Source organism: Candidatus Enterococcus courvalinii (assembly GCF_017315945.1).
In the GTDB taxonomy this organism is placed as follows: Bacteria; Bacillota; Bacilli; order Lactobacillales; family Enterococcaceae; genus Enterococcus_B; species Enterococcus_B courvalinii.
On record NZ_JAFLWI010000005.1, the window covers coordinates 1 to 55,483 of the forward strand.

The window sequence follows — 55,483 nt, forward strand, 5'->3', positions numbered from 1 at the left end:
TTGACAAGTACATTATAACTCATTGACTACTTGTAGTCAACCTTTAGTTTATCCTTAATTATATTGATTATTTGAGGTGTTTCGCTCTTATACATGAACGATATTTCTCCTTTTGCAACTCCTATGATTTCTTTTAACAATCCTTCATCTGTTTCAGGAAGTCCTAACCATACTGCAAATAATCCTTCGGAATAATATCTCCATAGTTCTTCCGCTTGAGAGCTATCTATGCCTATTCCGAAATCCGCAAGTACCTTCCTAATTCTTCTTTTGTCCTGCTCTATAGTCAATATTACCCCTTCTTTCAGCTTATGCAAAATAACAGAATTCTTTTTCTACTAGCTCTGGTGTAACCGATTTTAAATCTGATATTTCTAAACTTTCAACTCCATTTAAATCATTTATCACCCATAATAATTCTTCTCCATGTTTTTCAAATGTTGCTACCACAATCTCTTTTCTATCTTCATGATAAACAAAATAACTACAATTTATTTTTAGTTCGTCATATTCACTGAAAGTTCCGACTTCATGCCAGCTATAAGCACAACTTTCTAAATTTTCATCATTTACAAACATATGACCGTAATTATCTTTTAAAAAGAAAAATTCTTCACTATCTATTTCTATTGCTTCAGAATAACCATAAAATTTCTTTTTTAATACCAGTTCACTTTGTGGCTCTGTTAAATTTCCTATAACTTTTTGAGATACGTCTTTTTGATAACCTGCTATCTGAAAAGACAATTTACCCCTAACTATTTGATCAAGAACAAAGCGAAATTCTTTTTCTTTATTATCATAACTAACTTTTAGTAAAGAATTAAGAGACCTATACTTTCCGTCAACAAAAAAATCGTTTTCTGTTGGTTCTTTGTTATCATCAACTTTAAAAACGGGACTGTACCTTATAAACATGCCTATACCTGATAATAGTTCCATTCTTTCTTTATAAAATAATGTTCCATCTCCATTTAAACACTTGTCAAATTCCATTTGATAATACATTATATTAACCCCCGTTCCATCTAACTAATATCAAAATCCGATTGATAAGATTGCCTTACTTTTTCCTGCTCTACCATTCTTTGTGCTTGTTCAAAATCTTGCTTTGCACGATACATATGAAGATCGTCATTTATTACTCTCTCTATTTGTCTTAAATTCTTTTTATTCTCAAATTTCACTTGTCTTTTTTTATATGAATGTATTCGTTGTTCTTGTTCATCTTTTGAATTATGTTGCTTTTTCATTAGTTGCTCGTAACGATACCGGCCATCTTCAGTTTTAAACTTTCGATTATTGTCATAATTCCTTAGTTGTAATCGCAAAGGAGTATCATTTAAAACTTTATCTATTTCTTCTCCGTAAATTCTTTTTTCTTCTGATTGCTTTATTTTTTTTATTTGACTGACAACAGCATTGCCCATCCTACCATTTAAATCTATCTTTCTATCTTCGTAATACTTTTCTGGAGAATATCGCTTTCCATAAGTGTCTTGATAAAGTTGATCTATTTTTTTTGTCATATTATCGTATTCGTGGCGTTTTGGATTATCTTTAGTTAAATATTCAGTAACACGATCAACTTTTTCTTTGGTTTCTTTTGGCAACTCATTATATCCTCTAGTATTGATTGGAATTTCCTTCTTTAATTCAGCTAAATATTTTTCTAAGTCATTATTGTATTTTGTATTATTATCTATACATACTCGCAAAAGAGTGTCCCTTACAGATTCTTTTATTTCCAAAGGTACATCTTTCCTTAACTTAGATATTTTTTCAAACTCGTTAGTCCGATCTAACATTTTACTACCAAACCGAAAAATCATATCATCTAATGTAGATTGTTTTCTTTTTCCTCTGGCCTGCAACACTCCTTCATACTCCATAATTTCGCGTGTGTTCTCTCGTTCCATTGAAGTTACATGAATGTGAATGTGTTCTGTATTTCTATGGATTGTCGCAAACCAAAAAGGATCAATAAGACCTTCTTTTTCTTTCAACTTTTCCATCATACTTTTAGTTGCTTCATACAGTATGTTCTCATTGAGTTGATTTGTTTTCGGATCATAGTACCCTTCTCTTTCTAAAAAATCATTGTCAAACGATATAACATCTTGAAACATTACCGAGTTGTTATTCTTTGCTTCAATAACAGATTCTTTGATTTGCTTTACATCTTTTTGAGTTATAAATCTCTTTGAATTACTAAAAGCACCATTTACAATTTCATTATCTTTATTTTCTAAGATAGCTTTTTTACGAGTCATATAATCAATATATTTATCCATTTGCCTAATATCTTTAATAACCGGTTGATCACTTTCTTCTTCCATAACACCAAGCGCTTTTTCTATACGTTCTAACTCATCTAGTTCATCTTTTGAATACTCATGATCAATATTATCTTTCCGAATGGCTTCTTGCCGTGCAATATAGTCTACAAATTTTTGAAGCTCAACCATATGATTTTTTTTATTGCTTTTTCCAGTTTCAAATTTTGCTTTCAAAATTATATTTGCACTCTTTCGAGTATAAGAATGTTCGACCATGACTCACTCCCCCCACAAAAATTTTTTCTACCGGCAATGCTCTTAATGCTTTTAGCATTAGAATTTTTTAGTTTGCATTTTGCAATAATTCATATATTTCTTGCGTATACTTACCCTCCACATTTGACCTTTTCGTGCAAATGAATTCAGTTAATTGTGACGCATATATTATCTTAATATCGTCAGACGAAACATCTATATAGTTCAAATTTGTTTCATCAGGAAACACCACCACAGGAATAATATTAGTAGCTTTAGGAACTATCTTTTTCACTATTTCTGATTCCATGTAACATATTTCCATTGGATTTAAGAACTTCTTTTTAGATTTGTATATGCTCCACCACACTTTCGTAACTTCATGGCCGTACACATATCCTCTGACATCTACAAAGTGGATTACATAAACACTAATACCGATAATAACAACCAAATCAATGTTTACCTTACTTCGACCGCCCCACATTTTTTTCTTATCGTGTAATTCAACATCTGTTAATATTTTTGCTGAATGACACTCTTTTTTAATTCGCTTTGCAATTTGAAAGTTCCATTTAGCTTCTTTGCCCACTCTCCATTCTCCAATCATTATCATTATTAAAAAGATTAGTGACATACTCGCAATTAGCATTAAAAAATCATTTATTTCAGACATACTAACGCCCCAATCTATTTGAAGTAAAAAACATTCCTTCCTTGTGCTGTGACTTTTCTTCGTGTTTCTCTTTCAATTTTATCTCATCAATGTTTGATTCAGTATCATTCATTTCGCCATTGATAAACATTGCTTCTATCATTTTGTCAACCTTATTCAATTTTTTCATCACTGTTGATTCTAATTCCACCATTGTTGATTGTAGTTCCATTATTTTTTCTTCTAATCCTTTGTTTTCAGGATCGCTTAATTTTATATTTGATTGACTGGCTAACACTGGTAAATTTGAAACCATTACACGAAACATATTTGCTTTCGACCCAAGATTACCTTTATTTTTATCGTAAAAATCATCAAATAACTTTTTTGTTTCTTTTGAACAGTACACTTTAATATATGGTTCAGTCATTTTTATCTACCACCTTCACTAAGTAATAAGTTAAATAATCTTTCATACACATCTGTTAAATTTTCAATACTGGCAGTTAATTCTTCATTTGACACTAGCATTTTATCCAACGCTAAATCGAATTCCGCTTTCTTGTAATTGATTAAATCAATTTCACTGTCTTGCCTAAGTAACATTTTCAAGTAATCATTTCGGCTAAAGTTTCGATTTGTTTTCTGCCTAATTTCCATTACTTTTCGATCAATTTCTTGAATGTATTGTGGATCAATACCACGAATTTTCACTTCCAAAATAAGTCCTCCTCTTATTATTATCTATCTGATACATAATAATTATAACAGATATTTGACCCGTTTTGAAGCATTGAAGGTCAACACCACAGAAATGAATGAAAGAGCATAAGGGGAAACTGATCCCACCTGTCAATTTTGAAGGTGGGAAGTTGGCGGTGCCAACTGGTTTCCGAGATAAAATGACTTAAATATTATGACCCCACTCACAACGCTCCCTCAACCCCTTATTAAGCCCCCTTCTATCACCCTTTTATAAACCTCCCGAACCCCTCTATTTGCCCCCCCTCTTTTGGATTTCAACAGTTGGGTTATTACCTACCTTTTAAACAAAAAAAAGAAAGTGAGATACCACTTTTTAGTGGTAATCAAACTCTCTTTTTTTCTTTTTTTTGCTGTACACTTATCGTTAAATTGTAGTCCCTAATGACTTTTCTTTGCCGTATGAATATGATTTTCGTTACTCAAAACTGCTTGCTGTTTTTTCCAATTGGCTGATTTTTTCTTCATACCCACTTATTTTTTTATTACTTTCTTCAATCTGTACTTTATTATTTTCGATAGTTGTTTTCATTGAATTGATCTCGTTTTTTGTGTCTGTCTGTTCCTCTAATGTTTGAAAATCTAGTTCTTGTTCTGCTTTAGCTATATCTTTTTCAACAACCTTATTTGACAATTCTAGTTTTTTGATTTTCTCTTTTTCCAATTCAATTTCCGTTCTAATTGCTTTAGTTTGGTAAACAAAGTTATCTTTTTTCAGGTCAGAAGTTGTTTCAATTTCCAGTTTGTTATTTTGCTTAATATCTTTATCAACAGCGTAAAACTTGATCTCTTTATCTTTTAAATCATCTGAAGGTTCTAGTTCAGGATATACATATCGTGGCTGAATCGTTACAGAAATTACACCAAAATCTTTTGGTAAACCTTGATAATAAACAACAGTGTATTCATCTGAAAGTTTAATCACCTTCGTCTTTGCTGAATCATTTCCTTTATTCGTAATGTAATTTAGCTTGTATTCGCTCTTCACATTACTTAATGATTTTGTTTTAGTATCATCTTGATAGCGCAATACTAATTTAAATAAACCGTCTTCTTCATTGATTTCCATATCATCAATGTACACATTTAGTGAAGAAGCAACGTTTATAGAGTTGCTGGTATCTACCGTTTGATAGTCATACGATTTACCTAAAACCATTGGAGATAGGACAATCAAAAAACCAATAGATAAAAAACTAATTATTGCACCTAAGTACAACTTTGCACCTTTTGTTTTCCGGTAAACTTTATCTAATTGGGATTTATCTTTTTTCTTTTGATTTTTATTTTCATGTATGGAATATCTTTTTTTCATTATAATTCCCCTTTTTACTTCAAATATTTGATTTCATAATCACTAACTAGAACTTTTCCATCATTGTTCGTTACTTCAAATTCAATAAATACAGTGTTTTTAGTATCACCACTATTTGATTCTGTTTCATAGTTTACTTCGGCAAAATATTGAACTTGCTTGGCATTGACAAAATTTGTATAAATTGTTGAACTTTCATAACGACTTTTAAATGTTGGATCACTTGAATAGGCTTCTCCTTTTTGATTGGTACTGCTAGTTTCCAACGTTTTCTTACTAGACGTGATCATATCATCAGGAACAATTGAGTCTGCTACTTTTTTTGTAGCAATTTGAAGCAAGTCCTTTTTCTTATCTTCTACTTTTTCAATGTCATAGTAGGGATAAAGTTCTACAAATTTTGTTGCCACGTTTGTAATATCTTTACTTAGTTCTTCTCCCTTTGGTGAGTTAGCTGTAGCCTGAATACTCGTATTTAAATCATTGATATTTTTACTTAATTTCTCGTTTTTTGTTTCTAGTTCTACAATTTTTGTTTCTAATTTATGATTTTCGTCACCCTTATTTTTATTGCTTAACAGTGCGAATAAACCACCAAACACTAATACGCTAACCATTACTAAGGTTAAAAGTTTCCATTTTGTTGTATTTGAATAATTCATCATTTTATTTTCTCCCTTATCTAATTTTTTACTCTACGAATTTCTGGACTATGTTGTTGCCAATACGAATCTTGCCAACTATGGTAGCCAATTCCACTAGAATTACTGTCATACATAGTTGTTTCATTAACATAAATACCTACGTGAGAAATGAAATCAGGCGCTCCATAAGTTCCTCTAAAGAAGATAAGATCGCCTGCTTTTGCGTCCTTAACTGATACTGGTTCGCTTACGTTATACTGACTTACCGTATAGCTATCTATTGTGATTCCGGCGCAAACTTGGTACAAATAAGCGGTTAATCCGCTACAATCGAATCCAGTTGTTGGATTTTTACCACCCCAAACATACGGCCATCCTTGGTATTTTTCCATTTCTGCTTTCATAGTTTTCCAAAATTCTGAAGGATTAGCAGGTGTTCCACTTCCGCTACCACCGATATACTGCTTCACTAGTTCAGCATAAAAAAAGTTTCCTCCATTAAGATACAAATATGTTTTTCCATACTTGATTGAAACTTCATTTACATAAGAATATGTTTGACCTGTGGTATTACCTAAACTTGGTGCAACAACATCTTTAGAATAGGATTCAGCTGTTTCTATCGTATGCTCCTTCTTATTCTTTCCTAAATAGTGCATATACGCCACACCGTAGTTATAGGCTTGGCAAATGCCATCAAAGTTATTTTCCATTCCATAACTTTTAGCGATATTGTAAACGTTGCTCAAGTGTTTTAGCCCTTGTTCAATGCTTTCTTCGTATTCCAATGTATTAACAGGTAATCCGGCAGACTCACTACTTTGCATTAAATCTGGTAGATTACCTCCGCTTTCTACTTGCATAATCGCTAAAGCGTATGGTACTAGCGGACTAATACCATATTTTTCAGCATATTTTTCTACTTGTTTTTGCCATTTCAAAACTTCAGGAGAAAGTGGTTTGTTTCCCCCTACGATTTCAGTATTAGAGCCACCACTTTTTGTAGTTACTGTTGATTGAATACTACTTAGTGTCCCAATAAACACGCCACCTAATGTTAAACAGGTAATTAGAACAACACAGGTTACTAATAATATTTTTATTTTTAGAGCTGTTCCAACTTTTTTAGATAACTTCTTAACGCCTTGTTTTGCGAGTGACGAAACTAAACCGTTATTTTGCTTTTCCTCCATTTTTAATCCCCCCTAATAATTATTGTCCGCCATCAAATCGTTCAATTTGTTCAGGGTATGGATCAAAGTTAATTAAATAGGTATCTTCACTTGACGTTTGAACCACTGCTTGTCCTACTTCTAATTCTGGTAATAACATGATTTCCGTATCAGTAATCGTATTCCCCAACACTTTTTTAATGTCATCTAGTAGCGCTGAATCTAAGTTAAAAAAGCATTTGAATGTACATAAGTTAAAGATATTTCGGATAATATCTGCAACTTCTGAACCACTGTCCTTTGGAATAATTTCTTCAGGAGTCTGTGTAGCAAAATAAACACCTGCACGCATTTTACGCATTTCTCGTTCAAAACTTAGTACATACTCACAAGCATATTTATTATTTGAGTTAATAACATTGTGACATTCATCAATCAGTACCATGAAGTCTTGGGCATATTTAAAATAGTCAGTACCATGCTTTTTGAAGTTTTCTTTCTGAATTTTTCCGTTTCTTAAAGCACTATTCCAAATCGTTGTCAAAGCAGTAAATAACTGGCAATGGAATACTGGTTTATCCATTTTGCTAATTGAATCAATGTTATAATAGACAATTTTAGTAGTATCAAAGTTAGGCATTGTTGTAATGCCATTAAAAATTTGAGGATACGTTGTACACATATCTTTCACAATCATTTTGATTAGCTCAATTGAGCGAACACGTTCTGGCGTTGCTCCTTGAATGTTGAATTGTTGCTGTTCAATATATTCTAAAAATTCGCCATAAACCGGATAGGCTTCATTTGGCAAATTACAAATATTAGTTCCAAGTGAATTCCGTTCATTATCATCTTTAGCTTCTCGCCATTCTTGCGGTAAAATTCTTCGTTGAATATAAAAATCCTGTAACATGAGAGTGTATTCTCGGACGGTTGCCGTATCAATTTCCGGTTCCAAGAAACGAATTTGGTTACTGCATTTAGTAATATGGTTTTGAAAACTTTTCGCTTCGTCAATCACATCATTTCCGTATTGGTCTTTTTTCATCACGGTAGCATATACCTGTAATGGATTTACAACCATATCACCACCGCCTAAATCGACATATACGCCACCTGCTTGCCGTACCATACCTTCAAATTCTCCTGACTTATCAAATCCTCTAATAAAGCAATTCTTAGCTTGTAGCCCCTCTTGTAGCTGTTTAATCAATGTTGACTTACCAAAACCCATTTTTCCTAGAATAAAACCATTAAATGACCGTCTTTGCTTAGTAGAATAGAATGGATCAAAAATAAACGCACCTCCGGTACTAGTTGTACCTAAATAAAAACCTCGTGGGTCTTTTAGACTTTTATGGTGGAACGGAATACCACCCCCAATATTCCTAGCAGGAACAGTTAAACCTTTTTTAGCAAATAATTGGGCTTCTTGGTCAACCCCACTTTGGAATAGTGAAAGCCATTCATCTTTCATCCTGAATTGAGGAACAATTGCCTTGTGGTTCACACTAGCTAAATCTTTACGGATTTCAGTAATTTTCTTTTCTAATTCTTCTAGCGAATCATTGTAAACAAAGATTCTTGCATGAACTGTTTTTACTACCTCTCCACGTTTGGTAATTTCTTGTGCAAATTCTTCCAAATTGTATTTATCTAAAAGAGCGTCCGTTTTATCTGTAGTTCTATTTTCGTTGCTTGACCGATAATCTAATTCACCAATTGACGTATTGATTTTGTGTAGTAAATCCTCTTTATCAGCAGTACACACATCAAGCGTTGCAATAGTATTAGGAATTGCCATAATATCTGTTAGCCACCGACTATTTACATCTTCAGCAAATTCAATAACCATCACTGAACTAACATATCCATCACCGGCCGTGATATAACGTTCATCAAACTTAATTCCGCCTTTTGGTTGGTATTGTTCTACAAACCGTAAATCATAGCCTTCACTGACTAATTTTCTTGATACATTTTTATTTACAATCACATCTATCTCTCCTTTAAATAGAACGTAAAAAAGCGTTCTTTTCACCAAAGAACGCTTTTCCGTTTTTTTCAGTTGTTTTTGTTTGACTAGCCCATACAAAAATTACATTTTCAAATTTCTTAGTTACTTTCACTAATGCTTGATAGAATTCACGCTGATTAACTGGATGAATTGTTTCATCAAACATTACTAATCCGTAGTCAGGATAAATTTCTAAAATATCCTCTATCATTTTAATGTCCTGTACGCAAACAAATTCTTTTTCAATACTTCTTATTCCTCGATACTTCATAGTATTTTTTGTAACGATCAAGGATTTATTTTGACGACAGCTATCAGTTAAATTGTTGTTCATAGTAGCAAACTTCCCTATTACTCTAATTAAGTTTGATTCCTTCCATTCAAAATAAATTGTTTCCCCGTTTTCTTGTACGGAATCTTTAAAACCTTTCCGACTTTTCTTCAACATTTTTCCACCTCATTTACAATGAAGAATTGGGATTCATCAGTTTAGTAATAACATTAGTTAAATCTTCTTCAGTAATACGCTGTAAATCTAGTTCTTTACCACCGGCTTGCTTCAATACATCTGCATGATTCTTCACTTCTTTTACTGTTTTTCCATATACAGCAATAACAAACATCAATTCCGGCAATGTCGATACAAGCTCTACTCGTTCGTAGTTATCATACGCTAACTTCAAATTCCATTTTAGATATGCTTCTAAATATGAATTGGAATTATTTATCAACTCTCGTTTAGCTTCTTGTATTCTATTCTTCCAATAGATTCCTTGTTCTATTGTTTCAGTAGGATAAGTAAGTGAATAAATCTTGTATGGTTCTAAATATACCCGATTTAGATAGGTTAATTTATTCACCATACGCATAAATCCATCTTCAGAAATTGATGTTAAATCTGTTGTTTTTACTTTAAACATGATTTGAAACTTATCATCATTAGTAACAAGAACTCCATCTTTCAACGTTTTTTTATAAGGTAACAATTCACTTAAATCTTTGTCTTTCGGTACAACTAAGTCCAAAAACTTATCAAACAGGCCAGATAATTTATTTTCATTCGATTCAGCAACAATCATACTTCAATTTTCCCCCTTTTATTTCGCTTAAATTCCACTTCATGGTATCTATTGCGATCCATACGGACTAGATAATAAACCATAAGAATATTTCTCTCCTTCGGGTGATTTGGTGTTCTGACACACATCCAAACACCAACAACAAAGGATAATACATAAAAAGCGAATTTCATCATTGGTGAAATTGGCATTAGCTTTGCTAAATAGACACTCCCCATTACACACCCTGCTACAATACCTAAATCAACTAGATAGAAGAAGAACAACTTTATTTCTTGTTTTATATTTTTAGGATTTCTATACATTCTTTCACCTCAAAAAAAAGGCCGACATATCACAATGTGCCGACCTCGTTGTTTATTTTTTAAAAAGACTATCGAAAAGCGGATTCGGTTTATCTGAAATATCCTGAAACAATGGATTATTTTCATAAGTAAATCGTGGTCGTTTTTTCTCTTTCACTTCTTGCTCTACAATTACTTTTTCATTAGGTCTTTCTTTTCGTTCTTCGATAATATTTATTTTTTGTGTCTTATCGTTCTGTTTTGCTTCCGATCTTGTTTCTCGTACATCAACAGTTCGATTTCCGCTTTGACTACTTGTAGTATTCTGCAAATTTTCCCGAACATCTACTGTTCTTGCTTGGCTTGATCCGCCACTTTGAATATTTTCTTTTACATCAATTGTTCGATTTCCACCTTGACTACTTGTAGTATTCTGTAGGTTTTCCCGAACGTCTACTGTTCTTGCTTGGCTTGATCCACCACTTTGAATATTTTCTTTTACGTCAATTGTTCGATTTCCACCTTGACTACTTGTAGTATTCTGTAGGTTTTCCCGAACGTCTACTGTTCTTGCTTGGCTTGATCCGCCATTCTGACTATTTTCTCTTACATCTACCATACGATTTCCATTTTGACTACTTGTAGTATTTTGCATATTTTCTCGAACATCAATTGATTTCGTACTATTTGTACCACTATTTTGAGTATTTTCTCGAACTTGCATATCTTTTATGCCTGTATTAGCGCTTCTATGCCCTTCTGTTCGTTGCTTAATCATTTCCTCACGACTAAGAGCTTCAGGTGTGTACTTCGCCTCCTGACGCTTTTGCTGAACGAATTCTTCTCTTGCTTTATTTGTCTCACTCTCACTCGCTCTAATGATCCGTTGTTTTAAATCTTGTTGCATTTGAGTTTGTGCTTGTTGCATATTTGAAGAATTTTGTTTCATACGTTCAGAACTTGGAATGACCCTATCCGTATCCGGCATTTTCGCACCATCTTGACGATTTGATAACCTTGTCGGTGCAGAAGTATCATATCGGCCATTTTCTTTTTCGTTATCTGAAGCTGACACAGGCTTACTATTTTTCTTGATTGCTGATACCGTACCATCATCTAAACCTTCTTTAAAGCCTTTACCGATACCTTCAGCTACACCACGAACATCTTTGAGTGGCTTCGTTGCCGTATCAGTAGCTTTAGACACTCCGTCAGAAGCAAGACCTGATAATCCTCTCTCACGAGCATAACCAAGCGCTTTACCTGTTTTACTTGCTTTTTGAGAAAGTGATTGACCAAAGTTGCGTTCAGGTTTTCGTTCTTCCCCTTCTGCTTGATCGTTACCACCACCATTTTTCCCACCTTTAGAGCGGTTCATACCACCTGTTCCTTTACGGAACAGCATAGCCCCCATACCAAAAGCAGAAGCAAGCTGACCGTAGCCTTCTTTTAAGCCAATATCCACACCAAAGTAACGCATAACTGTTCCACTACCCTTAATCAACACAATCACGGCACAGACGTAAGCAACTGCTTTGATAAACGGATTGACAGAGGAACCTCCGCCTGCTCCGAGGTAGTTGATAAACATTGCGAACATAGACAATCCAAACCCTTGAAAACCGACAGTCAAATAGCACTGTAAAATATCTGATAACACTAATTTTGAGCGTTGACCTGTTTCTAAATCCGTAGCAAATACTAAAACTCCAAGTACACGCTTAAATGCAAGTTCAAGTATTGCTGTAATGATAATAAAAGCACTAAAGACATAAGCAATTGCTAGCGCAATCAGTCCTAACGTTAAAGCAAAAGTATTTTTGGTGTATCTGTAATAACCGCCTTTGAAGCTATCTGAAAAAGCCGCCATCCATCCATCATCAATTTTTACCGCCTGCATATTCCCATCACCATCAGGAGTTAGCTTCATCTTCAAATATTCCGCTTTAGGATTATCTTCTTCCAACTCTTTTGCTGTATCTACTGTGATCACTTCACTAAAATCATAGGTGAAAAAATCTTTTTCTTTCAAAGCATTCTTTTGTTGGCCTTCTTTACCTAATCGGTTATAAGCGTCATTCTTATTGATATAAACTAAATCTGTGACACCATCTTCAATTAGTGACCACGCAACACCACCATCTTGATTGTTAATACTAGTTGCGTCATTATAAAATGTTTTTGCAAATTCAATTCCACTTGAAATCATTGTTGGCATTAAAAGAATCAATGCCACCGACATAACCACATTCATTCCAACCGATTTTAAGTCTAAAGTCCCTTTACCAGTTACCATTTTATATCCAATGATTACTAGCGAAAGTACCATTAAGCCAATAACAATCGTACTTAACACTGACTGATAAACTTTGTTCAATCCGGTGCTTTCCACAAAACTGAATAAACTTAATGCTTGTGGTATCAAACCTTCAACGGTTTTTGAAATCCAGTATGCGCCACGGATAATCCCCCATGAAAAGGTCTGCATAACAATGCTCCCAAAACCACCTTTGGTAAATTGCAAATTATCTTGATACTTTAATAAAAAATCTAATGATTCTTTATCGTCTGGATCCCACGGCCAAGCATATGCTGTAATAGGAACCATAAGAAACAACAATACTGTCGCTAATAGAAGCACCATGCCCCACCGAACTTTAATCTCTTTAATTTTTTTAACTTTTGTCAAAATTGCTTCTGTCAAAAATTTTCACATCCTTTAGACAGCCTTACTCAACTTAGTTAGTGCATTTTTAACAGCAATAATATGTGTCTTGAATATATTATTTTCAGCATAAAGGTACACTTGCCCCAAGACATTTATTATTCCTGCTAATTGTTTTTTAGACTGCTTAATATTTTCAGCTGTAACTAGCCCTTTTTGAAACTCTTGTACTAATTCTGAAGAAAAATACCTCTCATTAAGTGTTTTAATAACCAAATCAAGGGATTTATCATCAGCAAATCTATCTTTTTCTTGCATTAAGTCGTATAACTTCTTAGAGTTTTTCTGACAATCAGAAACATAACCAGTGAGTTTTATATCCGCTTCAGACAACTCGGATTCAGATTTCTCTATAGGATTCACTTTATTTAGTAATCCCATTAGTTTTTGCTCGTCTAACGTTTGTTGCGAGCTTGCTAGGCTTCTATATTCTTCGTAATCATTTTCTGATATAGGTATTCCATTTGTAATCGAATACTCCATTCTGGTTTTTAAGTCACGAACAAAACCGGCAAACGGAATCTGATTATCCTTTAAAGATAGATTGATATGATCACAAGCTATATCAATCTCGTTTATATCTTTTCGAGTATCAAAATCATCATTCAAAAACTGATAACGATACGGCATATTAGTTGTTTTGGTATTAAAAATTGGAAATGGTCGAATTTTCTTCCGTTTTTTATCTTGTCGGTGAAGGTTCCGTAAAATTACTTGTTCTCCTTCAATCAGCTGACTAGCCCTCTCAAAAGTAATGATACGTTCCTGATCAGCTGAAGAAGTAACCGAACTATCCGTATCCATCCTTTTTGAACTAGAACTCTTCCCTAGAATTGTCTTATTCCCACATTTTTTTGAAATTTCCTCAATAGTATCATCATCATTAGACATAATCAGAATATGGTTTTGACAATTCTCTTTAATAATTTTAGCTCCTTTGTCATACCGTGTTTCCAACTGACTATATGATTGAATAACCAAGTCAAAAAGAATATTCCGTCCTAAACATACCGTCATAATGCCATCCATGTTGTCAATTGCCGGCATATTACCAAATTCATCTAATAAGAAATGAACTCTTCGGAAACATTTCTTACTAGGTGTTTCTTTACAGTTAGTCGCAAGTTCTGTATACAGCTGACTAATGAAAATACTTCCGATTACATGGTTACTTGGGTCATAGTCAGGAATAACCATAAATACTGCTGTTGGTTGATCTGTATATTTAAGTACAACCGAATTGATTTCTAAATCAAGAAACTCTTTTCCTGATTTGAATTTTTTCGTGATCACTGTTGTGTCGTGATCTTCTGAATCCCTTTTAGGAAATTCAAGACTATACCACGCTCGGAACTTTTCTTGATCCGTTTCATATCTAATTTCAAAAAAATCACCATTGCGTAGGTTTTCGTCAAAATTTAATACACATAGCCCTAAAGCCTTTACTTTCACTCTATATTCGTTAATCGTTTTAACTTTTCCATCTGTTTTCCTTAAAAATGAAATTTTTACCCTTTTTCCAACCATATCAGTGTTCAATTTGAACTGAAGTGATTTTGGAAAACCAATTTCTTTTAAATCAATTGACATTTTACTTGTCAGTTTTCCAAATAAATCACTCGTAAACATTTCAATCCCTTGTGAAGCCGTAGATAGAATAGAACCTTTGGCCTTGTCCCCTGCAAAGGAAGTTGATCCATACTGAATTTTCGCTTGATTCCCTTGTGGTAACGTATTGAAGTATTCATCTAAGGCATTCTTTTCTTTACTTGGATTTTTAGGATCGGTATAGAATAAACTTCCTAGCTCGTTCAACATTTGCGCCACGTTATACATAGTAATTTTTTCAATACAATTATTATCAAAACAATATTCTACGATTGTTAAGATTATTGCATTGACGGCGTTCTTTGCTGATTTGTAAAAGAATTCGTTTTCCGTCCCCATCCCTGAAGCAAACAGCATAGAAGTTAATGTATTAGCCCGTTTACTGGCTTCGTGATAGTCTTTATTCCCCCAAGAATCAATTACCAACTGCAAAGGATTAAAACTCATTGATTGCAAAGGATCATCAATGTTTAGAACTAATACCCGATACCCTCTTTTTTCTAATGTTTCTTTACTGGCTGAAAACAATTCTCCTTTCGGGTCATTTACAACCATATTGCTTTGAATCTTAGCCCTAGAAAGATTATCTAATGTAGGAACAACAAACGTTTCTCCTTTACCTGAACGAGAAGCCCCTAAAACAACTGTGTTTACCGTATCACGGTCAATATAATACTTATCTTTATAGTGCGAGATTGGAACTCCTCCAATCCCTTCAAAATGAACTTTTTTTTCAGGAATTTCGTGATATTCATTTTGAATTTCTTTTACTGTTGCAAATCGTGAATCTCCTTTTTGACCGTAAACGAGATTTTTGTCGCTTTCATGTTCTAACTTACTGTAGACAAGAAAAGTTATCGCAATACACAACACTGTCGAAACCATAAAATACTCTGAACCACTGGTGAACGGTTTTAAATAGCCAACACGAAAGCCATAATCAAACTCCACTCCCATTAAACCGGTACTGGAAGCATTCAAAGCCTTCAGAAAGGCCGAAAAGAAATTTATCACATAGTTTACCGTCAAATTGGCAACTAGCCCTAGAAACGAACCTAGAGCTAATAACGGAAGATTCACCTTGCCTTTTACATTTTCAGGTAAATCTTCCCCTTCAATTTTTCCGCTATGATACTTATTTTGAGCTTTAAACCATTTCATATTTCCAATTTCAATTTGATTGCCTTTTTCTAACAGCTCCTTCAGTTTGTTGTTAGGTTTGTTGTCATTTACAAGTTTCATGCTTTCACCTCATACAACTTAGAATGGATAATCTTCCTCAACCATATCCATTGATTCAGGATAAATCATATCTTCAAAACGAACGTAGGACGCAACATGTCTACGGGGAACATTAGTAACTTCTTCTGGTGTGATAATTTCAGCTTCCACAGTTTCCACTACCATTCCGTCATTATCAACAGGATCATTATCATCCGTTTCAATTTGATCCGCTTCGCTAGGCTCCGATACTTTTATCCCCTCCATTTGATTATCTTGGGATTGTTCCTCTTTACGTTTTAAAAACGTTTCTTTGTTCGGCATACTTACTTCCTCCATGTAAATAAAGGATTGGTTTCGAGTAATCAACTGATCCTTTGGCAATGACTTATATTCTTCTTTTTCACCTGAAGATAAATCTTTAAAGTTTCGCCACCGTCCACCTAATAATATTTGATCATTTCCACGTAAACTTCCGTGTATCGTTACCTTCATTCCTTCAGTTAAATTTTTATCTAACTTGTCAAAAAGCATTTTATTTAGTTGAGCTTTTGGGTGACTACTTGTAGTCGCTGGCTTCCCTTGCTTATCTACGCTACAAGATATTTGTGCATTGATTACTTCGTACTGTGGCTTATCTTCTTTCATGTAGTTAAAAACAGCTAGTCGAACAAACATTGTTTTGAACTCTCCGCCGTCATAAATAGCAACATGATTTACATAACCTGATACCATGTTTTTATTGTTAAATACGCTCATTTTTACTCTCCCTTATTGATTATTTTCTAAACAACCCCAACGCACTTACATTTCGAGATTGTGTCGCACCAACAGCTTTTTGTTGTGTTTCCATTTCATATTCATAAAGTTCATTTTTAGAATTAGCTGTTTCCAACTTAATTTTCAGCATTTTATTTTCGTGATCCAATTCTTCTAAGCGTTTTAGATTAGTTTCCGCTTCTAAACGTTTGATAGATAGAGATTCTTCTTTAAGTTTTAGTTCTTGTTGCTCTTTCTGCATTTGGTGAGCTTGTTGTTCAAGAATATTGGTCTCTTTGATTTCAGAAGCCCAAAGAGGTGTCTTTTCATTGATTTCATTTTGAATTTCAGTAATAAAATTCAACGCATTTTCCCACACATCTTCATTAGCATTGGCTAACTCAATCGCTAGGTCTTGTTTGATTAGACGTTTTCCATCAAATAAATTCTGATTCATGTCAATTTTCATTTTATACATTTCTTCATCCATGAATTCTTCTCTTCGTTTATCTAAGTCAGCGTTAATTGTTTCTGCTTTTGTATCAATCAAGTTTTGCGCACGCTCTTTTTCATTTGCGATAAAGACTGCTTTTTCTGCTTCCTGCTTAGAAATGAAATTTTGAAGTGCAATTTCTTGTTCTGTTTCAAATTTTTTAATTTTTTCACTTACCATATCTTCTTGCCGGTTAACAAATTCGGACAAAGTGGAATCAGAAGTGGTTTCCATTTCTTCTAAAATATCAGCATATCGTTCCTTTACTTCGAGGTCATACGGTTTTTTCCATGCCACATCAACAGCTTCTCGCAATTTATTTAGCGCTTCTGCTTTCATAGAACTAACTTGGCGAAAATAATGTTCTCTCAGATTTTCAAACTTAACTTCTGCTAACCGTTGCATTGCATGATTGATTCGATACTCGTCTAAACGTGTGTTTTTTACGGCCGGAATTCCAATAAATTTGAATAGATTCTCCGGCTGAAGTTTTTCGGTAGTTGCTAAAATAGACGACTCAATCTCTTCTCCAAGATCGCAGTATTCTTGTAATGAGGTCAGCTGAACAGTTTCATGCTTTTTAACTGGACGAATAGCTGTAGTCATTGTATTTACTACTCCATAATTTTGCTGATTCTGATAGGTGCTTTGATTTTGAAGATTTACAGGAACGGTGCCTTGTGTTTCGTTTACATCAGAATATTGACTACTTGTAGTCTCTTCGCTTTCTTCCTCTTCAAAATCAAATGATTCTGATTCACTCACCATTGGTTCTTCTACATTTTCAACTTCTGGTTCATCAATCTCTTGATAGGATTCAGGCTCTTCCTCGTATAACTCCGGCGTACTTTCTGATTCATATTCTTCAAAAAATTGATCACTTTCAGGTGTTTCTTCTAAGTGTTTTTTCTTTCCAAAAGGCAATTTGACACTTGGAAGATTTAACCCTTTTCTTGCCTTATTCTCTTGTTTAGCTTCTGCTACATCCGGCTCTGCTTGATATTGACTGTTAATATCCAAAATCAATTTATTTGGATCGCTAATCAAGTTGTCTGGTGCCTGTAAAATCTGATCTTCTATAACGGGAAATAGTGCAACTGGTTCTCCGCCCGTCTTAAACGGCGTAATTTCAATACCATCAAAAGCGTAAACAGCCCCATCTTCAGTATCTTTGCACATTACTGTTACCTCGGTTTTGTTAGGCCAATTGTGTTGAATCCAACTAATTAAGGATTCAGCTTGCTTCAGCGAATACTTATTTTTCTTTTTAAGACCTTTTCCTTTTCGTAATAACTTGGACTCTACATCTTCAAATGAATATTCAAAACGTTGTTTCATCTGTTTTTCTCCTTCTCTATTTCAGCTTTTTTTACAAATAAAAAGGAGCATCTATCACAATGCCCCTTTGTTTTTTCTTTTTAGAATCCACCAACTGATTTAATTGTTTGTCCGATTGTTGAAGCACCAAAAATAATTAAAGCTCCAATTACAATATATGTCAGCCACTTCTTCGCTGTTCGACTAGGCCCTTCTCCGAAAAGGAACATCATACCAGTAACTACAACACAGAAAATGATTACTGATAGTGAAATCCCTTGAAGTTTTGACGTAGTATTGGTCATAAATTTTGCTACATTATCGAAAAAGTCCATTTTCGGCAGGCTCATTGCTAATTTAGTTGTCATAATTTCTTTCATTTCAAAACTCTCCTTGTGTTTAGTCTAAAAGTAATCCAATATTTTCTTTTACAAATTCATCATAAAGTTTTTGACGAGCTTCTCGAATTGCCTTTTGGTCAAAATCTTTAGGTTTCAAACCTTGTTTCTCAATAATTTTATCGGTCATCTCAATAAATGGATCGACCTTTTTTTTGCGTGGTCGCTTTGTTTTTGCTTCTTGTACTGTATTTTCATCCATTGTTTTATCCTCACATCCGTATCATCTTATTTTGGAAAAATGCTTCTATCAATGCTTTGATTTCTTCCCAATTTGTAACTATTCCGGTGATAACTAGTGATAAGATAACCAATCCGCCAATTAGAAAAAGAATTCTCGCAGTATTATTTTCCTGCACTATTATCACCTCTTATCTGATTTGTGATACGCTATTTCCTTCAAAGGATAACGTAACATCTGGTAACGGTAAGATTTGAATTGGAATGGTAGCTTTAACGGTATAGTCAACAGCCTGACCATATCCCACTTTTTGATTAAGAACATCACTTTCAAGTTCATACCGGCCTTGATAATTTTTTTCTGAATAATCTTTCAATGTTTCCAATGCTTCTGCTGTCAGACCGCCTTTTCTTTCGATTTGATAGTTGACTTGTTGCTTAAAACTATTCACATCTTGAAGTTGATAGCAAAATAACCCTACAGAAACCATTACCATGATTATCACTAAGCCAATGAACCATTTAATTATTTCCATGATTGATTGTTCTTGCATATACTTTCTCCCTTCCTTTTATTGACCAAAGTTTATGTCTTTTAAGTTAAGGAAAAGAACGCCTACAGCGAATCCAACCACAAGGATAAAAGAAGTCATAGCAATTTTTGTTGGATAAAACACAAACTTACGACTTTTAAAATCAATGATTGAATCAATACCGGCCATCAATTCTTCTGAAGCTAGACGATCAAGTTCTTCAATTACATCTAAGTCAGCAGAACCTTGACGAATATCATATACTGTCTGCATAAATAATACGCTCATATCCGTTCCTGAAGTCTGCTCCGCATATTCAATAAAGGGTTGAATATCGTTGGGACGGTCTGTCATATCCTGCATTAACTTCATCAAAAGTTGCTTATCTGTGTCATAATCTAAGCGTTTAACAATTTTCGCAAATACTCCATACAGATTTCCACCGTCTTTCTTTTGCTTCAAATACGGAATCAGCAACCTTGTAAATTTGCTAAATTGTAAATGCCGTTCAAAACGAAATTGATTATAAACATTGTTTATCGACTTTGCTTGCATAACATAGAACCCTATCGCTGTTGCTACGCCACCGGCTAGGTAATACCACTCTTTCCCTAACAACAAGTACATAACTAAACCGACACCAACAAAAATCCACGATTTAGCAAATCTTTGTTTTTGCCATTTAATAATTGAAATATTTGAGTTGTTCATTTCTCGCAATTTTTCATAGTAATTTTCGCCTAAGAGTTTTAACCAAAGTGACTTGTTTTCCTGTTTGATAACTCTTGCTTTTTTGGAAGATTTATTTTGTACACTAGTTACTTTCACTTAGTTACTCACCCCCAAACTCATAATTTCATCATCAAAATAGTGCATGAAGAACGACTTCATGAAACGTACCATGATAACAAAATAGACACCGCCAAATCCCCAACCGATTGGCGATCTAGCAAATCCTTCAAAAAACGTTGAAAATCCAAATGAAACTGTAATTGCTCCGATAAAGATAGCTACTATGAAAAGCATTTGTTTTAAATCTTGCAAATATCCATCTTTGATTTTTAGAAATCCCTCTGTTTTACGTTTCACATCATTGTGATAACTTTTTATTTGCTTCATGGTATCAGCATTGTTTCGCCCCTCATAAATAGCTGTTTCTAATTGTTCAAAATATTGGGTAAATACTACGTCACGCTCATATTTTTCATTGATTTCTCTAAACGCTTCAGCTATTTGGAACTTATCGGCTCCTTGCAAACGAGATTCTAATACTTGAATATCTTCTCTCAATTCGCCTTTAGTACGTGTTTTTGCCATTGCCAATGCTTTTGTTACAGTCTTACTTTCATCTGTTAAAATTTGAGTCATATTATTGATAAATTTGTTTCTTTCCCTCAAACTTTTCAGTTCGTAAGAGCGTTTAACGCTTTTTGGCATAACTACCTTAAAACCATAAACGCCACCGATTACCGCACAAATTAAACCAACCCACCAAAAGTAGCAAAGTGAAAAGGAAAAGGCACCCATAAAAATACTCGGTAATCCGACATAGTTCATATAATCTCGATAGTCAAGAGGTTTACCATAAGCAACTTGATACGCATTTAATTCTGAAACATCCATAATGCCTTTTTTTCTTGTTACTGCTTGTACCTTCATGAAATCACCTCAACTTCTGAATTTTCACAATCTAATTCAGTAGCTTCACTATCAACGTCCTTGCCTTCAGGGAACTCGAAAGTTATGAACTTTTCGGCCATTCTTTCTTTAAAGTCATCAGACAGCGTACCGTTTTCCCTTACAAAATTACCGTTTATAAATTTTTGCTTGAAAACTGTGGTAGCTCCATCAGCTGAAAATTCAACAATTTCATTTAAGTACCGAATAACTTTATTATTGATAACAACTTTTTTGATATGAACGCCGAAATCAAAATATCTGTTAATATCTTCTTCTACCGCCGTTTCATTTATGTTGTACCCACTTGCACACATATTAACGAATCGCCGTGGAATTGCACGAGCGTTAATAGCATGTAAAGTTGTAATCACATGGTGTCCCGATAGGATTGCCTGCAACATTTCATACGCTTCTGCTCCTCTGGTTTCCGAAACAATAATCCAACGTGGATTGTTACGCAAACAAGCCTTAACTAAATCAGATATTGTTTTCTTTGGAGTTGTAATCCAAGCATAAATGTCTTTATCTGGAAATAACTCTTTCGCATGTGTTTCCTGAACGTCCTCAATCATAATCATACGATCATGATTATCAATAAAACTTAGTAATAGTTTTTGTAGTTCCGTCTTACCTGTTCCGGTTTCGCCTGAAATACAAATGTTCGCTTTTGTCTTTACCATTTTTTCAAATAGTTCTAGGATATAGTTTGGGGCAAAATCTTGAAAATTATTAGTATTCAATGCTAATTTTGGTCTTGCTACACGCATTGACATTGTAGCTCCATCTGGCGAGTTATCTATATGAGTAGCAGATATACGCACATTCTTAAACATCCCATCCATAATCGGGTTTCCACTATTGAAATCTCGATCATTAACAACAGCATATTTAGAAATTACTCGTTCGATATACTCCGGTGTAATATTTAATTTTTCACCATCTATCAGCCACTTGTTATTATTTGTTTCTACACTTAATTGTGAACCATTCCAACCAACATCCGTAATTTCATCATTGGTCATAATCCGTTCAATAATACCGGTTCCGATACACTCACGAACGACATATTCAGCAACTTCACGAGATTTTTCTTTATTGAACAAACTCCCATGTTCCTTTAATACAACATCTACCAGCTTTTGACGAATTTCATCATCAGTCAACGCTTGTAAGACTTGCTCTGAATAGTTTCTAGTAAGATCATCACGAATCATGTTCAATCTTGCTTCTTCAATCGGCGGATTGTAATTTGCAGTATCATTTTCTAACAGCGTTTGAAGAAAATTTTCATCTTTCGCACTGATAGTATTTTCTGCTTTAATAAATGACTTCGCCTTTATAATGTTCGCAAGATTGATTTTTGACGCTTGTTTTTGAGTTGGTTGAGAAGATTTCTCTTGTTCTATTACTCTCATTTCTTCTCACCTCTAGTCCGCAACGTTTAATACGCACGTTGCTTGGTATGTTTGTTTGCCACTTACGACCTTGACTTTAATTGCTTTAATTCCGTCTTTTCCATCCGGTAAATAGTCAAATTCGTAATCAGTAGTTTCGTTATTAAGATTTTTTCCCTTGTTAAATTTTGTTTTGAAATCTTTTTCAAAATCATCTTTAACTAAAACGAAACGTCCTTTTTCTACACGAACACTATCATCACGATTTGAAATGGCAGTAGTTCTAAGTGTTTCCTGAATACTCTTCACTGACGAATCTTGTGTATACCCATTCAGCGAATAGTACGCAACTACTAGTATCATGAAGAATCCAACAAACATGAGAAGAATGATTTTCGGCATATCTCTTAACAATATTCCACTTCCCATCTGCAAAAAAAGAGATACATAATCACTTATGTATCTCTCTTACGCTATTTTTGCGTGAATTTTTTAGTTGATTTACCCTAATTGGGTAGGGATCATGTTTTTAAAGAAGTCGATTACTGTATTGAATACTTCAGGAAACGCAACTTTCGCAATTCCAATAAGTACAGCACCGACAATAACCGCACCAATCATCCACCATGAGCGGTCAGTATTTTGATCTAACATTCAACTTCCTCCTTGCTATTTTCCAATCCATTTTTCTACGCCATCAGCAACTTTTGAAAACAAACTCAATAGAAAATCTTTCAACGAAAATATGGATTTTTCAATGAAATAGTATGCACTGATTAAAAATGCCACCACTTGATTACTTTTAGCTTGATCTAACATATAGCCAAAGTTAAATTCAATTGATTCACCATTAAGCATTTTATGAACCATATCCACAAAAACCATTGAGTTTAGTTCCAAAACAAACCTTACAATGTAGAAAACGATAGCAGATAGAATGAAATAAGCAATCAGCTTCTTGGTCTTTCTACGAGAGTCCTGAAACTCTCTTTTAACATCAAAAACGCTATTTCCGTAGCCATAGCTTTGTACCCTCACTCTATCCACCACCTTCTTCTCATCTTGATTTTATTCTATCAGATAGACATTATTTTTACAATACATCAGATAGATAATATTGACTAAAAAACTAGTTCTCTAGCCAGTTTAATTCTTCTTTGCTCCATCCTTCAGGTTTAGAAGAATCTGGAAAAACAGGCTCTAACAACAATTCATCATCTTTACTAGTTTCACTATCAATAGTCGCATACATATAAGCATATACATCAGCTTCTTTACTCATGTCTAGCGATATTAAGTTTGAGCCAAACGTATTTGACTTGGTATCAATCGTGTATTTCCCTAAGTCAGCCCAAATAGGAATGTAAAATGTTCGTCCTCCATCTATCAATTCATATTTAATATTTGAATCTTTTTTGGATTTTTGATCATCCGTGAAGAGATTTCCTGTTTTTCTCTCAACATTCATATGTGGGAATTCAAACATCATATTTTGAGTATTAGTACCTGCTTCTGTTTTGCTATCATCTTTTGTTTGCTCCATCTTTATTTCAGTTTGAGAACTACCTGATTTATACACTTCGTTAATGTAGCTATCTACCAATTCATTATCAGAATACGAATACATTTTAACCGTTGCCTTTTTGCCTGTTTCATTTCTATAAATCGGTGACAAACTTAAACTGAAACCATATCCTGTTTTCGACTTAACCGTTGGTTTAAACTCAAATGATATATTTTCATTGAACTCTTTTACAGTAGGGTTTTTACGTTCTTTAACAGTTCTGACAACAGCTGAATAATTTACATTGTTCCCCTTTAAATCACTGTTATTCAAAATCTTTTCAGAAGCAGTGTACCCATGTGTCGGAAGATTTTTTGTCTCTGTTACAAATTTATTATTATCAGGATTTTCGACTAATAAAATATCAACTAGATAGTTTACCTTTTTATCCTTAGATAAATAGTCAGTTGACAGCTTAATATCTTTTTTATCTTGATAGTCTTTCAATTTGATATTTTCTTCATACACAACTTTTTTATTATCTGAATCCGTAATACGAACCTTAATAACAATTTTGTCTAGTTCTTTTTCATATTCAGTCTTTTTTGAAAAGTTCAAAGCAGTTGGCAAACTTCCGTTTGGCTCTGCTTTGCTTGTATCAATTTGAATCCGATCAACATTGATTTCTAAAATCGGAACATGATAAGGAATTTCTAAAACTAAATCTTTTCCTGCAACTTTTCCTTTTAATGTTACTGTAGACTTATACGAATTCCCTTCTTTGTCTACTAAATCAGTTCGTGGCTTATATTCATACGATTCTCCATCAAATTTATGCTCGATAACTTGCTTCAAAAGGTGTTTATCCTTTTCGTCAATATGATTGACTGTTACCTTTCTTTTATAAAGTTTAGTAGTAACTTCATCAGACGTTTTCGCCTTTCCATCAACCAAAATATCGACTTTATTTTTAAATGTAACTACATTCGAGTTCAAAATACCATTTAAAACCGCCGTAGAATCAGGTTTAGTCACCACTTCAACTCTGTAAGTTTTATTGTAGAATTGAGCTGTTTTCAAAATTGACGCTTTCGCAACATATTGTATATTATTACCACTAGTTTTGTTGTCGAAAAATGAGGTTACATCTTTATCAGCTTGATCATATACCTTTTGACTAACAATTTTTAATCCTTTAGGGATCGTATCTTTTATTTCATACGACTTAAAATAAAACTCCGGAAGTTCATCTGAAACATTATGAAATAATTCATATGTTAAATTGTCTGTAATAGACCCTAATACTGTAGAAGTTTTTAAATCGGTTAATGACGACCCTTTAATGTACTTTTCAGGCTTGTTGATTTCAGTTGGAATCAATTTTTTACCATTAAACCCAAAAAATTCATTGGCTCCATAGTGGCTAGGATAAACAGTTGTGGTACTTGTACCATAGCTTTTGTAATCTTTTGTCCATCTAAACCTAAATGAATACCCTTTGTTGAACAGAACAGTAAATTGTGCAAATTTATCGCTATTTGCACTAGCTTTTTTTGCACTTTCATAAACATTTAATTTCCCACTAGTTTCTTTATACTTTATCCAACAATCATTTGTTACATAGATTTTTTGAATATTGTTAGTGGTAGCCTGATCAAATTCCATTCCTTGTAGAGCGTCAATATCAATGACGTTCATATAGGAACCATCAATATCACTAGCCAATTTATTAGTTGCTGTATAGTAAAACTCCCATTTCAAATCGACCCAATTATATCCTGTCTGAAGGAAAGAAATTGAATATCTACCAAAACTGATAAATTGGTTTTTCGTATTATATTTTGACCAATCCATAACCGTAATTTTTAATGATAATTCTTGACCTTTGTACATACCAATACGATCATAGATCAACCCGAATTTTCCTTTATCAGAATCAACAGGATTCACAACAGTTTTAGAATTCATCGCTCCGTTACTATTCTCTGTGGTATCATGAAACGTTTTTCCAAAGGTTCTAATAGACGTCTTACCACTAATATAACTTGGTGTAACTGAATACTTTGCAGGCGCATAGACGTTGCCGTTCGCAATATCTGTCTTACGCCAATCTTTTAAACTAGCTTCGGCTCCGTGTACAACTTGTGTAGGTAAAAACATTACAAACAAAAGCCCTAATGATAGCACCGCTAGAAATACTTTCTTAAACATAATCCACCTCACTATTTTAATAAGTGTGTGGTGTAAAGCACAGGCTAATTACCACCACACAAATATGTGATAATAACTAACCAGAATCTCGTCTGGTATTATTCATACCGAATTTTTTCGTGTCAAAAAAACGACTGCACCTTTATCACCTGCTTTCTTTGAAAGACAATGGTTTAAGGCGATAGGTTCTCTTTGCATTTTTTGGCGCGAAATGCTAACCTCGCTATTTCTATCGCTAACGTCTTTCTTGACCTCTTGGCAAGAGAAATAACAGTATGCTTCGGTTGCTATTTTGCTTATTAGCCTTACGCTTATTTCTATGACATAGCAACATTGCCACAGAGCGAGTAATATTCAGTTTTCAAAGAACATTGGACTAACTATGCAGGAATCACAATCCCTTTATCCTTGCAATATACTAAGCCTGAATTTCTTGATTTTCTTTTTGCAACGATTAACCCTTTGCTATCCACGATATTTCTGATTTCAGGATAAAGTTCATCAATCGTTTTGAAGTTGCTAAAATTACCCAACTGAACAAAAAGACCATTCATAGAAACTTTTACATACCGATCTTCGTCAAACGTTTTTACTGACCAAGCCACCCTCACAACATCTTCAGACTTATAAATTTTTGTTTTCTTTTTTGCAGTCTGAATTTTTGAAGAACGGGACTTTTGTTTCGGTTCAGTTGACTCGATTTTGATATTTCGTCTTGTCATTTTTTCAACTCCTTCGGTAAATTTCAGGTCTAATTTAGCCCACAATTCATTATACCATTCTTGCAAGTTTCTATCAACCTGATAGACAAAAAAGATAGCTAAAAAGCCTTTATTTATCAGCTTTTCGCTATCTATAAATTAAATGCACTTATCACAATAACCACGATATTGTAGAAACAATGAATCAAAAAAGGGACAACTAATTTATGTTGTGATTGATCATAAACATATGACAATACCACACTCGTAAAAAAGAAAGGAACGAAGTAATATTGAAAATGTAATAAACTAAAGATACTTGCTACAATCCCATATACACTCCAAAGCGAGATTTGCGTATTTATCTCAAGCCACCTTTGCAACAATCCTCTCATAATCGTTTCCTCAAAAAAGGGAGCAAACACACCACTTAAAAGCAATACAGAAATGCTAACTGAATTATTTACCTGCACATCTTGACTACCAAAAAAACTTGGAACCCACGAAAGAGCAATGTTCATTAGAATCAACATTATCGTGTACCAAGTTATCATTTTAAAATTACTCTTTACATCATCTAAGACTTTCATAAACTTATCTGCATAACAATATAAATCAGAGTAGCAAGCAGAATCAAATAAGACCATTTCCCAAGCACAGAGTATACAGGAAACCAAATGAAACTAAGTATTTTGTATGCAATCCATATAAGAACAATATACCCAAATACCGACCAAAAATTAGGAACGAACCACGATATAAACTCAAAAAAATATGGAATTACAACAAAATATACCAACGAAATCGCAACTAACACGATTCCAACTAGTATTGCAAGACTTTCCCAAACATATTTAGTTTCCTTATGAGAATACTGATCACGATTCATAAGATCACTCCTCTCCTATACCCATCTATGCTTTTCCTTTATTTTTCTCTTTATACCATGTTAGAGCTGAAGCTATAATATCAGTATTTGATTGATCTGTTTCAAATTTGAATACTTTCAAAACACGAAAGGCTTCCTCAGATATTTTAATAGGCCGTGTTTCTAAGTCATTAAAATTCCTAATGATACTATCTCCTTTTTGTTCAAACTCCTTTAAAAAAGAAGTTAATATATCTGTCATAAGCGGATATTTTTCACCATGAGAAAGTCGTGCTACAACTTCGTCATATAATTGTGTCGGAACCCGTACAGATTTTCTTTTATCTCCGGCAGATTTTACTCCGGCTTTTCCTTTTAACATTTGTTGACCAATGTTAAATCCACCTGAACCACTTTTAATACCAAACGGATTTCCCGAATTATTGCCACCGGCACTCGTAACTTTTTTTGTTTTTCCCATAATTGCAACACCTTTACTATCAGTTTAATAACTTTTCGCCAGTTACTTTTTCTAGTCGTTCTAATGTTTCAACAACGATATTAACATACATTTGATAGGTTTTTTTAGAATGAGGAATTGATTTATCTAAACCCTCACGCCCCCATCTTCTGACAACACCTTTATCATTCACAACGTTAGAATATACCATATCACCGTATTCTTCCTGTAGTTCTATCAGTAATTCTTTACCGGTTTTAAGTCTAGTATCAACTAAATACGGCACAATTCCTAAAATTTCTAAATTTGAGTTAACTTCTTTAACAGCAGTTCTGTAGTTGTTAACCGTACTATGCAGGTTATCAATCGAATCCTGTTCTGTTTGGGTCGGAATGACCAAGAAATCACTTGCTACATACACATTATCAGTGAATTCTGACACAGTAGGAATAGTATCAAATAAGACAAAATCATATTGACTTCTCAAATCATCATTGTTAATCATGTAATTAAATAAATTCCAAAAGATTTCTTCTCCTTCGTCTGAAAAACCAGTTGATCGCCACATATCACGCAAAACTTTAGTAAAGCGTGACATTTGTTCGGAACCAATCACTATATCCAAATTTTCTTTTATATTTGTGATACTTCCTAAAAATGACATACTAATTACAGCGTCAAATAAAGTCATCTTTCCAATAACTTCTAAATCATATTGTCTTTGGAATTTTTTTGTTACAGTCCCTTGTGGGTCAACATCAATTACCAGAACTTTAAAACCCATTGCCGATAGAACATCAGCCATCAATTGGGTTAGTGTAGATTTACCAACCCCTCCTTTAAACATATTTATCGCCATTACATAGCCTAGTTTAAGTTTTTTCATCTTCCGTACCTCTCTTTAATAATTCGATTATAACTTATAGACTACTTGTAGTCAACACAACAGTCTACAAGTAGTCATTACGGCCTAAAGAGAATTTTACAATTCTCCATTAGCCCATTCAATTAGAATCTCACCCAATTGTTTGGCCTTTTCAGGATCAACGATAATGTGCGTTACCATTTCCTTATTGACAGCTTTCAAATCTAACACTTTAGTGTTGAAAATAATGCTCTCTAGAACTTCTAAGGTATCGTTAACATCATCTTCACATTCAAAGAAGCCTAGAACTCTATTCTCGATCAAGCTAGCCCCTCCCACAACAATTTTCAGAAACTATTTATAACATAGCTTCTATTGTCATTCATTTTTATAAAACTGAACATCACCAACATTAATTTTCAAATTTCAATACGTTTGTTTTAAGACCTTTAAATACTACTCCATAAAAAGCTATCAAACCTTTTACTATAGTTTTTAACAATCGACGTTTTTTAGTTATCACTCCTTCCATAAATTATACGAACATTTGTTCCCTTTATCAACCCCTTTTCGTTTGACTACTTGTAGTCAATGAGTTTGAAAAATAAGGGAGAACCACTCCCTATGCTTTTATTATACTTGATTGACTACTTGTAGTCAATCGTTATTATCGTCCATTTTCCCTTTTTCTTTGCGTTCCTTGATCCATTTCTCAAGCATTTCAACATCTTCATCTTCTGACATTTCAACAAACAGTTTTGCCGAAGATTTTGCACGTATATATGCTACTTTGTCTTTATTTTTATTAACCCACTTCTTTTTAGACTCTTCTCTAGCTTTCTTTCTTTCAGCTTCGGTTTTATATTTTTTTGGTCTAGCCATTTCACTCAACCTTCCAATATTTGATTCGTTTTTCTATTTTACCACATCTCTAAAACTCACTGGCTAAATAATCAATAGCTTTTTCAACTATATCTTCATCTAAATTATCTGAAGATAAATGAAAGACATATTTTGCCGTATCATAAGTATTTTGCAAGACATGATACTTCTCAAATAATTGTTTTAATGTTAAGACTGGTCTCGCTTCACATTCAATCATTTTTTCCAGAGTTTGTTTTACAAACTCTACTTCATTTAGACTATCATCCAGTAGATCACTTTGAAGATAATCTGCACTAAGTCCTTTATATTCTTGTTCTAACTCAACCAAAACTTCTCTTTTGCATTTTTCTAACAATGACATGCAATGTGACCTCCTTTTTTGTCTGTCTGATATACATTTATATTTTATCATAAATATTGTTCATAACCAATACAATAAGGGTAGCAGAGATTAATCTCCGCTACCCTTATTGCAATTCCACATCATTGTGACGCATTAAAATACTATTGTTTCTTTCAGTTTTACTTACTTTCTCTAGCTTATCTAAGTCACTTATAATTCTTTTATAAGTAATAATCTCTTTTCGATTTTTGCTGAAATATTCAGGATCAAGTGTCCCCATCTTGCTATCTCTCATTAACTTACAGTTGGTATTTATTTCTTTTTCATGAGCCTTAATAAACCTTGCTTGCTTAATCACTAGTATTACATACCGATCATCTGTTTCAGGATTATCCTTTGGCGACCAAACTTTAGCTTTATCATCAGGTACTGGTATTAAATTATTGATATGCAATACACCTAGAAAATCTTCTTGCGCTTTGTCGCCAAAGAGTTTAAAAACAGATTTATTAGTAATTTTCTTTTGGCTTTCTTTTGGTGAAGATAGTGGTACATAATAATTTATCCCTTCTTCTACCTTTAAATCCGATTTGAAATACAGTCTTTGGCCTTTATAGTTATTCTGAACACGATTGTCTGCTGATTTCAATTTATTGATATAGTTATTTTCAATAGTATACAATTTAGCTTTATCCGCTTCATTTTTAGGTGGTGAATTGTTAATCTTCAATTGGGTTCCCCCTTCTCTATTCTAATAGCACTTTTGATAACATATTCTTAACCTCAACCAATAAATTCTTCATTGTAGCAATGTTTATCACTTCATCATGTTTCAGTTCAAAATACTGGTGCTTAAAACCTATTACTAACCAAACTAAAGCAACCATTCCTATCATGAATTCAATTAGGCTACCTGTAGAATATATAGGTAAATGATAAGTCTTTTCACTGATTGGTAGCAACCAATTTACCCCACCATTACTAAAACTATCTTCAAAGATATGCAGAAAGACACCTACAGTAAACCAAATTCCGAAAGAAACGAAACCTATTTTACTCGCAGTAGGGATAATTAACAATCCCACAAACACAATAAATACTAAACTATGCGTAATTCCTCTATGACCAAATACAATTTTTAGCAAATCTGATAGTCCTCTTGTCCTCCGGCCAATAAAAGATTCGGGTTCATCTATATCTGGCAGTAAAGCCCCCAAACTCAAAGCAACTACACTACTAACTGTCAAGCTATCTGTAAATCCCATGATTGGAATAGCAACAGCATTACTTACTAATAAGTGATTCTTATACATCATGATCAATACTCTCCTCTAGTATAACGAAATTTATGCTTTTTTGTCACAGTCAAGACACCTTTTATTATTATTTCAACTTTATTTTTTAAGACAACAAAAGCAAAAGAACCTTCTTCAGTTCTTTTGCTTTAACTTTTAAAACTCTTTGCTAATACGTTTTGAAACCTTATCAAACACTAAAAATGCACTATACGTTTTCCCTGTCTTAGACTTAAATCCTGTTATTTTTTTATTGGTTTTACCATTTTCAAGTAAATCTCTAATTATAGCATTAGTTATTATTTTCCCAGAATTTTCTTTGTAAACTATGAATTTCTCTTGACTGCTGATCTCGGTTATTTCAAAGACTCTTGCTTTTTCTTTTACTGAATATTCGCCTATTTCAAACTCTTTTTCAGCTCCACTTGACGAACTAGGTGTATTATCAAATTCCATTTTCACCTTATACTCTGAATCATCAAATACTAATACGGCACTGAATTTTTTATTATTTTTAGATTTAAATCCTGTTATCGCTTTTTTTGTTCTTCCGTTTTTTAACAGCTCCTCAACAATTTTCATGGATATTATCTTATTTGAAATATTCTTAAAAATCACAAATTTTTCTCCAGTTTCAGATTTCGATATTTCAAATACTTTCGCTTTTTCTTCGACAGTATATCCGTTAATTTCATGAATATTTTGCGTTTTGCTTTTTTCGAGATAAATACTTTCAAAATCAGAATTTTTTAATTCATAAATGGTTACGTCTAAATATTTGTAAATGTTGTTTAGAAACTCTTCTCTTGTATACTGTTTTTTAGCGATTTTGTTTAGTGCCTTTTCCCATTGAGCTGTATTTTCCGGTTTGCCGATTAGTAAATCTTTGTTTTTAGTCAAATCCCATAAAAGATACCCTTTAGGCGTTGGGAAAACCTTTGTATTTTCAATCTTAATGTATTCTCGTGATATAAGTGTGTCAATAATGCTTGAACGTGTTGCAGGCGTTCCTAAGCCCAATTTAGCCATAAGTCCTGTTTTCCCGACTAACTTACCTTCCGTTAAACGCTTCGGTTCCTTAGTAACTTTTTCAACAAAATTCACTTTAATTCTAAGTTTTTCACCTTCAGTAAACTTTGGTAACATTGTATCTTCATTATCTTCTTTTTGATCTTCAATATTTTGATCAACTTGTTTCCATCCTAAAGAAATAGGTACGTTACCACTTGCTTGAAATTCATAGCCGTTAACATCTAAAACGACCTTTGTATTTTCGTACTTGTACGGTTCCGCAAACATTAGACAAGCACGTTTAACTATAATTTCATATATATTCTTTTCTTCCGCTTTAAACTTGGTCAAGTCGGGAATTTCCATAGTAGGAATTAAAGCATAATGTTCCAAAACCTTATCATTATTAACGAATCTCTTATTTGGCTGTAAACAAGGTGTACTGATTTCTAACTTTAACAATTCCTTATATCGGTTCAAATTATTTTTTAGATATTCAAATTCGTTTGTAGTGATCAGTTCACTATCCGTTCTTGGATAAGATAAGTAACCTTGATCGTATAAATCTTGTATTACTTTATTTGTCTTTTTTGAAGAATACTTCCATTTAGTATTTGCATATTCTTGAATCCCACCCAAGCTAAACAGCTTTTGCGGTTCAGTTTGCTTTTGTGCAACTTCTATTGATTTGATAATTCCTGTACTGGCGGAATCCAAGCCGAATTTTTTAGTGTCAATTTCAAGTTCATCCATATTAAAATACTCATGACTATTTCTAAAAATTGTTTTTGGTTTCTTATCTTGCGTTTCACACTCAATCAACTTATACTTTTCTGATTTGAAATTTTTGATTGCTTGATCATTTTCGACAACTAATGTGTTTACAGGAGTTTGAACACGACCAAGTGAAATAATTCCGGCCAATCCTTTTTCCTGCAATTTTAGAGTAAATAATTCTGTGTAGTTCATACCAACTAAATAATCTGCTATTTGCCTAGCGTTTGCTTCCTTGAAAAAAGAGATTGTTTCATCTGCTTCTCTTAAATTCTGAAACCCTTTTACTATTTCTGATTTAACAAGTGAGTTAATCCATAGGCGTTTGATTCTTTTATCAAAAATTGATTTCTTGCATAATTTAAAAATATTATAGGCGATATTCTCGCCTTCACGATCAGGGTCAGTCGCAATAATAATCATATCCGCATTTTCTAAACACTTTTTTACTACAGAAAATTGCTGACTTTTACCTTTAGATACCTCATATTTCAGCTCTTGCTCTTTTGGAAGAAATGGAACATTCATCAAATCCCATTTTTCCTTACTTGGTAGCCATTCATACTTATCAGGTAACGATAGGCCAACCAAATGTCCTATGCCCCAAGTAACAATCGTATCTCCAAATATTTCACTTCTAAACTCATATTTCCCTCCTTTGTTTATAGGTGTTTTTCCGGCCAAAGCTGTTGCAAATTTTTTCCCTTGATCTGGTTTTTCAGCAAGTATTACTACAGGCATTTTTTCTCCTCTTTTCATTTGTTTATTACAAATAAGCATGATTAACTCATTTGTCTACTTGTAGACTGTTGTTTTTATGTCTCTTATTCTGGTAATATTACTTCCTTCAGTTCTTTCGTAGGTCAATTTGATTTCCGTCTGATCTCTAAGGTACCTCACGCTTTCTCTTTCTGGATCAATTTTCCTTTTAGGAATTGGTTCACAACAATATTTAGTGTTATTCCAAAATGAAAACTTTAGTTTTCGACCTTCGTTAGTCTCGACTAACAGAATTAAATTACCCTTTTTTCCCCAATAGCGGCAGATAGTTTTACCGGTAATCGTATGAAGCCCTACTTCATCAGGAAATTCATATTCTGATCTTTCAACCATGATTTCTTTATTTCGAAAATCCGCATTGTTATAGATACCATCTGAATTCATTAATTCCACTCCAATCATACACATTCGTTAATTCCATAACTAGGCGCAATTTTTTCTGTATATTCTAAAAGATACCTAGCAGTTAATCGTAAGTCTTTCCCATAATGTTTTTCTATTTCCTTTAATTGATATTCATAATTTTTTCTCACTAAATATGGTTTTAACAAATGTTTCAAATATTCTCTAATAGCAAAATGAACAGGTGAATTATACGGCTTCTTTTTATTTTCATATTCTGCAATTACATTTCTTGTAACAAATATTGTCGCAATTGCATACACATTATCAATGTATCTCATATGATTGGTAGTTGCTATCCTTTTATTTTGCAAATACCATTCTTGCTCTTTCGTAATTTCTTGCAACTCAGTTTGAATATCCATTTCTTTTTGGAAACTTTGATCAATAGTATCTTTTTCCTGCACGAATTCCTTATGACAAATAGGACACTTTTTTGTAATAGAGTATTCTGTTTCCCTAGTAATCCATCTGTCAAATATCGCCTTACAATCGGGGCATTCTTGCACTTGCGTTTCCTGCTCTTCTGTTCCTGCACCGTTTAAACTCCATAACCGTTCTGTATCTGGTAACCCATGTTTAATATAATTACCAACATGATCGATTATAGTTGCAGTCTTACCTTTTTGATAACGCATTCCACGCATTGCTTGTTGAATAAAAATCGTTAAAGATTGAGTTGGTCGCAATAATATTACAGTTGAGCAGTCCGGTACATTAAACCCTTCAGAAATCAAATCTACGTTACATATCACTTGATATTCCTTGTTTTTAAATCCTTGCATAATTCTATCTCGATCTTTACTTGGCGTATTGCTGTCAACGTGGATTGCATTAATTCCTGCTTCTTTAAATTTCGTAGCATACATTTTTGAATACTGAACGCTGTGAGCATAAAGAATCGCTTGTTCATTTTCCGCTTTCGCTAAGTATGTTTCGACTACTTTTCCAAAGATAGTTGATCCAGATAATGCTTTGTTAATAGAATCATTCGTAAATTCACCATGTTGTTTCTTCAGCTTATTTCTATCAATTGCCGGAAGAGAATAATATCTATACGGAGCCAAATATTGGTTTTCTATCAGCCAAGAAACGCTCTTCCCCTCCACCATTTCTTGATATACGTCTTCAAATCCTTCACCACTCAACCTAACAGGCGTTGCAGTAAAGCCAATCTTAGGAATATCTTTGAAATGATTATATGTTTGAAGATAGGTTTTAGCTTTCGAATGATGTGTTTCATCTGTAATAATTAAATCCGGTTTTTCTATTTTTTCTAGTCTATTTCTTGCTCTTATAATACTTAAAATATCTACATAACTAGAATTCACTTCATTTTCATCTAAAGTCTGTTCAATTTGATCAATCAATTCTTTGCGGTGTACCACAAAAAGAACTCTTTTCTTATTGTCCGTGAAATCTTTGGCTAATGTAGCAATCATCACTGATTTTCCAGAACCGGCCGGAGAAACTACCATTATTGATTTTTTCCCTTCAGAAAATTTATCATATATTTCTTCGAGCAATTTTCTTTGATGACTATATAATTGATAGACCACGACACCCCTCCTTTTTTATCTATCCGACATACATTTATTATATCAAAAAAGAACTTACTTAAAAAGAAAAGTAAGCATTCTTTTAAACATTTGACTACTTGTAGTTATTTGGGTAATACGATCGTTTAAACACTATCCCTACCTCCTTAAAAACAATGTCTACAAGTAGTCTTTGCTGGCTTTCACATTTTTAATCATATTTTGTTTGATAACTTTGTTACAAGTTTGCCATTCTAAGAGATTTCCTGCTTGATCCTTAAACTCGTAAAAGTAAAAATAGGCATTATCTGCAAACATATTTGCAGTCTTCTTAAATCCCGTATACGTGACCACCAACTCAAGTAATCAATCATTATAGGACTCTTTAGCTTCTCCCTGCTTCCTCTAAAAACACCTAAAGAGAAGTTTTATCTAAATACACGTTAGCCGTACCCTTCGCTACCGCTCAACTTTCGCTTGCTAAGGCTTCGCTCACACCTGTTCGTCTAAGGACTCACTCTCACCAAAACGTTGCTAAGGCAACTGGCTCACTGCTTTTCGCTAAGGCTCAAAGCTATCTTTAATCTTCACTTTTCAAAGAACGCTTAATAAATAATTGTTACTCAAATACTTGCATAGTTAACCCACATATCAAGCCAAGCGAAAAGCTAGATATGTAAACAAGGCAATTTAGCTATTTAATTCACTCAAAAAAATAAAGGCGTCTTAACCTGTATTAGCTCCCCTAATGGGCGTAATTCGTTTTCTTTCTTCTTGTCTTATACTAAACGGTACTGATTTATCTTCATATCGGCTTATAATTGCTTCTGCAATCATTTGATCATCATTGCCTAATAGTTCTGCAAAGAAGCGTTTATTCGCTTTTTTACGGCTAATAACAGCTACTAAAATCTTCACTTCCACAAATCTTTGGGTTGCAATCTTTGTACTACCTTTTCGGCCACGTTTAGATTGAACAATTACTTTTTTATTCCGCTTTAACTCTTTGATTATTACTTTTAGAGTAGATAAAGGGATTTTAGTTCCTTCAGATAATTCAGCCATGCTTAAAGTTAAATACAACTGATTTTCTTTCAACTGTTTTTGTTGGTTCTCCAAATAAGCCAACAAATCATCTTTGCTTTCACTATAGTGGCTATAAATACGTTCTTCTCTATTTTTTGCAAACTTGACCCAATAGACCGGATCAACTCTATTTCCCTTACGTTTATAAGCCATCTTATTATCTACGCTTACAGCGTATTTCTTAAATTGACTAGGAGTCGTATATTTTTCTAAAAGCTCGTTAATGTACGTCCCTTTTGCTCCTGAATACGCACCTTCATAAGCACTTTTTATTGTTCTTTGGACTTCCTTATCACTCAAATCATTTTTAAACTCAATTTGATCCATTTGATCAATACATTGTTCTATTGTCAATCCACTTTGCTTGCAGGCAAGCGAGAGTGTAAATATTGCGCTGTTTCTATCTCCTTCTTCAATATCTGTATGAATTAAATAGTCATACCATTTAGTATCAATTTGACGGAACCTAGTTCTAAATTTAGGCGTACTCGATAGCACTGTCATTTTGCTTTTTTGTGTTTCTTTTTCTTTCTTTTCAAATTCTTGTGACCACTTCAAATAACCCTCAAATGTATCTGCAAAATTAGGTTCAAAATGTACGATATTACGAGGTGTAGGAAAACGAAAAATACCAAAATGATTACAACCCATATCAACTTCTGGAAGTCGGCTTTTTATTGCTTTTCTAATGTTTTCAGATATTCTTTTAGCTACATTAAGGGATTTAAAATTATTTGTGCTTGAAACGTAGCTTGCTTTATCATATTTTTCTGTTTCTTCGTTGTAGTTTTTAATTAAAAAATACACATGATAGCCTTTAGGTGTGTCTAAAATAAGGTAGGGTAAAAGACCTTCTTCTAGTAGATAAAGAGTCAGGCTACTCAAACTAATTTTTTCATTCACGTTTGGAAAATCAATGTCAGCTACAAATGTATTTATTTGAATTAAGTTGCTTTCACTATGCCCCCAAACCGATTGTCCGTTTCCGCCACCAAGCCACGAGAATACGTTAGGAGTCCAATGTGTCAATTGTTCGCTATCATCATAGAGTTTTTCAAGTGAACGATATACCGTTCCTTGACTATTGAACAAATCATTTTTTGATTTAAAAGCAACAATAGCACCTTTTTTGTTGGCAGTTACATTTAAAGGCAAAACATTGTTACTATGATATTTTTTTAAGCCGTCTTTTAGAATACTCTCTAAGACATCCATGTATTCTTCCTGATCCAACATTGAATTTTCTCCTTGCTATCGTTTTTTAGATAGCAAAAAAAGACATAGAATGTATTTCTAGGCTCTCGTAGCTATGAGTCCCAAAATATACACTATGCCTTTAATCCAATGTTGAAAGAACTATTTTTAATAAATAAATCCAGTTCACCTAACACTGTTGACGGTAGCGCAATGCTGAAACGAGTTGGTAGCTCATTTCATGGACTTCGTATGCTTGCCAAATTCTCTTTGCTACGAGTTCCCACGAATAAAGTTGGTAGCTCTATCCGTGTTCTTTTCTTGCTTATATTCATTTTTGCATAATATACTTAGCAATCAACCTGCAATCTTTGATTACTAGAATTTTTTTGTGTTCTGTTTGGCTTCAGAACTAAGTTCATTATAAGCTAATTTCATTCGATTTAACAAGAGTTTTTTTCTACAGTGATTTTTTTATCCTAAAACCCTTACCTGCTCTATAAGATATGTTTTTGGAGCAATTTGACACGTTACAACAAACTGGATTCCAAGCATTTTTACTTTTTTTAGCGTATTTGTGCTTTTTTTAATTGGTAAGCGCCAGATTAGTCTAATCCCATTTTCTGTTTCAAATTCAATTTCGGTAATAGGCATAGCATACTTTGTACTATCTTCTGATAACTTTGCAAATCGGACAATTGCTGTTTTTTTCTCTTTTGTCAAATTCATAATATCCTCTCCTTATCTATTATTATATTCTATTGACTACTTGTAGTCAATAGAATATTTGCTTTTTGACTACTTGTAGTCTAATAAAGCACTTACTTTAAGAATTAGTTAAAGAACAATGATTATACATATTTCTAACCTCCTACAAGTCATTTCTTCTTGCATTATGTTCAACCATCCCTTATAATTAACGTATCAGAATTGAATTATGAGACTTCGTATGCTTGCCAAAAATTCTCTTTGCTACGTTAAGTCTTGTGAGCCGGTAGATTGTTGGTAGCTTTCACTGGCTCTTACTTTTTGAAAAAGTGACTACTTGTAGTCGCTTTTTTTATGTTCTATTGACTACAAATAGTCTTTAAAAAAAGGGAACGCATTTAGCGTTCCCTCTTCTCAGGCTTAATCCATATTCTATACGGCCAACAATCCACCTTTCTTTGTTGTTCTTGAATCTTATAGTTGGCCATTCTTTTTCTAAAAGGGATTTTCCTCATAATTTTAATCAACAGTGGAATTCCCCCTAACTGTTTCTTTTTCTTGCTGTTCAAGAAATGCAATTTCGTAATCTCCAAAAACATCTTTTATTATCATTATTTCGCCATCTGATATTGCACCAGTATCTCTTAAACATTCATGCAGAACTGGACTATAACTCCCCCATGAAACTTTTTTTTCACTTCTATATAAATGCTTTTCCCACTTACTGTTCAAACAAAATGTCGTCAATGGTACATTTTGTATCTTTCCATAGGGTGTTTCTAAACAGAATTCTTCTTTACAAATCTCACTTTGAACCAACGTTTCTATTTTCTTAAATGTTACTTTTTCAAATGCCGTTGCTACTAAATACAGCAAAACAAATGAGCCTAATTTTACAGTTACACTTCTATAATCTAGGAAGTTGATCTCCTCTACATATACTCCAATAAGAAAAACAAGTGAACCTTGTTTGCATATGATCTTTATTCCTTCTTGGAATGGTTTTAAAACTGACATATATCCTGTTTGCTTTGTTGTCAGCGGAATTTTAATACCTTGCAACACAATCAAAGCAACTAGTAGTAGATTAAACATGAGACTGCCAAATATATTGATTCCACTTTTGACATTATCATCATTAACAAAAATGCGGAAAATGCTATAAAGATTGCTCCAACCAATTCTGGCTAAATAGAGCCACACCATATATCCTAAAAATCCAAAACTCATTTTTAACGCTCGACATATATCAAGGGTAAAAATCAACTTATATTCTGGTTCTTTAAGACTAATCCTAAAATTGTTAAGTTCTTTTTTTAGATCAAATTTTTTTCCTTGAGTTTTTTGTTTTTCCATATCGTTTACCCTGCCACAGCGTCAGCAAGCACTTTTTCATAAAGTGAATAGAATTCAGACAATTTGATCTGTTCTATTTGATCAAGTGTTTCCATAGGTATTCGCTTAATATCTTTGATTGCTAAATATGCCGTATCATCAAAAAAGTAATATTTTTCTACATTACTTTTTAAACTAAACCCATCATAAACAGTACCAAAATATTCTTTACTTAATCGCTTACTAATAGGGGCTACCAAATTAGGAACTACTTCAGAAAGTTTATCAAAGATACTTTCGTTATCTTTGTAAAATCTACTATTTTTTCTAATTCCTTTTATATCTTTTCTACCACTCAAGCTGTTCTTAAATATACTTTTTGAATGATTTTGATAAAATTCACCATAAACTGATACTTCTAATGTACCGTTATCCCACAATACAATATAATCAACATCCAACTCTTCGGTCAGTTCTTTTAGTATTTCTCGTACACCATTCTCTAAAATGTAATCTAAATTGTTTTTTTGTAACCTAGCCTTAACGTATTCTGATACGTTAGAATTTTTTTGTGCTTTAAAAATAGCTGTCATTTTGTATTCTCCTTCGTAGTCTGTAATTCTACGAATTGAACTACCTCACTTTATTACACAACCCTCCAATATTTCAATTAGGTAGTCTAAACCGTTTAGCAGACTACATTTCTATTTTCCATGATTAATGCTTATAATTCAACTTAAATTCACATGCCATTCATTTTCTCTAACGTTTGATATACTCATTTGCCTTTTTAACAAGAAATAATAGACTGTATATAAGCATAAAATCAAACAGTAATAAAATAGCGCTTGAAATCAAGGCTTTGTTTGATAAGGTTCCAAATCCAATAATTATAACGATCAAATTACTCAATGCCCATTTATCTATTCCTCTTTTTTGTACCTTCTCTGTTATAAGTAAAAACAAATTCACTACTATAATTCCGCTAACCAATAATAGCGAGAACGCCAATTGATTATAGTAAATTAAGTCTGTTAATTTACCTATAACATATAAAATAAGATAGATTACCCCCCACATAGAATATTACTCCTTCTCCTTGCTTTGCAAAGCAAAGCTGTACGCTAGAATTCTTCAGTGCATTGCTCTAGTTTAGCAATTACCCACCTCGTTAGCCTGAAATACCCTTAGAATCCTCCTCTCGCACATCATATTTTTACAATTAAGCTGTTAGCAACCTTAATTATGTTCATCTTACTGTTCTAAGCCATTAAAAATCAAATTCTACATTTTTTCGATTTGACGAAAGAAAATTTGTTTTTCCAATAGCAGTTTCTTTAATCACATTGGTTGGCCGTCTGATAATCACTTCGTATTCGCAAGAAAATAATCCCTCTTCAGATTTATTGATTTTGTAACTCGATATTTCATTTTTAGTCCTAGCATTTTTCAAACTGATTTCCATTGTACTTTCAAATAATCTTCGATCTTTTATCCGAGCAATGAATAACGTTGTCCCAAAAAATCCAATTACCACTACACAAAAAATCAGTTTTAACATTCTTTTGCAGTTCCACGGACTTCATTAGCTTGTATTCTAGAAAGTGTTCCATACAATTCTTTTTCTAACTTTTTTTGCTTTTCTCTATCTGTTTCTTCTCGGATAACACTTTCTTTAGCTAAAAGAATAGAATACTCTAAAATATCATGAATTAATGAATATAAATATTCAAAGTCTTCTCCCTGCTCATCTAGCTGTACGATCATAAGTTCAGTAATTAATTTATAGAAATTCGAAAATTCGGAAAAATATTGGCTGTCTGTGTTGGCTATTTGTTTGATAACTTGCTCTTTTTTTTCTAACCTAAATAGATTACCTTTACTTTCATTTTTGACAGATTCTTTTGGCTGTTCATTAATTCCCATCAAATAGTCTACTGGTACATTAAAAAAATTTGCTAACTCAATCCAGATATGCTTATTTCTGGGAGCTCTTTTTCCGTTCTCATATAAAGAAAGCTGGCCATCTGCAATACCAATAGAGTCTGCAACTTGTTTTAATGTTTTACCTTGACTGAGTCTAAGTTCCTTTATTCTATTAGCTTTTCTATAATCTAAATCCGTATCCATAGTCTTACCTCCTTATTGTTGCCTTTAAAGACACGCCTTACAACCTGTCTTTTATTCGATAAACTAGCGTTCTATTTGTTCCTGTCTTTTCAGCAATTCTTTTAATCGGAACACCTTCTTCAAGCATACGAACAATTTCATTATAGATAAATCGCTTTTGCGGATTTTTTGCAGTAGGGGAATATTCGTAGGGCTTTCCTCTATAGATTCCTTTCTTTTTTGCTATGTCTATTCCTTGCTTCTGTTTCCGTTTACTTTCTTCTCTTTCATTTTGAGCCGTCCAAGAAAAGATACTAATTACTAGGCTACGCACAAGTTTTTCTAGGTTTGGATCACCAAATTTCGTATCTAAAATCGGCAAATTCAGTACCATTAACCCCATATTATTTTTATCTATGAAAGATACCGTATCAAGTATTTCATCAGAATTTCTTCCTAACCGTTCAAGGGATTCAAAGACAATGGTATCTCCTTCCCGAACAAAAGACATCATTTTGCTGAACTCCGGCCGGTCAATTGTATTTTTACCAGATTTTTTTTCAGCAAATATTTTTTCTACACCAATTTTTTTGAATTCTTCAAATTGCCTTTCTAAATTTTGATCATCTGAACTTACTCTTGCATAACCCACTAACATAATTAACACCTACAAATTATTTTACTCTAGTTAGTAAACTAGGAATTTTTTCGTGAGTTCAGCAGACTCTCAACATCTTCAAATACCTTTTCATACTGCCTTATTCGTTCTTTGAGTTCTAAATTCTCTACCTCCAATTTTTCTATATAATATTCCTGATCACGTTCCTTTTTCTCCCCCAATAATAGATATTCAGTAGAAACACCACCAAGTTTAGCAATACTTAGTAGCCGCGCTTTGTTGGGTATGTTCTTTCCTTTTTCCCATCTAGAAACATTACTTTTGCTTGCGGGAGGTGTCAGATTTTCGCCAAATTCTTCAAGAGTATACCCTAATGAAATACGGATTGCTTGTATTCTTCCACCAATTCTTTTTTTATCGGGCTTCATTATTCATTCACCTCACTACTATTGTGTTACACCCTTACGTTACACCTATAAACCCTATTATATCGCATTTCGGGCTATGTAACAATAGGGTATACCCTTACGTGACAATAATATTAAATAAAAAGGTCTTAACACAAGCTAAGACCTAACTATATACAGATTCATTGGCGTTTATATCAACAATTTTGATTACTAGTTTTTTTCCGGCTCTTGTCGCTATTTCATCCATCAATTCAGTTGACGGATTCATTTTCCCTTTTTCTATCCTATCTATCGTGGTACGTGGTTTCCCTACAAGTTCGGCAAATTGTGACTTGTTCATCCCTGTGCTTTCTCTAAGCTCGGTCATTATAGCAGACATTCGTAACTTATTATATTCTTCTTCAAAACTACTTTTCCAATCCTTATCCTCTAAAGATTTCTTTTGAATATAATCATCAACACGACTCATACTATTTACCCTCCCTATCTTGGTATTTCCGCCGAAGACTTTTCCCTCTGGCAATCTCTTTCGACGGTGTTTTATTTTTCTTTTTATTAAATCCATGAGTGACCCAATATTCGTTTCCCTTCACTTGGAAATATATTCCTCGTAGAAAAACTTCATTGGTTTGAGTTCGGATTTCGTATAAATTCTTGTCTAACTTGTCTATCCATTTTTTTCGACTTGCAACCTGTAACCCGTTTTCTTGAATAGCTTTTATCATGGCAATCATTTTACTGTTCTCTTCACTAGTGAGCGATTCGAGATATTCCTCAAATTCATCTCCCCAGTCAAACTTTGGCAATTCCAAATTCATCTCTCCCTATATTGTAGCTTATCCGCTACATTTTTTCAAGCGTTTTTCCTTACACATTGAGCTTAACACATTGACTACTTGTAGTCAACAGTAAAAAAGAGCAGGAAGCACACAGCTCCCTACTCAATATCCCTATCCCATTCTTTCTTCCAATCCCTATTTCTAACTTCAGATAATATATCTTTTTCCTCAAACTTATCTAAAACGTTACCTAGACACATTTTGTAAGCTAGTTCACTTGCTTTTTGCTTAGGACTATCACCGAGTAAATCATCAACGTTAACCCCAATAGAACTACTTAGATCAAATACCCGTTCATCAATTTCATTCTTATGACGATTATAAAATTTAGACACATATTCTTTATCTTGAAATATTTTCAATGTCCCTTGTTTGGCCGAATAATCTTTTTCAAGTTTCTCGTACCCATTCTCATACCTAGAATATTCATCTACTATTTCTTTTTCTATCGGCTGTTCAACACTTTTTTCTTTTATATTTTCTGGTACCCAATTATATTTTTTTGTCTTGTTCATAGAAACAACATGATCATCTTTTGCATAAATCGGTTCAAAATAATCCGAGTTGTCATACAGTTTTATGTTGTCAAAGTATTTTTCAAGTTTTGAAAGGTTTTCAATAGACTTTTGATAGCGTTCTCGTACAAGAGCTTCATCTACACCATGACCACCTTCATTAACCCTTTGATCAACACGTTTTATAGCTAACTCCGGCGAATTGAGACCTACATATATTAAGGTAGTATCATACCCTAAGTCTTTGGCTTTTAGTAGCCGTTTCTCGTGTGGCCTTGTATTTCCTGCAAATGTAGTTTCATGGTGAAATGATTCTCTATCTTCAAAGTGCTTTTTTATTTCGGTTACAACTTGACGCATACTTTTAGCAACGTCTGTTGAGTTTCGCCAGTCGCCACCATTTCTTTTAAGAATTTCATCTGCATTGATTCTGTCAGTTTTTAATCCATCAATCACAACCGTATCAAATTCATAGATTGTAGACTTGCCAGCTCCGTTTACTCCACCGACAACAACATAATGTAACTCTTTATTTACCATGAATTTTCTCTTTTCGCTTCAAGATTTTTTTTTGCTGTGTTTGCATAATAAATCTGATCATATCTGTATAAAATTCTCTTTCCTCTTCATTGTCTGCATTTTTTAACGCTTCGTGAATATCATCTACACTTGTATTTTGAATTTTGCCGTACATTTCTTTTAATTCTTTAGCATTATCAGTCATATTTTTTACCTCTTTTCTCGAAACTTTCTATGATTATTATAACTAAATGTCTACTTGTAGTCAATAAAATGAAGTTAAGCTAAGGTGGGTTTATCTAACATCACTATATCTTTTTTTCTTACAACCACTGGACTTCCATGTTTTGGAAAAACAACAATTACGTGATTATACACATTCAATACTGATCCTTCTACTTCTTTCTTTGTGTTCACACCTATTCCTCTTACAACCGTGCCGATTTCTACTTTACAGTTCACATTACTTTCCTCCTTACACAATGACTACTTGTAGTCATTGGACTAAAAATAAAAAGCACTCTCGCACTCCTTATTTTTCTAGTTGCTTATTTTCAAAAGAAACGCTCTTGCATTTTTTCTAATGCTTTTCTATTTCTTTCTCCTTTACTTAGACTAAATCTCAAATTTATCGCTTGTAAGTAATAATAGCCATGTCCGTACCCGAATAGATTTTCTACAGAGTTTTTCTTGCCATTTTCGATTTCTTTTATCAGTTCTTCTTTACTTAGGTCGTTTAATCTCTTATCTTCTAAGTTATGCTGATCTAAGCCGTAGGTATAGCCGTTGTACAAATTAAAAGCTAAAGTTAACGTTCTAAATGCACCTCCGGTAATCCATTCTTCATCCAAGATTTCAGGATTTATACCTTGATCAGTTAGAATTTGATCAAAACGAATTCGAGTATCTTCTGATAGCCCCACTAGATAAACTAAACTATCTCTATAAACGTCCGTTCCATCAGCGGACTTATTTTTTTCATAGAAATCTTGATGTTCGGGACTGATATAGCTCAAATTATTTTCTAACAATTCATTAGTCATTTTAATAACCTATGCTAGAGTTCTAGCTTCCTTTCTGTATTTAATATTTTGTGTGATCCATGCTACCTGTTCATCGGTCAGCGGAACTGTGTCTCGTGAACCGTCCTTAGTTGTCGTTTCACCTACAAAACAAAATTTCCCTACAATAGATATTTCTTTATCCTCAATCATTATGTCAGAAATATAGTTATTACTTTTCAATTTTGCTTCCTCATCACAGTAAATACTTATTGTTTCATTTACAACAATTCGCTCAACTATATCCGTGCCTGTCAATTCATGCAATGTTTTGAGAGAAATAGGACTTTCCTTCACCGATTGGACTTTAGCGACAATTTGATTTTCGTTATTTGACTCAAAAATAACTACATAATTTCTACCTGTCATAATTTCAACTCTCCTTCACTCTTTTTGACTACTTGTAGTCTTTCTACTATTCAAATATACCTTATTGTCTACTTGTAGTCAAGTGCAAATTTACCAATGTTCTATACTTCTATTGTTCTACAATTAACCTATATTTACAATCTATTTCGCTAACAAACTCTATCAAAAAAACGCCTAGCTTTCTGCTAGACGCTTAGTATAGGTTCCCAATCATCAATAGAACCCAACAATGGTTTGACCGCTTTTATACTAACATTACAGGTATCTCTAATTGCTTCTACACTAATTCCTTTTGTATATTCTCCCTGTTCGTTTTTGTCTTTCCAGATTTGATAATACGTTAGTCCATATCTTTCAATTATTTCAAATAGAATAGAGAGTAGTTTGAGTGCGCCTTCTTTCGGCAACTCAATATACAAAGCTTTCTCCATTTCATTAAATTCAGGATTGCCATTCTTCAGCTGTTCTTCGATTATCATGTAATCTGTTGATTTTCTATCCAAATCAAGTAGTGAGTCAGATAGGATTGCTATAGTTTCCCTCATGATTATTCACCTACTTTATCTATAAATTACTCATTTCATAATCATTACTAAATTGACTGCCAGTTTTCAGTTCGCAAAATATCTTTAGTTTTGAAATATCACGTTCACTTATACCTTCAATGATCTCTTTTCCCTTAGTTAGAGTATCATTCCAATCGAACCCTTCTTTTTTTGGTATATCTGCTTTTATTTCAGTAGTACCGATACCATTTCTACCGATTCCCTTTCCCTTAAATTCGGTATCATAAAACGTTCTTCCGGCTTCATCATTATCAACACAAATTACAGCTGATTCAGGAAGCTTTTTATGCTCCTTGAAGTGGTCTGTAACAGCTTGTAAAACAGTTACTTTCTTCAGACCATTCATGCTAACAAACGTTGCGTTTTGCGCCGTTTCGGGCTTTTGAGTTATATATGAAAGCATATCAATTTCACTTTCAAAAAAATATATCGACTTAGGTTTTCCGTACGTTATTTTGAAACCATAGTTTTCTTCACTGTTCTCTTGAATTTTTTTCCATGTTCTCGCTTTTTGCTTTTTTGGATTGAATCTTGCAACAGTTCCTTGTTCAGTACACCCTACGATTTCCTCATCTTTTTTCCATAAGAAAAGTACATTTGAATGCTTATCTTCACAAATTAAACCTTTTGAGATCAAATCGTTAGTCAATTCTTCGCTGATTCTACGCTCGCTTATTAAATATTTTTTCGATTTATTAATTGGTTGTTCCATTGACTTGTCATAGACGAAAGGCTCTTTTTGATAGTTAACATCAGTTTCCCGAATTTCGTACTCTTTATTAAGAAGTTTTTCTTTGGCTTCTATGAATGAACAATCATAGTATGCTTGTATGAAATTGAAAATATCTCCGCCAAGATTTCGAGAATTCCACTTAAAAAGGTTCTTTCTATCACTTATTACACAAGAATCATGCTCTGCTAACCGGTAATACTCCCTAGAATCTTGTGTCAATTCAATACCATTTTCAGCACAAAAATCTACTATTTTTATCTTTTTCAATTCACTAGTTTCCATTTGATCCCACCTAACCGGCAAATCCTAGACAGGAACAAGTTACAGGAGAATTTAGAAAATAATCTTCTGAACAAAATATATACCGACACCCATCCGAAAGATACATTTTCCAAAAACCTTCTTGTTTATCTCTTTTCTCTCTTATCACATGAGTTCTGATATATTTGCCATATTTTAAGGCCAACTGAAAAGCTGTTTTTGTATCTTCACAGATATACACATGACAATCTGAATTTTTTTTTAGATTAGTATTGATTACCTTGTCAATATCTATTTGTTGAAACATCTTATCACCTTCTATTCAATTTCAAGTGTCCTTTTGTTTTCCGTATTTCTTATTGTCAGAATTCGATTCTCTGTATCCTCTGACATAGAAGGAATTTTAAACGTTCCGTTTTCAATATCATTGTTAATTTCATCCATTGTAATTTTATAGGCCATAACTGAAGCGTTTCTTTTATAATCTACTTCCGAAACATTTTCCGAAACACTTAACAACGATTTTTTTTCTATCCCTAACACTTCTGACATTGACGATAATTTATCCTCAATTTCATCTGTGTGGCTACTGTAAAATGCTTCCACATCTTCATCCAAAGAAAAACGTAAAATAGCGCTAGGATCACTTGAATTCAGGTACTCAATTCTTTCTTGCCATGCTTGTTTATCATAATACCGACTGGTTTCTAACTCTTGTTCAAAATCTTTTATAACGACATCTCTGATAGGTATTTCAGGAACTTTATTCCCTTTGAAATCTTCCGCCATATTAAACCTTCTTTCATTTAAATTTTGGCCTTCTCTATCAACATCAAAATATACTTTATAACTGGTATTTTCTGTTGCAAATGGTAATCGACTTAATATCTCATGCGTTTTTCCGGCCACGGTGTTGTCAATTTGTTCATCCGTAACGTCATAATGACTAACAGGCTGTCCTTGTTTATCAATACTAGTAATTTGATAATCTGCTTCAGCTCTTGTGCTTGGTGTAAACAAAATTGTATCGGTACTTTGTCCGCTATCGTTTTGGCCTACAACTTCAAATTTTCTTCTTTGAGCTAAAACGCCTTGCCAAAACCCCTGAACAGCTTCTTCTTGCTCTAGTAATTTTTCTTCATTATCGGAAAATGGCTCTTCAGTAATCGCAGGAACATCTAATTCCATATTCAAATCTTGAACACTTTCAATTTCAATTCTTTCCGGTTGTAGCACAATCACTACCGTATCTTTTTGTAATAGTCTTTCATTGGCAACAATATGAGTATAGTGTCCGACATTATAAAATGCTTCTGCTGTCTTTTCTGTATCTCCAATTGTATTTGCAATCTCATTGATCAAATCAACATCATTTTCGTTATCTTGAAGCATTGCCATAGCTTCTCGTTTTACTACTTTCTTGCCGTAATAATCAACATCATTGAAATTGTTTAGAATGTCGCTAGACTCCTGTAAAGCGTCAATAATCTTCGATAGCTCTTTTTCAGTTACAGTTAGTTCCTCTGTAGACAACGGATTTTCTAAGTCAGCACTGACTTCATAAATATATCCGACTTTTTTAGTCTGTTCTGCATACATACTTGCCATTTCTTTGTTTGGTGTCAAATATATTCCAAATCCATCATCTGTACCATTTAATCCTTTATACTCTAAACTGAAACGATCAAATTTATTCATACTTCCATGAAACAGCCGGTATTTACCAGCTGTTTCATAATCATGTTGTTTTTCCATATCTTTTACTCCATTTCATATTGTAGAGAATAGTTTTGCTCTTTTAATTTTGAATTCTTTGGAATCTCAAATTGCTTTTCTTCTATCTCATTTTTTAATTCAGTCGCAACAATTTTATATGCAAGAGTAGCCATTTGGGCTTTATATGCTTCTTTCGGTAACTGACTTCTATAATCAATACCTGTAGCTTGTTCAAAATCACTTACTTTATTTTCTATCTCTTGATTGTGGCTATCATAAAATCCCCCTGCTTCGTTACACGATAGTAATTGTTCAACACTATCTATTTCTGATTGTTTCGTAAACTCTTCAGACCAATTATTCAAATCAAAATACTGATTGGCTGTATCAGATAAATTATATACGGCTTCTTCGGTAGCAATCACTTTTAGCGGTATTGGCAATTCAATTTTTTCTAACTGTTGCTTTTCTAGTGATTCAGCTCTAATTGTTTCATGAATAAACCCTTCAACATAATCGCAATTTTTCGGTGATCTATCTAATAACAAGCGATCATATTCATCAATACTAGTGTTCTCTGCCGTAACACCATACATATCACAAATATCAAACTGTTTCACATCAGCCATATATGTTGCAAAATTTTTACCAATCTTAACAGTCACGTCAGCTTCTCGATATTCCACTTCAATTTCTGTTTGAGGATATTTTTCTTTATAAAACTCAATCATACCTTCAAAATATGAACGCAACTCTTTTCTTTCAGGACATTTGGGATCAGAAAAGTATTCTCGAAACGGCAGTTTAATAGTATCAGGATCGAATTCACTATTAAAATTAGTTCGATTTAATTGATCAAAATATTTTTCTTGATATATTTTACTTTCTTCCGCCGTAGCTCCTCGTAGATAAAAATTAGCCCCTTCCAAATTTTGGATTGATTGACCTATTTTAATATCAGAAAAATCCACATTCTCAAACGTAGCTGATTGCAAATTTGCATGACTCATATTCAGATAATGAATCTTTGTCCCTCGAATAATTGAATTTTCAAGGTTAGAATTTTTTATATTTCCACCATGAATCATTGAGTCATACATTGTCATTCCAGTTAAATCATTGTTTTCCATATTAGCAAACTCAAATTTACATTCTGCAAAAACAGCGTTTTTAAAACTACTATTACTCATATCAATTTTATCAAACGTACATCCCTCAAAGCGATAATCGTCAAAATTTTTACTGTTGAATGTATTAAAGTTTTCTCTGTTAAAAACCAAATTTTGAAATACCTTATTCTCTTTTTCTACCTCTTTACCACCAGTGGTAAAGGAATTTTTTAGCGCACTTTGTGCTTCACTATCAAGACTCGAAACTACATTTTGGGAACTCTTATTAAGTTCTGATTCTCTTTGTTCAATTATTGAACTATCAAGACTTTCAATGAACTCAACAGCTGTAGATTTTACATCACTCAAAATACTCCGAAATTCTTTAGAACTAACTTTTTCATTATTTTTAGTCCATTGTGCAATATACGGTATTGTAAAATCAGAAGTATCAATACCATAATTATTACATACAATAAATGAGGTCAATTCAGCCTGAAATTCTTTTATTTCTGTAGAATAATTAGCTCCTTTTTCTAAACGATTGTGCATTCTTTTATGAGCTAATTCATGAATACTAGTAGCAAGATTTTGAGTACGACTATTTCTAAAATTCAAAGCGATTTCTTCTGACCCATCTCTATATTGAACATACGCTCCTCTGGCGCTTCCTAACTCCCCTATTACTGATTCACGCATATCCTTAATAGAAATACCCAATTCGCTCGCAAGCCTTCCTACACCTTGTTCCAGTTGATCAAGATTAGTTCCTTCTTCAACCTGAAAATTCCAAACTTTATTGGGGAATATCTTTGGTAAATCCTCTTCAGTAGCAGTGGTTTGAGAAACGTCATATACATAGCCTTTTTTAAAATGTTCTACTCGTCTGCTATTTAATTCACCTCGTTGAATTTTTTTCTTCTCTTCAGCTGTTGCTTCTCTTAATGTTTTCTCATTACCGTTTTCATCAATAAAAATAGTAACTGGCGCATGAGCGTAAATCCCTATTCCTTTTTCGCCTTTTTTAACACTAAAGCCTTGATCATTCCACATTTTATAGCTTCCTACAGCAATCGCTCCTTCAAATTGTTCGTCAATCAGCGATAAATTCAAAGGACTATAATTATGAATTTTTGACATAAACTTAGCGAACTCAATCATATCTTGTGGATCAGTTCTATACTCTTCGATTTTCTTGTTCGATATTTCAATTAACTCATCTAATTCCTTTTGTTTTTCCTCCTTTGATTTTGGCTTCCAATTCCCTTTCCTATAGGCCATATTAGTTCTCCTTTCGTTATTTTTGGTATTATCCACCTTAGTTTCATTATATCAGATAGACAATAATATCGCTATCATATATAGGAAATTTAGGTACTAAAAAAAGGGATAAACATTGATTTTATCCCTTTCACCATCACTTACTATTCTTTATCTAATATCATTTTTTGATTACTATTTTTAATTTGCTTTACAAGTATTGTTTCCATATTTTGATTTGTGTAACCTGTAAATGTTTTTTTGTTAACTTCAGCAGGAGCTACCGGAACTGCCAACTCGACTTTCTTACTATTTTCAATTATTTCAACTTTATCCCCCTCACTAGATAACTCGTTGAAACTTGAAAAATTCCAAATCGGACTACTCAAATACGTATATGAAAAACTAATATTTTCACTTTTTGGTTCTTCTCCATCATTCCCCTTAATGATTTCAACCGAAATATCTTTCCATATAGGAAGTTGGTATGCAATTGACTTCAAGTTTTCTATATCATTTTCTAGCAGGGGAATTTTTTCTTCTAAATCTTTGATTTTATTTTGATCGGCAAATTCTCTTCCCTTTTCCGCTTTTAATTCATCTTGTGCTGACTGTAAAATGGAGTTGTAATCATCTGAATCAGTTTTAAGTTTATTATCAAATCTATCTTGATCAAATTTTTCAGCATTGTTAATTATTTCAGCATTATCCATTGTTGAAATATTAGCTAATGTTAACTTGCCTGTTCCTGTTTTGAACATCTTGTATTTTCCGGCTTTAGTAACAATTACTGAATCAATTCTTGCGTCTTGTGAAATTGGTGTCTTAGCTGTTTTATCTCCTTCAATCAAGAACCATACATTCTGTTCATCCATTTTAGCTACCTTAGCAAAGGCAATCTCTTCAGGACTAGGCTCCTTACTACTTTCAGATTGACCACAAGCAGTTAGGCCTACAAGACAACCAACTAACAATCCTAAAATACTTAAACTCTTCACTTTCATCTGTTACACCTCTTTTTCGTCTGTCGGATATATATTTATATTTTACCATATTCTGATAAATAAATATACTCTTCGTTTCCTATAGTACCTGTTCATAGCAATGAATTAAAGTTCTTTTTATAACTAAAAAAGAGATAGCAGATAATCCGCTATCTCAATTCACTTAATGCTTCTGCTATTTGATTTTTATACTGTTTATTATTCTTGTACCCCATAAACAATTGTACGTAGTCATCTGTCATAGGTAAAGGTTCAAAATCGTGTTCTGTATTTAGAATCCAAGAATAAAAATATGGATTGTCTGTAGAAAGTCCAGAAGAAACAGTATTCATAATAACTAAATGCAATTGATTTTCTGAAATGTCAATTACTTCAGCAATCAATCCCTTTGTTACACCTTCACTAAAGCGAATGTAATGTCCAACAAGACTTGAATAATCGGTACCAACTGTTTTTTTTGTAAAGTCTACTCTTTTTGCTTCTTCATACCCTTTAGAATAAGCATTTTCTACTGTTACAGGCGGAATTTTGGAATTATAGACTCCAAATTCTTTAGAATAGTCTTTATATGAATCCTCCACTTCTTTAGGGATTAAGACCATAACCTCATATCTTTCCGTAAGAACAGCAACTTGTTCTTCAAAGCGAGCTTCTAATCCACTCAAAAATCCTCTGATATAACTTGCTTTAATACTTTCAGTTAAGTACCGTTCTCTTACAACCTCTTCATCTTCATACCAACGATCTATATATTTTTGGGAATGATAAAGCAACACCTCATAAGCTAATATATACATTTCCTTAGCTAATTCTAAATCCTTACCAAATCCATAAAATACCACTTTTGTTTTTTTACGTTGATCACCATTTTTTCGTTTAGAATTATAGAACATCTTCACTCTAAAGTTCTTTGCTATGATCTGCCCCAAAGTACGTTCCCACCAAAAAAGTTTTTTATATACGGTTACTGATTCTTCTCCGATAGGCTCCGCTTCTTCTCCTTCTTCTAATATATCTGCTTTGTCTATGTCATATTGAATCATCAGTCTTTGTGCCATCAAAAATGCTGATTGACTCTCTTCATCCTTATTTTCATCTTTTGCAATCGCTAGTAGCCCTTTTACTTTTTTCACGATTTTTGCATATTTTTTATTTTCCATGACTATCCCCCCACTACTCGATTACGTTTTCTACTTCTCGAACGAACTTCTCTTGTATTTTGAATACTCAACAAATCTTTTATTACATTGTTTTCCTCAGTTTTATCTCCTGAAGATTGATTAATAACTTTCTTATTATAAAGTTTCCTCGCTTCTGCATAAACAATATACTGATCTAACATTTTTGTTCTACTCATAAACAAATATTTCAGCGAAATTTTGCAATCTGGTAGCTTTACAATGATTGTTTTTCCTTCGTAAATCTGATACAGCATTTTACTTGCGACCTCAATTTCACAAGAATGTTTTAATCTTCTCATACCGCTTCCGTAATAAATACCTTTTCTTTTTGCTAGTAGAAGAAGTAGCATTTTTTCAGTTGGTTCTAAGTACGTTTTACCCTCAAAAAATATCAGTTTCATACAATAACTCCGCCTTTCTCCATTGTCTACTTGTAGTCATTAAATTTTAGAAAAAAGGAACTTTGAAAGTTCCCTTTTCCA

64 protein-coding genes are annotated in these 55,483 nt (G+C 33.3%); all 64 read right to left on the bottom strand.

Going from position 1 to position 55,483, the window contains the following annotated elements:
- Positions 1–26: 26 nt before the first annotated feature.
- The 64 genes from JZO71_RS03990 to JZO71_RS04305 all read right to left on the bottom strand — a co-directional run bounded on the left by JZO71_RS03990 (position 27) and on the right by JZO71_RS04305 (position 55,402).
- Positions 27–290: a hypothetical protein gene (locus JZO71_RS03990; RefSeq protein ID WP_206898308.1), complete on the bottom strand. Its 264-nt coding sequence runs from the start codon at positions 288–290 to the stop codon at positions 27–29.
- A gap of 19 nt (positions 291–309) precedes the next feature.
- Positions 310–1,008, bottom strand: coding sequence for a hypothetical protein (locus tag JZO71_RS03995; protein WP_206898309.1), 699 nt, complete (start codon positions 1,006–1,008; stop codon positions 310–312).
- A 20-nt stretch (positions 1,009–1,028) separates the two neighbouring features.
- The gene (gene mobP2 / locus JZO71_RS04000; RefSeq protein WP_206898310.1) at positions 1,029–2,555 is read right to left on the bottom strand and encodes a MobP2 family relaxase; all 1,527 of its coding nucleotides are present in this window, start codon (positions 2,553–2,555) and stop codon (positions 1,029–1,031) included.
- A 67-nt stretch (positions 2,556–2,622) separates the two neighbouring features.
- Positions 2,623–3,210, bottom strand: a complete 588-nt coding sequence (locus tag JZO71_RS04005) for a nuclease-related domain-containing protein (RefSeq protein WP_206898311.1) — start codon at positions 3,208–3,210, stop codon at positions 2,623–2,625.
- 1 nt (position 3,211) lies between these two features.
- Complete coding sequence (locus JZO71_RS04010; RefSeq protein WP_242590392.1) at positions 3,212–3,619, bottom strand: hypothetical protein; 408 nt, start codon at positions 3,617–3,619, stop codon at positions 3,212–3,214.
- A 2-nt stretch (positions 3,620–3,621) separates the two neighbouring features.
- Complete coding sequence (locus JZO71_RS04015; protein ID WP_347401331.1) at positions 3,622–3,903, bottom strand: hypothetical protein; 282 nt, start codon at positions 3,901–3,903, stop codon at positions 3,622–3,624.
- A gap of 466 nt (positions 3,904–4,369) precedes the next feature.
- Complete coding sequence (locus tag JZO71_RS04020) at positions 4,370–5,266, bottom strand: coiled-coil domain-containing protein (protein WP_206898313.1); 897 nt, start codon at positions 5,264–5,266, stop codon at positions 4,370–4,372.
- A 14-nt stretch (positions 5,267–5,280) separates the two neighbouring features.
- Positions 5,281–5,931, bottom strand: a complete 651-nt coding sequence (locus tag JZO71_RS04025) for a cell division protein FtsL (RefSeq protein ID WP_206898314.1) — start codon at positions 5,929–5,931, stop codon at positions 5,281–5,283.
- Positions 5,932–5,948: 17 nt separating this feature from the next.
- Positions 5,949–7,103 carry a bifunctional lytic transglycosylase/C40 family peptidase gene (locus JZO71_RS04030; RefSeq protein ID WP_206898315.1) on the bottom strand — a complete coding sequence of 385 codons (1,155 nt, stop codon included), beginning with the start codon at positions 7,101–7,103 and terminating at the stop codon, positions 5,949–5,951.
- A 19-nt stretch (positions 7,104–7,122) separates the two neighbouring features.
- Positions 7,123–9,078, bottom strand: coding sequence for a VirB4 family type IV secretion system protein (locus tag JZO71_RS04035; RefSeq protein WP_206898316.1), 1,956 nt, complete (start codon positions 9,076–9,078; stop codon positions 7,123–7,125).
- Between the two features lie 13 nt (positions 9,079–9,091).
- Positions 9,092–9,547: a hypothetical protein gene (locus JZO71_RS04040; protein ID WP_206898317.1), complete on the bottom strand. Its 456-nt coding sequence runs from the start codon at positions 9,545–9,547 to the stop codon at positions 9,092–9,094.
- A 13-nt stretch (positions 9,548–9,560) separates the two neighbouring features.
- Positions 9,561–10,178, bottom strand: a complete 618-nt coding sequence (locus tag JZO71_RS04045; RefSeq protein ID WP_206898318.1) for a TraC-like domain-containing protein — start codon at positions 10,176–10,178, stop codon at positions 9,561–9,563.
- On the bottom strand, positions 10,175–10,483 hold the full coding sequence (locus tag JZO71_RS04050; RefSeq protein ID WP_206898319.1) for a DUF5592 family protein: 309 nt from the start codon (positions 10,481–10,483) through the stop codon (positions 10,175–10,177). Before JZO71_RS04050 ends, JZO71_RS04045 begins: the two co-directional genes overlap by 4 nt.
- A gap of 52 nt (positions 10,484–10,535) precedes the next feature.
- Complete coding sequence (locus JZO71_RS04055; RefSeq protein ID WP_206898367.1) at positions 10,536–13,106, bottom strand: pLS20_p028 family conjugation system transmembrane protein; 2,571 nt, start codon at positions 13,104–13,106, stop codon at positions 10,536–10,538.
- A gap of 75 nt (positions 13,107–13,181) precedes the next feature.
- Positions 13,182–16,037: a VirD4-like conjugal transfer protein, CD1115 family gene (locus tag JZO71_RS04060; RefSeq protein ID WP_206898320.1), complete on the bottom strand. Its 2,856-nt coding sequence runs from the start codon at positions 16,035–16,037 to the stop codon at positions 13,182–13,184.
- 18 nt (positions 16,038–16,055) lie between these two features.
- Positions 16,056–16,775: a hypothetical protein gene (locus JZO71_RS04065; protein ID WP_206898321.1), complete on the bottom strand. Its 720-nt coding sequence runs from the start codon at positions 16,773–16,775 to the stop codon at positions 16,056–16,058.
- 19 nt (positions 16,776–16,794) lie between these two features.
- Positions 16,795–18,606, bottom strand: a complete 1,812-nt coding sequence (locus JZO71_RS04070; RefSeq protein ID WP_206898322.1) for a coiled-coil domain-containing protein — start codon at positions 18,604–18,606, stop codon at positions 16,795–16,797.
- Positions 18,607–18,686: 80 nt separating this feature from the next.
- Complete coding sequence (locus JZO71_RS04075) at positions 18,687–18,965, bottom strand: TrbC/VirB2 family protein (RefSeq protein WP_206898323.1); 279 nt, start codon at positions 18,963–18,965, stop codon at positions 18,687–18,689.
- A gap of 19 nt (positions 18,966–18,984) precedes the next feature.
- Positions 18,985–19,185 (bottom strand): hypothetical protein, encoded by a 201-nt coding sequence (locus JZO71_RS04080; protein ID WP_206898324.1) that lies wholly within the window; start codon positions 19,183–19,185, stop codon positions 18,985–18,987.
- A 10-nt stretch (positions 19,186–19,195) separates the two neighbouring features.
- Entirely contained in the window at positions 19,196–19,342 is a 147-nt protein-coding gene (locus JZO71_RS04085) for a hypothetical protein (RefSeq protein ID WP_206898325.1), read from the bottom strand.
- A 12-nt stretch (positions 19,343–19,354) separates the two neighbouring features.
- A complete protein-coding gene (locus tag JZO71_RS04090) occupies positions 19,355–19,717 on the bottom strand; it encodes a hypothetical protein (protein WP_206898326.1) in 363 nt (120 codons plus the stop codon).
- Positions 19,718–19,735: 18 nt separating this feature from the next.
- Positions 19,736–20,524, bottom strand: coding sequence for a hypothetical protein (locus tag JZO71_RS04095; protein ID WP_206898327.1), 789 nt, complete (start codon positions 20,522–20,524; stop codon positions 19,736–19,738).
- The gene (locus JZO71_RS04100) at positions 20,525–21,355 is read right to left on the bottom strand and encodes a hypothetical protein (RefSeq protein ID WP_206898328.1); all 831 of its coding nucleotides are present in this window, start codon (positions 21,353–21,355) and stop codon (positions 20,525–20,527) included.
- Complete coding sequence (locus JZO71_RS04105) at positions 21,352–22,791, bottom strand: CpaF/VirB11 family protein (protein ID WP_206898329.1); 1,440 nt, start codon at positions 22,789–22,791, stop codon at positions 21,352–21,354. The genes JZO71_RS04100 and JZO71_RS04105 overlap by 4 nt, the downstream gene beginning before the upstream one ends.
- 12 nt (positions 22,792–22,803) lie before the next feature.
- On the bottom strand, positions 22,804–23,199 hold the full coding sequence (locus JZO71_RS04110; RefSeq protein ID WP_206898368.1) for a YbjC family protein: 396 nt from the start codon (positions 23,197–23,199) through the stop codon (positions 22,804–22,806).
- 72 nt (positions 23,200–23,271) lie between these two features.
- On the bottom strand, positions 23,272–23,424 hold the full coding sequence (locus JZO71_RS04115) for a hypothetical protein (RefSeq protein ID WP_206898330.1): 153 nt from the start codon (positions 23,422–23,424) through the stop codon (positions 23,272–23,274).
- Between the two features lie 15 nt (positions 23,425–23,439).
- Complete coding sequence (locus JZO71_RS04120; protein ID WP_206898331.1) at positions 23,440–23,808, bottom strand: hypothetical protein; 369 nt, start codon at positions 23,806–23,808, stop codon at positions 23,440–23,442.
- Between the two features lie 91 nt (positions 23,809–23,899).
- Positions 23,900–26,485, bottom strand: coding sequence for a hypothetical protein (locus tag JZO71_RS04125; RefSeq protein WP_206898332.1), 2,586 nt, complete (start codon positions 26,483–26,485; stop codon positions 23,900–23,902).
- A gap of 380 nt (positions 26,486–26,865) precedes the next feature.
- Positions 26,866–27,207: a hypothetical protein gene (locus JZO71_RS04130; RefSeq protein ID WP_206898333.1), complete on the bottom strand. Its 342-nt coding sequence runs from the start codon at positions 27,205–27,207 to the stop codon at positions 26,866–26,868.
- A 131-nt stretch (positions 27,208–27,338) separates the two neighbouring features.
- Positions 27,339–27,833 (bottom strand): CPBP family intramembrane glutamic endopeptidase, encoded by a 495-nt coding sequence (locus JZO71_RS12620; protein WP_430733277.1) that lies wholly within the window; start codon positions 27,831–27,833, stop codon positions 27,339–27,341.
- Between the two features lie 267 nt (positions 27,834–28,100).
- A complete protein-coding gene (locus JZO71_RS04140; protein WP_242590396.1) occupies positions 28,101–28,535 on the bottom strand; it encodes a hypothetical protein in 435 nt (144 codons plus the stop codon).
- Between the two features lie 19 nt (positions 28,536–28,554).
- Positions 28,555–29,400: a ParA family protein gene (locus JZO71_RS04145; protein ID WP_206898335.1), complete on the bottom strand. Its 846-nt coding sequence runs from the start codon at positions 29,398–29,400 to the stop codon at positions 28,555–28,557.
- Positions 29,401–29,496: 96 nt separating this feature from the next.
- Positions 29,497–29,703, bottom strand: a complete 207-nt coding sequence (locus tag JZO71_RS04150; protein ID WP_206898336.1) for a hypothetical protein — start codon at positions 29,701–29,703, stop codon at positions 29,497–29,499.
- Between the two features lie 333 nt (positions 29,704–30,036).
- Positions 30,037–30,261 carry a hypothetical protein gene (locus JZO71_RS04155; RefSeq protein WP_206898337.1) on the bottom strand — a complete coding sequence of 75 codons (225 nt, stop codon included), beginning with the start codon at positions 30,259–30,261 and terminating at the stop codon, positions 30,037–30,039.
- A gap of 49 nt (positions 30,262–30,310) precedes the next feature.
- Positions 30,311–30,625: a hypothetical protein gene (locus tag JZO71_RS04160; protein ID WP_206898338.1), complete on the bottom strand. Its 315-nt coding sequence runs from the start codon at positions 30,623–30,625 to the stop codon at positions 30,311–30,313.
- Between the two features lie 106 nt (positions 30,626–30,731).
- Positions 30,732–31,337 (bottom strand): type III toxin-antitoxin system ToxN/AbiQ family toxin, encoded by a 606-nt coding sequence (locus tag JZO71_RS04165; RefSeq protein WP_242590398.1) that lies wholly within the window; start codon positions 31,335–31,337, stop codon positions 30,732–30,734.
- A 16-nt stretch (positions 31,338–31,353) separates the two neighbouring features.
- Positions 31,354–31,923 (bottom strand): metal-dependent hydrolase, encoded by a 570-nt coding sequence (locus JZO71_RS04170; RefSeq protein ID WP_206898339.1) that lies wholly within the window; start codon positions 31,921–31,923, stop codon positions 31,354–31,356.
- A gap of 135 nt (positions 31,924–32,058) precedes the next feature.
- A complete protein-coding gene (locus JZO71_RS04175) occupies positions 32,059–34,428 on the bottom strand; it encodes a type IA DNA topoisomerase (RefSeq protein ID WP_206898340.1) in 2,370 nt (789 codons plus the stop codon).
- Positions 34,429–34,482: 54 nt separating this feature from the next.
- Positions 34,483–34,851, bottom strand: a complete 369-nt coding sequence (locus JZO71_RS04180) for a DNA topoisomerase (protein ID WP_206898341.1) — start codon at positions 34,849–34,851, stop codon at positions 34,483–34,485.
- A gap of 14 nt (positions 34,852–34,865) precedes the next feature.
- Entirely contained in the window at positions 34,866–36,428 is a 1,563-nt protein-coding gene (locus JZO71_RS04185; protein ID WP_206898342.1) for a DEAD/DEAH box helicase family protein, read from the bottom strand.
- 705 nt (positions 36,429–37,133) lie between these two features.
- Positions 37,134–38,729, bottom strand: a complete 1,596-nt coding sequence (locus JZO71_RS04190; protein ID WP_206898343.1) for a primase C-terminal domain-containing protein — start codon at positions 38,727–38,729, stop codon at positions 37,134–37,136.
- A gap of 432 nt (positions 38,730–39,161) precedes the next feature.
- Positions 39,162–39,416 carry a hypothetical protein gene (locus tag JZO71_RS04195; protein ID WP_206898344.1) on the bottom strand — a complete coding sequence of 85 codons (255 nt, stop codon included), beginning with the start codon at positions 39,414–39,416 and terminating at the stop codon, positions 39,162–39,164.
- 498 nt (positions 39,417–39,914) lie between these two features.
- Positions 39,915–40,751 carry a conjugal transfer protein TraA gene (locus JZO71_RS04200; RefSeq protein ID WP_206898345.1) on the bottom strand — a complete coding sequence of 279 codons (837 nt, stop codon included), beginning with the start codon at positions 40,749–40,751 and terminating at the stop codon, positions 39,915–39,917.
- Positions 40,752–40,756: 5 nt separating this feature from the next.
- Complete coding sequence (locus JZO71_RS04205; protein WP_206898346.1) at positions 40,757–41,323, bottom strand: hypothetical protein; 567 nt, start codon at positions 41,321–41,323, stop codon at positions 40,757–40,759.
- A gap of 169 nt (positions 41,324–41,492) precedes the next feature.
- On the bottom strand, positions 41,493–41,810 hold the full coding sequence (locus tag JZO71_RS04210) for a hypothetical protein (protein WP_206898347.1): 318 nt from the start codon (positions 41,808–41,810) through the stop codon (positions 41,493–41,495).
- 190 nt (positions 41,811–42,000) lie between these two features.
- A complete protein-coding gene (locus JZO71_RS04215) occupies positions 42,001–42,291 on the bottom strand; it encodes a hypothetical protein (RefSeq protein ID WP_206898348.1) in 291 nt (96 codons plus the stop codon).
- The gene (locus tag JZO71_RS04220; protein WP_206898349.1) at positions 42,285–42,860 is read right to left on the bottom strand and encodes a helix-turn-helix domain-containing protein; all 576 of its coding nucleotides are present in this window, start codon (positions 42,858–42,860) and stop codon (positions 42,285–42,287) included. Before JZO71_RS04220 ends, JZO71_RS04215 begins: the two co-directional genes overlap by 7 nt.
- 37 nt (positions 42,861–42,897) lie before the next feature.
- Positions 42,898–43,497, bottom strand: coding sequence for a recombinase family protein (locus tag JZO71_RS04225; RefSeq protein ID WP_206898350.1), 600 nt, complete (start codon positions 43,495–43,497; stop codon positions 42,898–42,900).
- A 38-nt stretch (positions 43,498–43,535) separates the two neighbouring features.
- Positions 43,536–43,886 (bottom strand): helix-turn-helix domain-containing protein, encoded by a 351-nt coding sequence (locus JZO71_RS04230; protein ID WP_206898351.1) that lies wholly within the window; start codon positions 43,884–43,886, stop codon positions 43,536–43,538.
- Positions 43,887–44,031: 145 nt separating this feature from the next.
- Positions 44,032–44,337, bottom strand: a complete 306-nt coding sequence (locus JZO71_RS04235) for a helix-turn-helix transcriptional regulator (RefSeq protein WP_206898352.1) — start codon at positions 44,335–44,337, stop codon at positions 44,032–44,034.
- A gap of 1 nt (position 44,338) precedes the next feature.
- Entirely contained in the window at positions 44,339–44,680 is a 342-nt protein-coding gene (locus JZO71_RS04240; RefSeq protein WP_206898353.1) for a type II toxin-antitoxin system RelE/ParE family toxin, read from the bottom strand.
- Between the two features lie 125 nt (positions 44,681–44,805).
- Positions 44,806–45,762 (bottom strand): ATPase, encoded by a 957-nt coding sequence (locus JZO71_RS04245; RefSeq protein WP_206898354.1) that lies wholly within the window; start codon positions 45,760–45,762, stop codon positions 44,806–44,808.
- On the bottom strand, positions 45,752–45,946 hold the full coding sequence (locus JZO71_RS04250) for a hypothetical protein (protein WP_206898355.1): 195 nt from the start codon (positions 45,944–45,946) through the stop codon (positions 45,752–45,754). The genes JZO71_RS04245 and JZO71_RS04250 overlap by 11 nt, the downstream gene beginning before the upstream one ends.
- Positions 45,947–46,020: 74 nt before the next feature.
- Positions 46,021–46,203, bottom strand: coding sequence for a hypothetical protein (locus JZO71_RS04255; RefSeq protein WP_206898356.1), 183 nt, complete (start codon positions 46,201–46,203; stop codon positions 46,021–46,023).
- A gap of 92 nt (positions 46,204–46,295) precedes the next feature.
- A complete protein-coding gene (locus JZO71_RS04260; RefSeq protein WP_206898357.1) occupies positions 46,296–46,784 on the bottom strand; it encodes a DUF6075 family protein in 489 nt (162 codons plus the stop codon).
- A gap of 9 nt (positions 46,785–46,793) precedes the next feature.
- Complete coding sequence (locus tag JZO71_RS04265) at positions 46,794–47,171, bottom strand: DUF3846 domain-containing protein (protein ID WP_206898358.1); 378 nt, start codon at positions 47,169–47,171, stop codon at positions 46,794–46,796.
- A 185-nt stretch (positions 47,172–47,356) separates the two neighbouring features.
- Positions 47,357–47,716 (bottom strand): condensin-2 complex subunit G2, encoded by a 360-nt coding sequence (locus JZO71_RS04270; RefSeq protein ID WP_206898359.1) that lies wholly within the window; start codon positions 47,714–47,716, stop codon positions 47,357–47,359.
- A gap of 19 nt (positions 47,717–47,735) precedes the next feature.
- Complete coding sequence (locus JZO71_RS04275) at positions 47,736–48,752, bottom strand: DUF3991 domain-containing protein (RefSeq protein ID WP_206898360.1); 1,017 nt, start codon at positions 48,750–48,752, stop codon at positions 47,736–47,738.
- 10 nt (positions 48,753–48,762) lie between these two features.
- The gene (locus JZO71_RS04280; protein ID WP_206898361.1) at positions 48,763–49,038 is read right to left on the bottom strand and encodes a hypothetical protein; all 276 of its coding nucleotides are present in this window, start codon (positions 49,036–49,038) and stop codon (positions 48,763–48,765) included.
- An 11-nt stretch (positions 49,039–49,049) separates the two neighbouring features.
- Positions 49,050–50,486 carry an ADP-ribosyltransferase-containing protein gene (locus JZO71_RS04285; protein ID WP_206898362.1) on the bottom strand — a complete coding sequence of 479 codons (1,437 nt, stop codon included), beginning with the start codon at positions 50,484–50,486 and terminating at the stop codon, positions 49,050–49,052.
- Positions 50,487–50,491: 5 nt separating this feature from the next.
- Positions 50,492–52,837: an ArdC-like ssDNA-binding domain-containing protein gene (locus tag JZO71_RS04290; RefSeq protein WP_206898363.1), complete on the bottom strand. Its 2,346-nt coding sequence runs from the start codon at positions 52,835–52,837 to the stop codon at positions 50,492–50,494.
- Between the two features lie 143 nt (positions 52,838–52,980).
- Entirely contained in the window at positions 52,981–53,820 is an 840-nt protein-coding gene (locus tag JZO71_RS04295; protein WP_206898364.1) for a hypothetical protein, read from the bottom strand.
- 149 nt (positions 53,821–53,969) lie between these two features.
- A complete protein-coding gene (locus JZO71_RS04300; protein ID WP_206898365.1) occupies positions 53,970–54,980 on the bottom strand; it encodes a DUF2786 domain-containing protein in 1,011 nt (336 codons plus the stop codon).
- A 2-nt stretch (positions 54,981–54,982) separates the two neighbouring features.
- On the bottom strand, positions 54,983–55,402 hold the full coding sequence (locus JZO71_RS04305; protein WP_206898366.1) for a hypothetical protein: 420 nt from the start codon (positions 55,400–55,402) through the stop codon (positions 54,983–54,985).
- Between the last annotated feature and the right edge of the window lie 81 nt (positions 55,403–55,483).

Coding starts and splice junctions, on each gene's coding strand:
- JZO71_RS03995 (WP_206898309.1), bottom strand. CDS start 1,008: ATGTATTATCAAATGGAATTTGACAAGTGTTTAAATGGAGATGGAACA.
- mobP2 (WP_206898310.1), bottom strand. CDS start 2,555: ATGGTCGAACATTCTTATACTCGAAAGAGTGCAAATATAATTTTGAAA.
- JZO71_RS04005 (WP_206898311.1), bottom strand. CDS start 3,210: ATGTCTGAAATAAATGATTTTTTAATGCTAATTGCGAGTATGTCACTA.
- JZO71_RS04010 (WP_242590392.1), bottom strand. CDS start 3,619: ATGACTGAACCATATATTAAAGTGTACTGTTCAAAAGAAACAAAAAAG.
- JZO71_RS04020 (WP_206898313.1), bottom strand. CDS start 5,266: ATGAAAAAAAGATATTCCATACATGAAAATAAAAATCAAAAGAAAAAA.
- JZO71_RS04025 (WP_206898314.1), bottom strand. CDS start 5,931: ATGATGAATTATTCAAATACAACAAAATGGAAACTTTTAACCTTAGTA.
- JZO71_RS04030 (WP_206898315.1), bottom strand. CDS start 7,103: ATGGAGGAAAAGCAAAATAACGGTTTAGTTTCGTCACTCGCAAAACAA.
- JZO71_RS04040 (WP_206898317.1), bottom strand. CDS start 9,547: ATGTTGAAGAAAAGTCGGAAAGGTTTTAAAGATTCCGTACAAGAAAAC.
- JZO71_RS04045 (WP_206898318.1), bottom strand. CDS start 10,178: ATGATTGTTGCTGAATCGAATGAAAATAAATTATCTGGCCTGTTTGAT.
- JZO71_RS04050 (WP_206898319.1), bottom strand. CDS start 10,483: ATGTATAGAAATCCTAAAAATATAAAACAAGAAATAAAGTTGTTCTTC.
- JZO71_RS04055 (WP_206898367.1), bottom strand. CDS start 13,106: ATGGTGCTTCTATTAGCGACAGTATTGTTGTTTCTTATGGTTCCTATT.
- JZO71_RS04060 (WP_206898320.1), bottom strand. CDS start 16,037: ATGAAACTTGTAAATGACAACAAACCTAACAACAAACTGAAGGAGCTG.
- JZO71_RS04065 (WP_206898321.1), bottom strand. CDS start 16,775: ATGAGCGTATTTAACAATAAAAACATGGTATCAGGTTATGTAAATCAT.
- JZO71_RS04070 (WP_206898322.1), bottom strand. CDS start 18,606: ATGAAACAACGTTTTGAATATTCATTTGAAGATGTAGAGTCCAAGTTA.
- JZO71_RS04075 (WP_206898323.1), bottom strand. CDS start 18,965: ATGAAAGAAATTATGACAACTAAATTAGCAATGAGCCTGCCGAAAATG.
- JZO71_RS04080 (WP_206898324.1), bottom strand. CDS start 19,185: ATGGATGAAAATACAGTACAAGAAGCAAAAACAAAGCGACCACGCAAA.
- JZO71_RS04090 (WP_206898326.1), bottom strand. CDS start 19,717: ATGCAAGAACAATCAATCATGGAAATAATTAAATGGTTCATTGGCTTA.
- JZO71_RS04100 (WP_206898328.1), bottom strand. CDS start 21,355: ATGAAGGTACAAGCAGTAACAAGAAAAAAAGGCATTATGGATGTTTCA.
- JZO71_RS04105 (WP_206898329.1), bottom strand. CDS start 22,791: ATGAGAGTAATAGAACAAGAGAAATCTTCTCAACCAACTCAAAAACAA.
- JZO71_RS04110 (WP_206898368.1), bottom strand. CDS start 23,199: ATGGGAAGTGGAATATTGTTAAGAGATATGCCGAAAATCATTCTTCTC.
- JZO71_RS04115 (WP_206898330.1), bottom strand. CDS start 23,424: ATGTTAGATCAAAATACTGACCGCTCATGGTGGATGATTGGTGCGGTT.
- JZO71_RS04125 (WP_206898332.1), bottom strand. CDS start 26,485: ATGTTTAAGAAAGTATTTCTAGCGGTGCTATCATTAGGGCTTTTGTTT.
- JZO71_RS04130 (WP_206898333.1), bottom strand. CDS start 27,207: ATGACAAGACGAAATATCAAAATCGAGTCAACTGAACCGAAACAAAAG.
- JZO71_RS12620 (WP_430733277.1), bottom strand. CDS start 27,833: ATGGTCTTATTTGATTCTGCTTGCTACTCTGATTTATATTGTTATGCA.
- JZO71_RS04140 (WP_242590396.1), bottom strand. CDS start 28,535: ATGGGAAAAACAAAAAAAGTTACGAGTGCCGGTGGCAATAATTCGGGA.
- JZO71_RS04145 (WP_206898335.1), bottom strand. CDS start 29,400: ATGAAAAAACTTAAACTAGGCTATGTAATGGCGATAAATATGTTTAAA.
- JZO71_RS04155 (WP_206898337.1), bottom strand. CDS start 30,261: ATGGCTAGACCAAAAAAATATAAAACCGAAGCTGAAAGAAAGAAAGCT.
- JZO71_RS04160 (WP_206898338.1), bottom strand. CDS start 30,625: ATGTCATTGTTAGAAAAATGCAAAAGAGAAGTTTTGGTTGAGTTAGAA.
- JZO71_RS04170 (WP_206898339.1), bottom strand. CDS start 31,923: ATGATGTATAAGAATCACTTATTAGTAAGTAATGCTGTTGCTATTCCA.
- JZO71_RS04175 (WP_206898340.1), bottom strand. CDS start 34,428: ATGCCTGTAGTAATACTTGCTGAAAAACCAGATCAAGGGAAAAAATTT.
- JZO71_RS04180 (WP_206898341.1), bottom strand. CDS start 34,851: ATGAATTCAGATGGTATCTATAACAATGCGGATTTTCGAAATAAAGAA.
- JZO71_RS04190 (WP_206898343.1), bottom strand. CDS start 38,729: ATGTTGGATCAGGAAGAATACATGGATGTCTTAGAGAGTATTCTAAAA.
- JZO71_RS04195 (WP_206898344.1), bottom strand. CDS start 39,416: ATGAATTTGACAAAAGAGAAAAAAACAGCAATTGTCCGATTTGCAAAG.
- JZO71_RS04200 (WP_206898345.1), bottom strand. CDS start 40,751: ATGGAAAAACAAAAAACTCAAGGAAAAAAATTTGATCTAAAAAAAGAA.
- JZO71_RS04205 (WP_206898346.1), bottom strand. CDS start 41,323: ATGACAGCTATTTTTAAAGCACAAAAAAATTCTAACGTATCAGAATAC.
- JZO71_RS04210 (WP_206898347.1), bottom strand. CDS start 41,810: ATGTGGGGGGTAATCTATCTTATTTTATATGTTATAGGTAAATTAACA.
- JZO71_RS04215 (WP_206898348.1), bottom strand. CDS start 42,291: ATGTTAAAACTGATTTTTTGTGTAGTGGTAATTGGATTTTTTGGGACA.
- JZO71_RS04220 (WP_206898349.1), bottom strand. CDS start 42,860: ATGGATACGGATTTAGATTATAGAAAAGCTAATAGAATAAAGGAACTT.
- JZO71_RS04225 (WP_206898350.1), bottom strand. CDS start 43,497: ATGTTAGTGGGTTATGCAAGAGTAAGTTCAGATGATCAAAATTTAGAA.
- JZO71_RS04230 (WP_206898351.1), bottom strand. CDS start 43,886: ATGAAGCCCGATAAAAAAAGAATTGGTGGAAGAATACAAGCAATCCGT.
- JZO71_RS04235 (WP_206898352.1), bottom strand. CDS start 44,337: ATGAGTCGTGTTGATGATTATATTCAAAAGAAATCTTTAGAGGATAAG.
- JZO71_RS04245 (WP_206898354.1), bottom strand. CDS start 45,762: ATGGTAAATAAAGAGTTACATTATGTTGTTGTCGGTGGAGTAAACGGA.
- JZO71_RS04250 (WP_206898355.1), bottom strand. CDS start 45,946: ATGACTGATAATGCTAAAGAATTAAAAGAAATGTACGGCAAAATTCAA.
- JZO71_RS04260 (WP_206898357.1), bottom strand. CDS start 46,784: ATGACTAATGAATTGTTAGAAAATAATTTGAGCTATATCAGTCCCGAA.
- JZO71_RS04265 (WP_206898358.1), bottom strand. CDS start 47,171: ATGACAGGTAGAAATTATGTAGTTATTTTTGAGTCAAATAACGAAAAT.
- JZO71_RS04270 (WP_206898359.1), bottom strand. CDS start 47,716: ATGAGGGAAACTATAGCAATCCTATCTGACTCACTACTTGATTTGGAT.
- JZO71_RS04275 (WP_206898360.1), bottom strand. CDS start 48,752: ATGGAAACTAGTGAATTGAAAAAGATAAAAATAGTAGATTTTTGTGCT.
- JZO71_RS04280 (WP_206898361.1), bottom strand. CDS start 49,038: ATGTTTCAACAAATAGATATTGACAAGGTAATCAATACTAATCTAAAA.
- JZO71_RS04285 (WP_206898362.1), bottom strand. CDS start 50,486: ATGGAAAAACAACATGATTATGAAACAGCTGGTAAATACCGGCTGTTT.
- JZO71_RS04290 (WP_206898363.1), bottom strand. CDS start 52,837: ATGGCCTATAGGAAAGGGAATTGGAAGCCAAAATCAAAGGAGGAAAAA.
- JZO71_RS04295 (WP_206898364.1), bottom strand. CDS start 53,820: ATGAAAGTGAAGAGTTTAAGTATTTTAGGATTGTTAGTTGGTTGTCTT.
- JZO71_RS04300 (WP_206898365.1), bottom strand. CDS start 54,980: ATGGAAAATAAAAAATATGCAAAAATCGTGAAAAAAGTAAAAGGGCTA.
- JZO71_RS04305 (WP_206898366.1), bottom strand. CDS start 55,402: ATGAAACTGATATTTTTTGAGGGTAAAACGTACTTAGAACCAACTGAA.